Genomic DNA, 56,431 nt, shown 5'->3' on the forward strand with positions numbered 1-56,431 from the left:
CGCGCAGACCCACCCACGGATACGTCACGAGAGCCGGATATCCCCTGGCGTTGTGGGTTCTCCCCTCTAGTACCAACGGAGAAGCCACAACACCGTCGGATATCCCCTCGTGTGAGAGGGCTCTTGTCGCGCCCGACCTCGGCGCCGGCCGGCGCGACGGACCGAGCGGTGCATGCGGTGGGTGCGGTGGGTGCGGTGCGAGCGGGCGGGCTGGCCGGCGGGCCGGCGGGCTGGCGGGCCGGCGGGCTGGCGGGCTGGCGGGCTGGCGGGCTGGCGGGCGGGCGGGCTGTGGATAACTTTGGCGGGGGTGGGGCGTTCTGGGGCAGGGTGGTGGGGTGCGTACAGCAGAAGCGACGCGGGACGGCCGCCGGTACGAGATCGTGGACGGCCGTCTGCTCATCACCGGCCCCCAACCACCCGCGCACCACGCGGCCGTCCTCGCGCTCATGGTTCTGCTGAAACACGCCTGCCCACCCGACCTCCTGGTCGCCGTTGGCTCGGTCGCCTTCCGCCCAACGCCCCACACCACACTCCGCCCGGACGTCCTCGTCTGCCACCGCGACGCCGCCGTCACCCAGCCGCCCCTACTGGCAGTCGAGGTCCTCTCCCCAGCCACGCGCACCACGGACGTGGTCCTCAAACGATCCCTCTACGAACAGCACGGAGTCCCGTCGTACTGGCTCCTCGACCCCACCAACCAAGAACTGACAATCCTCGAACTGACCCCAACCGGCTACGAATGCCAGGCCGTAGTCCAAGCCGAGGAAACTGCCCACGCCACAAACCCGTTCCCTGTCGACGTCACGCCCGCGACGCTCTCAGGAATCTATTGAGGCCCAGAAAGCGCACTGGTGTTCCTGCGCCAGGTCGGCTGCCGCGATCTTTGCGGGGGCGAGTGACTGGACGTGCTCCTTGTTCTGGAACGGCTGCCACCGTGGCTGGCCCGGACCGTTCGGGTTGCCGGTGCGTGCGAACTGGGTCCAGTAGCGCATCATCGTCGCGGAGAGTTGCTTCTGCGCGGGTGTGCTCGGGCCCGGGAGTTGCTCGTCGGTGAAGAGGTACTGCAGTTCGGCACCATGGAACGCGCCGGTCGGGAAGTTGGGCTTCGGCAGCGTGGTGAACCACGGAGCGCTCTCGTCGGCGAACTCGTACGCATACAGCGGTGTCTGCGCGGCGAGTGCGCGGTCTCGTTCGAGGACCGGGCAGCCCCACGCCCAGTCGGTGACGACGGTCGACAAGGCCTCGCCTGCCGAATGGAACTGTTCGACGGGATAGCGGGCCAGGATCCGTTCGGCGTCTTGCTGGTCGAACAGCGTGTGGACTTCTTTGCGATAGCTGGCCGGGGTCGTCACCTGGCCGGTTGCTGTTTCGATTGCCGCAGTGAACAGGCGGTGCTCGTCCCGCGTGATCCCCTGAATGATCGGAACGTGGTTGAAGCGGCCGGTTGCAAAGGCGCGATCCGGACTGAGAGGCAGTACGCCGCCGCCGACGGTAGGCCCTGATCCGACTCCGTCGTCAGACCACTTGGTGAGTTCGTCCGTAGGTTTGGCCCGCAGACAGGCCGCAGCGGTGGCCGGGGCGGTGCAGCCGACCTTGGCCGCGACGTCTAGGCCGTGTTGTTCGCGCTCGGAGCGTGGCAGTGGGAACCAGGTCGGCGGTCCGGGCGACCATTTCTGCCCGGTGCATTCGGCGCTCTGCAGGATCGCCTTCTGGAACAGCCCTGCGGATCCCGGCGCGACCAGATGGGAGCAGACGCTGGTGCCTCCGGCGGACTCACCGAAGATCGTGACATTGCCCGGATCGCCGCCGAACGCCGCCGCGTTGCGCTTGACCCACTGCAACGCGGCCTGCTGGTCTTCGAGGCCGAAGTTCCCCGAGAGTTGCCGAGCTTGACCGTGGTCGAGCGCCGGATGCGCGAGGAAACCGAAGATTCCCAGCCGGTAGTTGGGACTGACCACGATCACCTGGCCGCTGTTCGCCAACTGCTGTGCGTCGTACAGGCTGCCCGCCCCGCTGATGAAGCCGTTGCCATGGATCCACACCATGACCGGCAGTTTGTGTGCGCCGCGGTCGCGTGGCGTCGTGACGTTGAGGTAGAGACAGTCCTCGGTAGTGCTTGCCGGATCGATCAGCCCTTCTGCCTGGGCACAGCGATTCCCGGGTTTGGTGGCGTCCCGGATGTCACTCCATGACGCGGCGCGTTGCGGCGATGCCCAGCGGAGCGGGCCGACGGGCGGTGCGGCGTACGGAATTCCTTGGAAGAGCCGGGCCTCCGCGGTGAGCCTGCCGCGTACTGCTCCGGCGTCTGTCGAGACCACAGTGTCCGGTGTGCTGCGGCCGCTCGTCTTGGCCTCGGCTGCTCCGCCACAGGCCGCCGCCGAGCTCGCGAGCAACGCCGCGGTCAGCAGCGCTCCGAGCCGGCGGGAAAGGTCGAACAGTGGTCGTGATTCCTGGTGTCCCATATCGTGCTCGCCTTCTCGGATCAGTTCGTGTGTGGGTCACACTAATATAAAGTGTAAGGTACACACGAAGTCAAACCCCGAGGCGGGAGGAGCCGACCTGATGCCGTTGACCGACGATGCGCACCTGCCACCGGGGCTCGCGCTGGCGTGGGGCCTGCCCGCGAAGTCGAACCGACTCGGGCGGCGGCCGACGCAGAGCGTCGAGCACATCGTCGACGCGGCCCTCGAGTTGGCCGATGCCGACGGGTTCGCCGCGTTGTCGATGCCCAAGATCGCTCAGAAGCTGGGGCTGACCGCCAACGCGATCTACAGGTACGTGAGGTCACGCGACGAACTGCTCGTGCTCCTCGGTGACGCCGCCTGGGGGCCGGCACCGGACGGGGTCGCCGAGGCACCGGACTGGCGCTCCGGAGCGACCGTCTGGACGCAGGCGATGGTCGATCGGTGCGACGTCCACCCCTGGCTCTGCGATCTCCCCATTCGCGGAGCGCCGATGACGCCGAACCTGCTCGGCTGGGCAGAGGCGATCCTGAAGGTGCTGACCGGCGCGGGGCTGAGTCCCAGCGAGAGCCTGTCGTGCGCGTTGCTGCTGGACGGCTACGCGCGGCGTATCGCCAGCGCGCGTCGCGATGTGCGCGACAGCACCACGACGTCCGTGCAGCCGGCCGCGATGGCACGATTCCTTGAACCGCGGCTGCACGAACTCGGATACTCGGTCCTGGCGGCACTGATGGCCAGCAACGAGTACACCGACGAGATCGATGCCTCCGAGGTGGCCTTCGGTCTCGAGCGGATCCTCGACGGCATCGACGTACTCATCACACAGAAGCGGTCATCAGCCGTTCAGAAGGGTGGTTAGTTGGTGTTTGCCGGGGAGGTTCTCGGGGCGGATGATGTCGGCGGTGCGGACGTAGTAGAAGGCTGCTGTTACCTGGTCGAGGGGGATGTTCATGAGTTCGGACCAGGCGACTCGGTAGATCGCTAGCTGGAGGGGGTCGGCGGTTTCGCCGCGGGTGGTTTTCCAGTCGATGACGTCGTACCCGCGGGAGCCGTCCGGGCGGACGATCTGGTAGACGGCGTCGATGCGGCCGCGGACGACCCGGCCGTCCAGCGCGAGGGCGAACGGGGCTTCGATCTCGTACGGCGTGGTGTCGCCGAACGGGCCGTCGCGGAACGCGTCCATCAGGTCGGTGAGGTCGGTGTCGTCGACAATGTCCTCGTCCGCGGCGCCGGGCAGATCGTCCGGGTCGAGCAGCAGTTGCTGGCCGAAGTAGCTCTCCACCCACGCGTGGAAGCGGGTGCCGAAACGCGCGGCCCGGTTGGGTTTGCGCGGCATCGGGCGGGCCAGTTCGGCGGCCAGACCGTCCGGGTCCTTAGCCAGCCGCATCATCTGCGTCGCGGACAGCGCGGCCGGCAGCGCCACGTCGTACGCCTTCCGGCTCCGGCTTTCCCTTGCCTCGGACAACAATCGCTCGAGCTCCGAGTCCCAGCGCGCCACCGTCGCCTGCTCGTCGAGCAGCAGTGACTCCTCCGCCTCGATCGACGGACCCTCCGCGCGGGACAGCTGCACCAGAGCAGCCGACTCCAGCCGTCGCTGGAACGAGTCCACGTCGTACGGCGTCGGCCACGGCGCCAGGGTCTGCTCGGCGAGCTCCGGGTTCTCCGCCGTCAACTCCGGCTGCTCGGCCCACTTGATCACCCGCTCACCGGCATGCTGCTTCAGCACCGAGAGGTACGGCGACGGGCCGCGCGGGCGCTTCTGCGTCGGACCCCACCAGTGGCCGGTCGCCACCAGCAGATCCTTCGCGCGCGTGAACGCGACGTACCCGAGTCGTCGTTCCTCCAGCGCGTTCACGTCCTTGCACTCGTCCGCGAACGCCTTCAGCCCCGCGTTCGACAGGTCGTGGATGTCCGGCAGCGTGTCGGCGTCACCGCGCAACGGCCACGGGAGCACCTTCGCGTTCGTGGTCCACTTGTCCCGCCCGCGGTCCGACGGGAACACCTTCGACACCAGCGTCGGCACGAACACGACCGGCCACTCCAGCCCCTTCGACCGGTGCGTGGTGAGCAGCTTCACCGAGTCGGCTTCACTCGGTACGGCGAGGTCGAGGCCGGCGGCGTACTCCTCCTCGGCGGCGAGGTACGCGAGCAGACCGTCCAGTGACCCGTCCGACTCGGTCGACACGAAGTTGCCCACAGCATCGAGGAACGCGGCGAGATGATCGCGGCGCCCGGCGTCGACGTGATCGGGGGTCGCGGTCAGCTCGACGTCCAGGCCGATCGTGCTGATCACCCGGCGGACCAGATCGAGCAGCGGCTCGCCCGCATGCGCGCGCAGCTCGCGAAGCTCGACCGACAGCTCCTTGAAGCGGACAAGAGCTTCCGGCGCGTACGCCGCCAGGCCCGGATCGTCGACCGCCTCCGCGAGCGAGATGACCTCGGTCGAATCCATCCCCGCAACGGCCGCGTCGAGCGCGGCGACCAGGTCGTCGGCGGCCGGCCGCTCCCCCGCGTCGGCGAGCGCGCGGGCCCGGTTGGCGAGCAGGGCGAGATCGCGGTGACCGATCCGGTACCGCGGGCCGGTGAGGATTCGGAGCATCGCCGCGTTCGCGGTCAGGTCGTTGACGGCCTGCAGTGTCGCGACGACGTCGACGACCTCGGGAAGCGCGAGCAGACCGCCGAGGCCGACGACCTCGACCGGGACCTTGCGTGCGATCAGCGCCTCGTGCACCGCGCTGAGGTCGACGTTCGTCCGCATCAGGATGCCGATGTCCTTCCAGCGGCGGTTCCGCGTGCGGTGCGCGGCGACGATCGCGTCGGCGACCCACTCGATCTCCTCCGAGCGAGTCTCGAACAACCCGACCGTGATCGCGCCTTCCGGAGCGTTCGCTGGAGCCTCAAGCGGGATGACGCCGGGGTGCTGTTCGTAGAGCTCGGCCGCATGCTGGTTGGCGGCCGCGAGAATGCGACTGCCGCAGCGGCGGTTGACGCTCAGCACATATCGCTGAGCCGGCGATCCATCGGCCTGTGGGAAGTGCGTCGGGAACTCGTCGAGGTTCGCGACCGACGCACCGCGCCAGCCGTAGATCGCCTGGCACGGGTCACCGACCGCGGTGACCGGATGGCCGCGCCCGTCGCCCGCGGCGAACAGCGCGGTGAGCATCCGGCGCTGCGAGACGGACGTGTCCTGGTACTCGTCGAGCAGCACGACCTTGTACCGCGACCGCTCGACGGCGGCGACCTCCGGGCACTCCTCAGCCAATCGCGCGCCCAACGCCATTTGGTCGGCGAAGTCGACGACGCCGCGCTCCCCCTTGTACGCCTGGTACTCCTCGACGAGTTGCAGGATCTCCCCGCGCTTCAACGCGGTCTCGGCGAGCTTGCGGACCTCCACCGTCTGCTTGCGAGCCGCCGCGACCTCCTGCCGTACGGCGTCGTCGTGGTCGCGGATATCGTCGGGACGGAGCAGGTGATCCGCGAGCTCACCGTCGAGCGCGAGCAGGCTGTTCACGAGCGTCGGCACGTGATGCGACGCGAAGCGGATCGGCCCGGCGGACCGGCGTACGACACGACCCGCCAGCTGGAACCGGGTGGCGTCGGCGAGTACGCGGGAGTCCGGCTCGAGGCCGATTCGGAGGCCGTGCTCCGCGATCAACGTGCCGGCGAACGCGTGGTACGTCGAGACGACGGGCTCGCCCGGCTCCTCGGGCTCCCAGTTGGGAATGTTGCTCCGCAGATGCGCGGCGAGAATCGGGTGCTGATCCTTCGGCAGCGTGGATCCGAGAACGCCGGCCTTCGTCAGGTCCTCGCGGATCCGGACGTCGAGCTCGTTCGCCGCCTTCTTGGTGAACGTCAGCCCGAGCACTTCCTCCGGCTTCACCTGTCCCGTGCAGATCAACCACACCACCCGGGCCGCCATCGCCGTCGTCTTCCCCGACCCGGCGCCGGCCACGATCACCCCCGGCGCCAACGGAGCAGTAATAGCCGCCAGTTGCTGATCCGAAAACGGAACCCCCAACAACTCACACAACTCAGCCGTAGACCGCAGCTGAACCATCACACCCCCTCGGCCGTTGCACAGGAACTGGGGTGGTGGGACAGGCTATTTCCTGTCTCCCGCCACCACGGATTGTCTCCACACCCGGCGGGCGGACGTCGAGAGCCCCCATCACACGATCTCCCGTCCCTCGGGCTGGATGGGGCACAGGGCGCGCGCTTCGCAGCGGTTGCAGCCGTCGTTGCGCTGGGCGGTGAAGTGTTCGGTGCGGATCATGCTCTCGGCGTCGTCGACGGCTTCGTCGAGCCAGGTGCGGCCGTCCTCAGAGGCTTCCAACGGGCCTTGGTGCTGGACCTTCGGGAAGCCGCCGTTGTCGTCGTGGCGGAGCTGGACGAGCTCGGCCCCACCGGCGACCGCGTCCTCGCCGAGCTTCTTCAGCTGCCGCGAGTTGATCGCACGCTGGTAGATCGCCAACTGCACGTGCCGCTCCAGCGCAGGCTTGGTCGGAATGTTCCGCCCGGTCTTCAGGTCGACCACCCGGACCGTACCTTCAGGGTCCGTTTCGACGCGGTCCATCCGGCCCTTCACCCGGACCGCGGGGTGCTCCTCGTCCGGCAGCAGTACGTCGAAGTCCACCTCCGACCCCACCAACGTCCGGTCCGGCCGCCCCTGGTGCCACGCGACGAACCGCCGCAGCGCCTGCTCCGCCTCGACGCGCTCCCGGTCCGAGATCCACGCGGACTCGAACTCGAGCTGCGTCCACACCTTGTCCAGCCATCCGTTCAGCTCGTCGACCGACGGCGGCAGCGTGCCGGTCGCGACCGCATCGGCCAGCGTGTGCAGCACCATCCCGAACCCGATCGCCGATGTACTCGGTGTCTCCCCACCGGCCCGCCGGGTCAGGAACCACCGCAACGGACAGTCCACGATCGTCGTCAACGCGCTCCCCGACAAAGGGACCGGCAACGCGGGATCCGCGATCGGCCGCACGGACTCCGTCCGCTCCCGCACACCCCACCACCGCGAAGGATCGGCAGTAGGCACCAAGGCGTGATCCCGATCGTCCACAGCGTCAGCCAGTAACGCCAATCGATCGGCGGCGACCCGCTTCAACGCCGGCGACGACGAAGGATCCGCCAGCACGCACCGCAGATCCGCTACCAGACCCGATAACGACAACGGCCGCCGCGGCCGCCCGGCGACCAGTTTCAAAGGAATGTCCAGCTCGGCAAGGAATCGGGACGGTTGATCGCCGTCGGCCTCGGGCGCCTGTACGGCGGTCACGATCAAGCGTTCTCGCGCCCGCGTGATCGCGACGTAGAACAACCGTCTCTCCTCGGCCAGCAACGCGCCCGCCGACAACGGATCGATCAACCCGTCAGGCCCCAACCGGTCCGGCTCCAGCAACGAACCGCGCCGCCGCAGGTCCGGCCACTGCCCCTCCTGCACCGAAGCAACCACGACGAGCCGCCATTGCAGACCCTTCGACCGGTGTGCCGTCATCAGCTGTACGCCGGCCTCGCGGTACGTCCCGTCGAACCGGTTGTCCCCCGCGATGTCCAGCGACTCCAACTCGGACAGGAACGCCGAAACGCCCTTGAACCCGACCTGCTCCTCCGCCCGGCCGGCCGCGTCGAACAACGCGCACAACGAATCCAGGTCCCGGTTCGCGGTCCGGGCGGTCTCGCCACCCGAGGTGGCCTGCCCGCGCAGCCGCCGCAACCACGGCGACTCCGACCACAGCGACCACATCACCTCGTCCGGCGCCGCGCCCGCAGTCACGATGTTCCTTGCCTTGAGCAACCGTTCGCCGAGCGCCGCGAACCGTGCCTCGGCCGGTGACGCCTCCTCGTCGAGCAGCAACGGATTCAGCATGGCTTCCCGCAGCAGCTCGTCCGACGACCGCGGCAGCCGCAGCCCGCCTGCCGCGTCCCGATCGCGCCGCCGGAGCACCCGTGCCAGCCGCCGCAGTTGTCCCGCGTCCATAGCGCCCAGAGGCGACAGCGCCAACGCCCGTACGACATCGACGGTCAACGTCTCCGGGTCGGCCACCGCCCGCAGCGCCAGCAACATCGGCCGTACGGCGGGCTCGCGCGATAACGGCAGCTCATCGCCCGCGACGTCCACCGGAATACCGGCCGCTGCCAACGCCCGGCGCAACGGCGGAATCGAACGGCTCCCGGAACGAACGAGCACCGCCATCTCGCTCCACCCGATGCCGTCCTGAACGTGCGCGCGCCGCAACAGGTCCGCGATGTGCTCGAGCTCCGCGCCGCTCGTCGAGTACAGGTTCGCCTCGACCTTTCCCGGACCGAAGACACACGACGAGGCATCCGGGTTCCGGAACCGCTCGAACGTGTCCCGATCCAGCGATCCCGGTACGCCGAGGCGGTTGACGACGTTGCGCGAAACGCGTTGCAGCGTGGTCCCGAAGCGTCGCGTCGTACCCAGAGCGATCTGCGCCGCCTCCGCGCCGTCGCGGGACCGGAACTCGTCGGTGAACCGCAGCAGTCCGCGCACGTCCGCCCCACGGAACGTGTAGATCGACTGGTCCGGATCGCCGACCACGACCAGGTCGCGACCGTCGCCCGCGATCGCCTGCAGCAACTTCGTCTGACCGGGATCGGTGTCCTGGTACTCGTCCACGAACACCGCTTTGAACTCGGTCCGCAGCTTCGCCTGCACCGACGGCTGCTGCGCCAGGATCACCGCGCGATGGATCAGCTCGGAGTAGTCCAGCACCTGCTCGGCGTCGAGCACCTGCAGGTACTCCTCGAAGAAGTCGCCGACCGCGACCCACTCGGCCCGCTCCGCCGATCGCCCGATCGCGGACAGGTCCTCCGGGTCGAGGCCCAACTGCCGCGCCTTGCCGATCACCGCCTGCACCTCGTCGGTGAACCCGCGCGTCTTCAACGCCGGATGCAGACTGCTCGGCCAGTGCACCGCACCGACCTCACGACTTCCCGACAACGCCTCACTCAACCGCAGCGACTGCTCTGGCCCGGACGGCAGTCGCAGCGGTACGTCGAACGCGTCGGCCGGCGTGAACCGGCGCAGCAACGCGTAGCAGAAGGAATGGAACGTCATCGACGGCATCACGCGTGTCGTCCGCCCGAGTCGACCGGTGATGCGGTCCCGCAGCTCGGTCGCCGCCTTCCGCCCGAACGTCAGCACGAGCACCTCGTCCGGACTCAGCCCACGATTGCGGACCCGGTCGACGACCGCCTCCACCAACGTCGTCGTCTTCCCGGTACCAGGCCCGGCGAGCACCAGGAGCGGTCCGCCCGGGTGATCCACCACTGCTTGCTGGTCGGCATCGAGGACGGGGGCCTCCGCGCTTCGGCACTCCTCCCGGACCAACCGGTACCGGGACCTCTGTCTGCTGACCACCGCCTTATCTCAACAGACCCCACCGACAGTCCGCGCAGTGGCACTCCGCCCCGGCCTCGATGGGCCGGAAAGCGGACAGGACGACGTAGCCGGTCGATAACTTTCCGCGTCCGCGGTGCATCGAGCACTTCGTCAGCACACGACTACAAGGAGCACCGAATGAGGACAATGCGGCGTACTGCCGCCCTCCTGGGGGCGGCTGTTCTACTGGCAGGTCTCGGTACCGCCACTGCCACCGCGGCAAATCCGAAGATCCAGTCGATCTGCTCGCTCGATCTCGGCTCGATCACCGCGAACGGCAACTACACCGACCAGGTCCTGTCCGCCGCGAGCCCGCCGGCCGCGAGCGAACGCCGGGTCGGCCCGCAGGTCGCCGAGCCGGGGGAAACGAAGGCCAGTGCAACCTGGGAGTTCTCGTACGACAGCCACGACGGCATCGTCGACCGCGGCTACGCGATCTACGGCACCGAGCTGTTCAGCACGCTGATCGCCCGGCCGTCGGACGGACCGTGGTGGGGTCGCGGCAATGTCCAGGACGGGCTGGGCGACGTCACGCAGCTGGCCCGGTCCGGCTATCCGAAGGGCGCCGATCCCAGCCGCGAGTACCTGTACGGGCTGCGCAACGACGGCGTGCTGTTCCGCTGGAAGATGGACAACGTCAAGGGCTTCCAGGCGCTCGGCTCGTACGCCGGGTTCTCGGCCGTGAAGACCATGACGCTGATCAGCCAGACGGCGACGTACGACACCTTGCTGGCGACCACGAAGGCCGGCGCGCTCTACACCATCCGGATCCCGGTCACATCGCCGATGAAGCCGGTGGTGAAGGTCGTCCGGTCGTCGACCTGGCAGGGCTTCGAGGCGATCGTCGCGGAGAAGTGCGGTACGCAGAGCACGCTCCTCGCCGCGATCGACCGTGACAGCGGGTCGGCGTACCTGTACGCGGTCGGCCACGCCAACGGGACCGCCACGACCATCCAGGGCCTGGGCAAGGTGCCCGGCACGTTCAACGACCCGATCTACTTCCTGCGCACCTCGCAGGCAGGCACGCCGCTGAACGGCGAGTAGCTCATCGGCGGCGCGGGGACCCGGGGCGGGGTCGCCGCGCCGCCGATGTCAGTCCTCTGGGTCCCAGCGGAACTGACGTAGATTCACGCGACCGTTGGTGATCCGTACTCCGTCGGAACGCAGCCGGTGCAGTTGCTCGTCGCCGACCTCGTCAGCCGGTACGCCGGACGCGCGGATCACCCGCCACCACGGCACACTCGCGCCGTACTCGCGCATGATCGCCCCAACCTGCCGCGGTCCACCCTGCCCGACGTACTCCGCGATGTCCCCGTACGTCGCGACGCTGCCCTCCGGGATCGACTCCACGGCCCGTAGCACGGCCTCGACGTACTCCTCCCTGTCCACGGAGCAAATCTAGGCGAGTGGGGCGAGTGCCTTCGCGAGCGGCTCCAGGACGGACGGCGGCGCGTCCAGCGGGAGGTTCATGATCACCAGGTCGACGCCTGCCTCGCCGTACGCCGCGGCTTCGGCGACCGCCTTGTCGAGCGGGCTGTCGGGGTCGACGCGGACGTTCACCGAGCAGGTGATCTCGTTGACGTCGCGACCGGCCTCCTCGCAGCGCTGGACCAGGACGTCCTTGAGCGGCTTCCACTCCTGCGGGTTCGGGACGATGACGTTCCACTGCTGCGCCCACTTGGCGACCGCGCGGAGCGTCCGGTTCGGTCCCTTGCCGCCGATGGTGATCGGCGGGTGCGGCGTCTGCAGCGGCTTCGGGTTGCAGTACGCCTCGGTGAGCTTGATGTACTTGCCGTCGAAGTTCGCGACCTTCTCGGTGAGCAGCGCGATGATCGCCTGCGTGCCCTCGTCGAATCGGTCGAAGCGCTCCTTCAGCCCGTACAGCTCGATGCCGTACGCCGCGGTCTCCATCTCGTTCCAGCCGGCGCCGATGCCGAGCTCGAGACGGCCGTTGCTGATGATGTCCGTGGTCGCCGCCATGTTCGCGAGCACGGCCGGATGCCGGTAGATCATCCCGGTCACCTGGCAGCCGAGCCGGATCCGGGACGTCGCCTGCGCGAGCGCGGCCAGCGTCGTCCAGGCCTCCAGGTTCGGCCCCTGCATGTCACCGCTGAGCGGGTAGAAATGATCCCAGTGCCACGCGGACTCGAAGATCTCGAACTGATCCGCGGCGACCCACACGTCCCGCATCTGCTGCCAGCTGGTGTGTTCCGGCCTGGTCTTGATCGCGAACCGCATCCGCGCCTCCTAGGTAACCGTTCTCCTCGGAGGACATTACCCCCGCCGGGGCGGCACGCCGGGATCGATAGGCGGCCGCACCGCCGGATCGGGACACTTGGTTTGAGGGTGCGAGACCTGGGGGTTCGAATGCTGACAGAGTTGCCGCAGGAGCTGGCCGAGGACGGGTTCTGGACGAAGCTGCCGCCGCCGGTGATCAGCATCTTCGTCATCGGGACGGCGCTCGGGTTCGCGGCGCTGCTCGGGATCGACGGATCGGACGGGACCGGGGCGAGCGACTCCTTCGTCGAGAGTGTGCCGTGGACGGTCTGGCGGGCGATCTCCGGTGCGGCGCTGGTCGTGTTCATCCTGCTCACGGTCCAGGCGGTCCGGATCCTGCAGCATCCAGGCAAGTGGGGTTTCTACCCGAAGCATCAGAACCGGGTGCGGTACCTGATCTACGCGGTGCTCGGGGCTGCGGCCGCTGCGAGCTACCGGCTGTTCTTCCCGGGCGTCGGACCCGACCTTCCGGTCCGCAACCTCGATCTGCGGACAGCTGTCGTCCTGGTGACGGCGATGATCGCGGCGGTGCCGTGGATGACGGTCGTCTGGCTGGCCCACGCCGAATGCCGTGACCTCGCGAACAACCTCGACGTGCGCCCGGTGGAGGGGAGCGCGTACGCGCGGGCACTGCGGGACGACACCAACGATCCGGAGCTGTTCAGGCGCGCCGTGAACCAGCTCGACCGGCTGTGGCAACTGCTGTGGTTCTGCGCACTCTCGTCGACGGTCGGCATCATCGCGGCGGTCGCTTCAGCAGGAGCTCTCCGGGGCGCGTTCATCTCCGCACACCCCGAACGCGCCGGTGAGTTCCCGCCCGCGAACGTGCTGCTGTACGGCGGACTGTTCACGCTCGGGCTGTCGGTGATCGCCGTACCGTTCTTCGTCGCCTGGCGGAACCGTGCACAGCAGCTCGCCGGCCACGTCTGCCCGTTGCCCGCGGACGGCAGGCCGACCGAGGACTGGCTCCAGCACCGCAAGCGGGTCGAGCAGCTGCTTCATCTCGGACCGCTCTTCGCCGACTCGGTCACCGCCGTCGGCGTCCTCGCGCCACTGGTCGTGAGCGCCGTCGCCGCCTTCCTGCCGAACTCGGCAGGCTAGTCGAGGCCGAGGCGGGCGCGGACTTCCGGGCGGCGCAGCGGCGGGACCGTTTGGGGTGGGGTGCGGCGGGCCGGCATCTCCGCGAGGAGCTGCTCGGTGATGCGAGCGACCTCGGTGGCCGCGCGTTCGATCGGGGCGCGGGTGGTCGCGCTCAGCGAGCCGACTCCCGTCACCTTGCGGACATACTGCAACGCGGCCGCGTAGATCTCCTCGGAGGTCGCGGACGGCTCGAGTCCCCGGAGCACCGTGATGTTTCTGCACATGCCACAAAACAGTACGCGCGACCAGGGACAACCTATGAGGTATTGACATCCCTAACGCCGTTAGGTTTTCCTCATGACATGAGCACTACAGCGCCGGACCGCCGTACCCGCCGTCGTCAGCAGACGATCGGCGAGATCCTCGACGTCGCCATCGAGCTGATGGAGGCCGAGGGCGTCGCGGCGCTGAGCCTGTCCGCGGTCGCCCGGCGGCTCGGCATGCAGCCGCCGTCGCTGTACCAGTACTTCCCGTCGAAGATGGCGATCTACGACGCCCTGTTCCAGCGCGGCGCCGAGTTGTTCCTGGCCGCGCAGCGGGACGCGATCGCGGCCGCGACGACGGACGACGTGGTCGAGCTGCACCTGATCGGGTCCACCGCGTTCGCCCGCTGGTGCATGCGGAACCCAGTGTACTCGCAGTTGCTGTTCTGGCGGACGATCCCCGGCTTCGAGCCCAGCCCGGAGGCTTACGCCCCGGCGCTGGAGGCGCTGGCCGAAGTTCGCCGGCACCTGCAGGCGGCGGTCGACGCCGGCCGGCTACATCCGGACGCGGCGAGCGACGAAGGGCTCGCGGTGCTCACGTCGATCACATCCGGGGTGCTGTCACAGCAGCTGGCGAACGAGCCGGATGCGCCCTTCGAAGAGGGGCGGTTCACCCGCCTGCTCCCCGTCGTACTCGAGATGTTCTATCAGCACTACGCACCAAGCAGGGGGAAATGATGACCGCAGTACTCGCAGAACAGATCGGACGGGCAGACCGGCTACGGTGCCGTGTGCACCGGGACGCCGAGCTGAAGGCGTGGCACGAGCTGCTCGCGTCGATCGAGGGGGACGAGTGGCACCGACGTACCATCTGCGACGCGTGGGACGTCGCGGACATCGCAGGCCACCTGATCGGGCAGGCGGAGGACGTGATCAAGCCGACGTCGTTCCCGCGGCGGTGGCTCAAGAACAAGCGGGTGTATCCCGGTGTGCCCCGGTTCGACGCGCACATGATGGTGCAGGCCGACGAACACCGCGGTACGCCGCCGGCCGAGCTGCGCGTGCTGTTCGCCCAGGTGTGGGCGAAGGCGACCCGGAAGATCTCGCGCGCTCCGGAGTTGTTGCGGCGGGTATCGATGCAGGTGGACCCGGCGCCCCGGATGTCGTTCGGCTATGTCCAGGACATCCTGCTCGCGCGGGACCTGTGGATGCATCGCGACGACGTGTGCCAGGCGCTCGGGCGGCGGTTTGACCCGGGGCCGTACGCCGAGGAGCTCATCGCGCAGGTGATCTACGACCTGGAGGCTTCCGGGCCGTTCTGGGGTGATCGGCCGGCCGTGGTCGTCGAGCTGACCGGGCCGGGAGGTGGGACCTACTTGCTGGGGAGGGGTGAGCCGGTGGGTCGCGGCTCCGTGGACGCGGTCGGCTACATGCGGACGCTGTCCGGGCGAGACGACGCCCCGGCGGTCTCGGGTGATCCCGTCGCCGCCGAGGCGATCACATCCTGCCGAATGCCGTTCTAGTTCTCGCTAGTACGACGGTTGGCTTGGGTCGATCTGGTCGACCCAGGCGACCACGCCGCCGCCGACGTGCACCGCGTCCGCGAAGCCCGCGCCCTTGGCGATCGCGAGCACCTCGGCGGAGCGGACGCCGGACTTGCAGTGGAAGACCAGCTGCTTGTCCTGCGGCAGCTTCTCCAGCGCCACACCGGTCTGGAAGTCCGCCTTCGGGATCAGCACCGAGCCCGGGATCCGGTTGATCTCGTACTCGTTCGGCTCCCGGACGTCGATCAGCACGAAGTCCTTCTCGCCGTTGTCCTTGAGCTTGATCCACTCGCTGAGCTGCTTCACCGAGATGGTCGAGCCGACGGCCGCGTCGGCCGCCTCCTCGGTGATCGCGCCGCAGAAGCTCTCGTAGTCGATCAGCTCGGTGACGGTCGGGTTCTCGCCGCAGATCGCGCAGTTCGGGTCCTTGCGGACCTTCAGCGCGCGCCAGTTGAGGTCGAGCGCCTCGTAGATGTTCAGCCGGCCGAGCGACGGGTCGCCGATCCCGGTGAGCAGCTTGATCGCCTCGGTGACCTGCGCCGCGCCGACGGACGCGCAGAGCACGCCCAGTACGCCGCCTTCCGCGCAGGACGGGACCATGCCGGGGGGCGGCGGCTCCGGGTAGAGGCAGCGGTAGCACGGGCCGTGCTCGGCCCAGAACACGCTGACCTGGCCGTCGAAGCGGAAGATCGAGCCCCAGACGTACGGCTTGCCGAGCAGCACCGCGGCGTCGTTGACCAGGTACCGGGTGGCGAAGTTGTCGGTGCCGTCGACGATCAGGTCGTACTGCTCGAAGATCTCGAACACGTTGTCGTTGTCGAGGCGCACCTCGTGCAGCACGACGTTCGTGTTCGGGTTGGTCTCGAGGATCGACTCGCGGGCCGACTGCGCCTTCGACTTCCCCACGTCGGACTGGCCGTGGATGATCTGGCGCTGCAGGTTGGACTCGTCGACGGTGTCGAACTCGACGATGCCGAGCGTGCCGACACCGGCGGCGGCCAGGTAGAGCAGCGCGGGGCTGCCGAGACCGCCGGCGCCGATCACGAGCACCTTGGCGTTCTTCAGCCGCTTCTGCCCGGCCATCCCGACCTCGGGGATGATCAGATGCCGCGAATAACGCCGCACCTCGTCAATCGTCAGCTCGTCGGCCGGTTCGACCAGCGGTGGCAGTGACACGTGTCGGCTCCTCAGGAAGACGTCGGACAGGATCTGAAGGTTTCAACCATCCGTCCCTCCCCCATGTTCCCGCACTACCCCAACCACCCCCACCGCAGTCCACATCCCGGTCCCCGCGTCTCACTCCCCGCACCTTCTTTGAGCACCCACCAACCATTTCGGCGGGTGAATTCTGGTTGGTGGGTGCTCAAAGACGATTCAGTCGTTGTCGGTGATCGTGGCGGTCAGGGTGGTGGGGAGCTTCAGGACGGCACCGTCGATGCTGGTGATGACGGCCGAGAACGTCTCGGTTGGTTCCTTGAGTTTGTCGTCGAGGATCTTGACCTGGAGGTCGCCGGTGGTCTTGCCGGGTTCGACGTAGCCGTCGATGGCCCGGTCCGCCGTGCCGGTGCCGTCGTCGTTGACGCTGGTGTAGTCCTTGCGGATCACCGCCGTGCCGTCCTTCAGTACGCCGGCGAAGCTGACGTACTTGTCGCTCGGGGCGGAGAGTTTGACGCCGAAGCTGACCACGCCGGTCTTCTCCACCGCCTTCAGGTTTCCGAGCGTCAGCGTCGGCGTCGGGTCGTCGTCGATGACCAGACCGTGCCCGAACGACTCGTTCAGCAGCCCGTCGTGCGGCGCCGAGAGCACCAGATTGAACGGGAGGTCGTAGCTGTCCCGGGTGTTCGCCACGATCGGCACACTGACCTTCTGCCGTACCTGACCCGGTTTGAACACCAACTGCCGCCCAACGTCCCCCACGGACTCGCCGAGGTCCCCGCTCGTCTCGACGTACACGCTGACCGGCCGGATGCTCGGCCGCGACATGCGCACCCAGAAGTCCACAGTGCGCCTGCCCTTGTCCCCCTCCTTCACGGTGAGGCTGGACGCGGACAGCTTGGGCAGCAGGACCGCAGGTGCCGAGAGCCCGAGCCCGGGCGACGAGAAGCTCAGATCGCTCACGTACGCCGACCCGCTGGCGACCCTGTCCGTCCGCAGCTCCACACTGCGCACGTCACGCAGGTCCACGCCCTTAAGCGACGACACCGGGATGCGTACCGTCCGCAGCAGGTTCTTCGGCAGACCGATGTCGTTGTTGCCCGGCATCCGCACCAGCGCATCACTGACCGCAGACACCGGTACTACTGCCGCCCGGCCATGCCCGTCGACCACCCGGACGCTCAGGTCGGTCTTGGGCGCGCCGGCTGGGTCGGGCGCGGCGCGGAACGTCAGCGCCGCAAACCGCCGTACGTCGCGCTGTCCTGCAGGTACGTCGACGCGCACTACCCCGTTCGTACCGGTCCACTTCAACTTGGTGACCACTGTGGTCGGTGTCCTCGCGGCGAACCACGCCGTACCCCAGTGCGGCGCGTTGCCCCAGTCTTCGGTCGCCATGCACGTCGCCGTACCCGCCCGCATCGTCGGACCGGACACACCCGCGCACACGGTCGCAGACAGCTTCCCGCTGACCGCACCGGTCGGCAGTGGCTTGTCGAAGTGGTTCAGGTCCCGCCGCGACCCCAGTGGTGCCTGCGACACCACCCGTACGACGGCCTTCCCAGCGGACGCCGCCCGCGAGTCCGACCCGTCGAACTGCGCCAGGAACTGCGTCTCGTGGCCCAGCTGCAGCCGGAAGAACCCAGCAACGTACGCCGTACCGACGGCCTGCTGCTGCTTCGCGGTCAACCGGCCCGCGTACTTCGCTCCGCACGGCGACGCCTTCTCGTCACCGAACCAGTCGTCGTTCGACGGAGCCTCCGACTGGCCAGGGGTCCATTCGGTGTTGAAGAAGTTGTGGTTGGCGCCAAGCACCGTCACGGTGGACCGCGGCGCCAAGTCACCGTCAATGGAGTACCGGGTGTCGTCGTAGAACTTCTGGCCCTGCAGATCGGACACGTCACCGTCGCAGTACGGCAGTACGACGCTCATCGCCACACCGGGCACCGTGGCCCGCGCGAAGTCAGTGGGGGCGAGCGGGAGCACTGCACGGATCCCGTACTGGCCACCGCGGTCAGCGTTGAGCACAGCGGCCCGGGCGACGCCCTCGCCACCACGTGAGTGCCCCATCAGGCCCACGTTCTGCAGGTCCATCTTGCCGACGAAGCGGGTGCCGAACGGTGCCCCACCGATCGTCGACCACTTCCGCCACAGTGCGAGGTGGTTCAGGATCAGTTCGGCCCGGGCCTGTGCGCCGGCGTCGTACGCGTCGCTGTCCCAGCCGTTGATCGCGTTGGCGCTGATCGAGACGACCTGGTACCCGTTGCTGGCCAGTGCGGTCGCCGGTCCGTCGTACCCGCGGTAGCTGGGGATGGGCTTCATGCCCGGCGGACACGGCCACGGCTTGTCGTTGTCGGACGGGTGCGTGGGCTCGCCGTAGCAGACCTCGTGGCGGCCGTGCAGGAACACCACCAGCGGCCGCGGGCCAACTGCACCACGTGGCGAGTACACCTTGCCGCGGAGCTCGGACCGGTGTGCGAGACCTGGCAGGTACACGGCCTCGTCACCCAGGTTGTACTCCGCGGTGTCGACCTTGTACTTGCCCAGCGCGCCGGGGTCCGACGGCAGGAGCGGTCCACGCCGCGCCTTCAGCCAGTCGGCATCGGTCGGCCCGGCGGAGCCGACGCTCCGGCTCCGGCCGGCCTCCTTGCCGAGGTCCCCGGACCAGACCAGGCGTACGTCGCGCGCTTTCAGCACGGCCGGATCGGTGCTGATCAGTGTCAGCGTCTTCCGGTCCGGCGACTGCTTGGCGACGCCGAGCGGCGTACCGTCGACCTCCAGCAGCGGCAGCGATGCACGCATCGGTACGGGCGCGTCGAGGCGCAGGGTGAGTTGATATCCGCTGGCAACAGGCCGGACGTCCCATTGGTTGCTCTGAGCAACAACCGGCGGTGCGGCGGTCGCAGTCAGAGGCCCCACACCAAGGAGTACGGCGATCCCCAACGACAGATTTCGGGCGGTTCTGCCAATCACGCGCCCAAGTTGACCTGACGCTCTGCTCAGTCGTGTCTCAGCCGAGCCACGGATTCGACTCGATCAGGCGATCAGCTGACGGAACGCCCGCGCCACCTGGTCCGGGTGCTCCATCTGCGCGACATGTCCCGACTGCGGCAGGTAGAGCAGACGTGCGTTCGGGAAGGTGCGCTGGGCCTTGGTACGGATCCGTGCGTCGACCAAGCGGTCCTTGCCGCCGTAGATCAACAGCACCGGGCACGTGACCCTTGCAGCATCCGCCCAGAGCGATCTGCGCGGTCTGGCCAGCGACGAGCGCAGGATGCTGCGTGCAGCCTCCACAGTGGCCTGCCGGCCCCACGGGTCGGTGTCACGCCGGTGCAGCTCCTCCTCGTACGCCGCGCGCACCTCCGGCGCCAGCGACCGCGGGTCCCCGAACACCATCGCCAACGACGCCTGGAACCGCTGCTCGAACGGCAACCGCGCCGTCCGCTCCAGTACGGCGGGACCGATCCGGGGCGTCGCCAGCGCGGTGAACCACAACGCGCTCGCCGACACCCGCGGATGCGGTAGTGCGGGCGACACGAGCGTCAGCGACGCCACCAGGTCGGGACGCTGCGCGGCCAGCGCCACAGACGAGGCACCGCCCATCGAGTTCCCGAACACGTGCACGGGCTGGTCGTACTCGCGCTCCAGGAGCTGGATCAGTACGGCGGCCTGCTCCGAGATCCCGGCCGCGCCAGACAACGGCGTACGGCCGAAACCTGGCAGGTCGGGAGCAATGCCCCGGATCGTGTCGTTGAGCAGCAGGCCGAGTGCGGTCCAGTTCAGCGACGACCCGCCCAGACCATGGACGAACAGAGCGGGCGGCAGGTCCGGTGCCGCATCCGGCACGTCTCTGACCAGCAGCTCCACCCCTGCGACCGGCACCCGCCGCTCCGGCCACTTCTTCAGTTCCACGGGTACGGCGTCCCCGGTTACTGGCCCGTAACTGTCCACGTGACCCATGTTAGGCCGCTGTTCAGGTGGAGACTGGGACGCATGGCGGGAGCGCAGCAGCAGCTGACGACCGAGGTGGATGGGCAGACGATGAAGCTCACCAACCTCAGCAAGGTCCTGTATCCACAGACCGGGTTCACCAAGGCCGAGGTGATCGACTACTACCACCAGGTGGCCGCGTTGCTGCTGCCACACCTGTCCGACCGGCCCCTGACCCGCAAACGGTGGCCGGACGGCACCTCAGCGGCGTACTTCTTCGAGAAGAACGCTCCACGCGGTACGCCGGCCTGGGTACGGACCGAGACGCTGCCTACTCCCGGTAGCTCGACGGGCCGCGACGAAATGAGTTTCGTGGTGTGCGACGACGTACAGACCGTGGTGTGGCTGGCCAACCTGGCTGCACTGGAGCTGCACGTCCCGCAGTGGCGGATCGGGCTGTCCGACCAGGGCAGGGACCCGCAGGCGGACCTGATCGTGTTCGACCTGGACCCGGGGCCAGGAGCGAGCATCGTCGAGTGCTGCGACGTTGCGCTGGCGCTGCGGCAACTGCTGGGCCACTACGGACTGGAGGGCTGGCCGAAGACGTCCGGGAACAAGGGGATGCACCTGTACGTGCCGATCGAACCTGCGTCGTCCAGGCAGACCAGCGCGTTCGCCAAGCAGCTGGCGGAGCAACTGGCGGAGGCGTTGCCCGAGAACGTGACCGCCAACATGACCAAGGCACTACGGCCCGGCAAGGTGTTCATCGACTGGAGCCAGAACGCCAGCGCGAAGACCACGCTGGCCCCGTACTCGCTCCGCGGCTCCGACGAGCCCCGCGTCTCCACACCGATCGACTGGGACGAGGTGGCGTCCGCCACGTCACCGGAGGAGCTCAGATTCCTGCCGCACGACGTCCTCGCCCGGATCGAGGCGTACGGCGACGTACTGGAAGGGCTGTACGACGACCCGCAGCCGCTACCTATCTGACCAAGGAGGCGACATGACCGAAACCGATTTCGAGGGCCCGGACTACGACCCGGCCTTCGACGCCGAGCACGACACCGACCGCGACACCGACGAGGACGAACTGGAGCCCGACGTACCCGCCGATGCCAACCCGGCGGACGTGGAGGAGCAGCGCCGCGAGCTGGGCGACTCCGGCGAGGACGATTACCGCTGACAGCTACCACGATGGAACGCTGTTCGGCGGGGAAGCTACTGGTGAGGAGGACTGCTGGGTAGGATTCGGGGAACGATCTGGCGGCGGACGCAGACCGCCACCGGAGCGCACCCTCGAAGGAGCCCGACAGTGTCGACGACACCGGAGACCGCACCCAAGCGTGGCAGCCGCCTGCCCCGGCTGGCCCGTCGCGCGCAACTGCTCGAGGCTGCCCAGGAAGTCTTCGTCGCGAACGGGTACCACGCCGCCGCGATGGACGACATCGCAGACCGGGCCGGCGTGTCCAAGCCCGTCCTGTACCAGCACTTCCCCGGGAAGCTGGAGCTGTACCTGGCGCTGCTGGACACCTCCTGCGACGCGATCGTCGCCTCCGTGCAGGACGCGCTGAAGTCGACCGAGGACAACAAGCTCCGGGTCGCGGCGACCATGCACGCGTTCTACGACTACGTGGCGAACGCGCAGGGCGCCTTCCGGCTGGTGTTCGAGTCGGATCTGACCAACGAGCCGGCCGTCCGGGAGCGCGTCGACCGGGTCACCCACGCCTGCGCCGAGGCCGTTTCCGAGGTGATCAGCGCCGACGCCGGCCTCAGCCGCGAGCAATCGATGGTGCTGGCCGTCAGCCTGGTCGGCATGGCCCAGGTCAGCGCCCGCTACTGGCTCGGCGCCGGCGACCCGTCGTTCCCGCAGCAGCAGGCCGCCGACCTGGTCGCCTCGCTGGCCTGGCGCGGCATCCGCGGCTTCCCGCGCACCGACAACTGAGCCGAGCCGCCCGGGTTCTGCTTTGGGCGGACGGGTGAGAGCTGGGGTTCCCGAGCGGATAGGCTCGAAGCGTCACCGGCGAGAGTCGCCGGTCGGAGCGTGCCCGGAGGGTTTCGTGGAGGTCAAGATCGGCGTGCAACACGCCAATCGTGAATTGGTTCTGGAGAGCGAGCAGACTCCGGAAGAGGTCCAGGAACTGGTGGCGGCGGCGCTCACCGGCAAGTCCGGTCTGCTCGAGCTGACCGACGAGAAGGGCCGCAAGGTGCTGATCCCGGCCGACCGGCTCGCGTACGTCGAGATCGGCGAGGTGTCCACCCGCAAGGTCGGGTTCGGCGCTATCTAAGCGTGGGGTTGGGCGACAAGCCTTGATCCCGTTCCGGACACGGTCGCGCGTGTCCTGGTTGCGGAGCGCCACTGACAGGGCACGATTGCGGTGAGACCTGCGCTGCACTGGTCTGGTTGTCACGGGGCACCGGGCCGGCGCAGGTTCACCATCCCTCACAAGGAGGAACCGTGTACTGGGTCTGGATGCTCATCGTCAGCCTCATCGCGGGCATCATCTTCGGGCCGTTGGCCCGGGCGGTGCTCCCCGGCAAGCAGAACATCAGCCTCGGCTGGACCATCCTCGGCGGCGGCATCGGCGCCTTCATCGGTGGTCTGATCGCAAAACTCCTCGGCGTCAAGGACACCTCGGGACCGGACTGGATCCAGTACCTGATCCAGATCATCTGCGCCGCGATCGTGGTCGCCATCATCTCCGCACGCAACAGCAGGACCAAAGCCGCCTGATCCCAGGGCATCACCAAACGGCCGCCGCCCCACCCGGGGCAGGCGGCCGTTGCCCTTTCCCTGGGTCAGGCCTGGAGGCCGAGGGCGGTCATTCGGGCGGTGTGGGCCTCGGTGAGGCGGGTGAGCATGCGGCCGATGGCGGCCAGGTCCAGGCCGGGTCGGTCCACGCTGCCGGCCAGCAGCGCGGCCAGGGAGTCGCGGTCGGCGGCGATCCGCTGCGCCTGGCTGAGCGCCTCGCCCACCAGGCGGCGGCCCCACAGCGCGAGCCGGCCACCGAGCTTCGGGTCCTCGTCGATCGCGGCCCGGACCCGGTCCACCACGAATTCGGCCTGACCTGAGTCGGCGAACACCTCCAGCACCAGGCCCCGCGTCTCCGCATCCACGAACGACGCGATCTCCCGGTAGAAGTCGTTGGCCAGCCCGTCCCCGACGTACGCCTTGACCAGGCCCTCGAGCCAGTCGGACGGGGCGGTGTGGTCGTGGAAGGCGTCCAGCGGGGTGACGAACGGCGTCATCGCCGCCATCGGATCCACCCCGAGCGCGACCAGCCGGTCCCGCAACTGCACGAAGTGCCCGAACTCGGTGGTCGCCAGCGCGGCGAGCTCCGCCTTGTCGTTCAGGGTCGGCGCCAGCTTGGCGTCCTCCGCCATCCGCTCGAACGCGGTCAGCTCGCCGTACGCGAGCACTCCCAGCAGATCCACCGCCGCGGCCCGGTAGGCGGGATCATCAAAGGCCGTCTGCTCCATGCCCGGCACCCTATCGGGCCGCGCGGGACAGTGGCGCACGCCACACGAAGCGGCGTTGACAGCTGCTGCGGTTACACTGGTGAGCGATTCGCCGGTGACGCGCCCAGATGGGCAAGCTGGTGCGAGGTGCTTGCACAGTGTCCCCGCGCCTCACGATCGGGGCTTTCATGCCCCAGGCGCCCGGCCACTGAGCATCTGTCCGCACAAGCATGTGAGAGGCGATCAGCCTGACCACCTTCCGAGAGCTCGGGGTGCTCCCCGAGATCTGTGACGCGCTCGATCGCGTCAACATCGTCGAACCCTTCCCGATCCAGGAGATGACTCTCCCGGTGGCCCTGATGGGCACCGATCTGATCGGGCAGGCACGCACCGGCACCGGCAAGACGCTCGGCTTCGGTATCCCGTTGCTGCAGCGCACGATCGCGCCGAACGAGGCCGACTACGACGAACTCGTCGCACCCGGCAAGCCCCAGGCGCTGGTCGTCACCCCGACCCGGGAACTGACCATCCAGGTCGCCAAGGACCTGCAGACCGCCTCCACCGTCCGCACCGTCCGGATCCTGACCATCTACGGCGGCGTCGCGTACGAGCCGCAGCTGGATGCGCTGAAGACCGGCGTCGACGTCGTCGTCGGTACGCCGGGACGCCTGCTGGACCTGGCCAACCGGGGCGTTCTCGACCTCGGCCACATCAAGGTCCTGGTCCTGGACGAGGCCGACGAGATGCTCGACCTCGGCTTCCTGCCCGACGTCGAGCGGATCCTGCGCAAGACGCCGGAGCTCCGCCAGACCATGTTGTTCTCGGCAACGATGCCGTCGGCCGTGATCGGGCTGGCCCGCACCCACATGCGGCACCCGCTGAACATCCGGGCCGAGTCGCACGAGGACACCCAGATGGTGCCGACCACGGCACAGTTCGTCTACCGCGCGCACGACCTGGACAAGCCCGAGGTGGTGGCCCGGATTCTGCAGGCCGAGGACCGCGGCCGGGTGATGATCTTCTGCCGGACCAAGCGCGAGGCCTCCCGGCTGACCGACGACCTGGTGGACCGCGGGTTCAAGGCGGCCGCGATCCACGGTGACCTGAACCAGCAGGCCCGCGAGCGGGCGCTGACCCGGTTCCGCGGCGACAAGATCGACGTACTGATCTGCACCGATGTCGCGGCCCGTGGCATCGACGTCGAGGGCGTCACGCACGTCATCAACAACACCTGCCCCGAGGACGAGAAGGCCTACATCCACCGGATCGGCCGGACCGGGCGCGCCGGGGCGAGCGGCATCGCCGTCACCTTCGTCGACTGGCCGGACCTGACCCGGTGGAAGGTGATCAACAAGGCCCTCGACCTGCCGTACGACGAGCCGCAGGAGATCTACTCCACCTCGCCGGAGCTGTACCACGACCTCGGCATCCCGTCGGACGCGAAGGGCCGGATCCGCTCGGCGCGCGACTCGAAGGAGACCCGCGAGCCGCGGCAGTCTCGGGAGACGCGCGGGTCGCGTGAATCGCGGGAGACCCGCGAGCCGCGTGAATCGCGTGAATCGCGGGAGACGCGTGAGCCGCGGGGTCGTGGCGACGAGGGACGGGCCGAGGGCGAGCGTTCGTCGTCCCGGAAGCGGAACCGGTCGCGGAAGCGTACGCGGGCCGGTCAGCCGGTCGAGGAACTCGCCGACGTGACCACGAAGACCGAAGTACCGGCGGCGACCGAGGTCTCGGAGGACGCGCCGGCGCCGAAGGCCCGCAAGCGCGCCCGCACCCGGAAGACCGCGGAACCTGTGGAGGCCGCTGCCGTCGAGGCCGTGGCTGTTGAGGCTCCGGTTGAGGTGGCTGTCGAGGCTGCTGAGGAGAAGAAGCCGGTCAAGCGCACCCGGACCCGCAAGACCGCTGCGGTGAAGGAACAGGCCGTCGAGGCACCGATGGAGACTGCGGCCGAGGCGTCGGTTGACGTGCCGGAGAAGAAGCCGGTCAAGCGGACGCGGACGCGCAAGACGACCGAGGCGAAGGCACCAAGCGAGGCGAAGGCTTCGGGCGACGTCAAGGAAGCTGAGTCGGTCGGTGAGAAGCCGGTTAAGCGGGTGCGGGCTCGGAAGGCGGCGGCGAAGGCTGAGCCGGCTGCTGCGCCGAGGACGACGCCGATCTTCAGCGCGCCCGAGTGACCGTTTCCGAATGGTGATCTGAAGCTGCAACACCCAGCCCCACGTGGGCCGTCCTAGGGCGGTAGACCACGAGAGAGGGGCTGGGTGATGAGGCGGATCAGAGCGGTATCAGCCGTGGTGGCTGTCGCGGGGGTCATGCTGCTGGCCGGTTGTGGTGCCGGCGGAAACGACAGCTCGACCAGCGGCGACGCTGCGCCGGCACCGGCCGCGAAGCAGGGCTCCGGTGAGGCGGCGGGCATCGCGAAACCGCAGGCACCGGCCGCAGGCAAGTCGGATTCGGCAGCCGGCGGCGGTGCGGAACAGCCGGCGATCACGCGGGCGATCATCAAGAGCGGCTCGCTCACCGTCGAAGGCGACGACGTCTCCGGCATGCGGCAGAAGGCGGTCACCGCGATCGGCAGCCTGGACGGTCAGGTGGCGTCCGAGGACACCGGCAGCGACTCCGACGGCAAGATCACCCAGTCGAACCTGGTTCTCAAGGTCCCGACCAAGTCGTTCGAGACCGCGATCCAGCGGCTCTCGGACCTCGGCAAACGCCTGCAGATCCACCAGGAGTCGACCGACGTCACCGAGCAGGTGGTCGACGTGGCCAGCCGGGTCGAGTCCCAGCGCGCCAGCCTGGACCGGATGCGCGCGCTGATGGCGAAGGCGAACACGATCGGCGAGATCGTCTCGGTCGAGAGCGAGCTCACCCGCCGTGAAGCCGACCTGGAGTCCCTGCTGGCGAAGCAGAAGAACCTGTCCCTGCAGACCGATCTCGCGACGCTCACGCTGACGCTCACCGAAACGGGTAAGCCGCCGGCAATCTCCGAGCCGAAGGAGGACAAGGGCTTCGTGGCCGGCCTCAAGAGCGGCTGGAATGCGTTCACCGCGGCGTTCTCCGCGATCGCGACCGCAGTCGGCGCGATGCTGCCGTTCCTGGTGCTGCTGGCGATCATCGCCGTACCTCTGTGGCGTTTCCGGAACAAGCTGCGTCGGCAGCCGGCAGCTCTGCCGCCACCTGCGCCCAACAGCGGTCAGTGAAGTAGTGCGCCGGCCACCGCCCGGTAGGCCTTCGCGCCGGGCGAGGCCGGCGCCGTGCTGAGGATGGTCTCGCCGATCGCGGGCGCCTCCGCGAACCGGATCGACTTCGGGATCGCCGGCTGCAGCACGTCCAGCGAGTACGTGTCCGCGATCGTCTCCAGGACGGTACGGGCGTGCGTGGTGCGTCCGTCGTACAGGGTCGGGAGTACGCCGAGCACCCGCAGGCTCGGGTTCGTCAGCCGCTGTACGTCGTGCACGGTGTCGAGTAGTTGCCCTACGCCACGATGCGCCAATGTCTCGCACTGCAAGGGAATCAGGACGTCGGACGCCGCGGAAAGCGCGTTCACGGTGAGCAGGCCGAGCGTCGGCGGGCAGTCCACGATGATCCAGTCGTACGACGACCGCAGCGGGCGCAGCGCCGTACGCAGTACCTGCTCCGGACCGCTCTCCCGGGCCAGCTGTACGTCGGCGGTCGCCAGCGCGATCGTCGCGGGCAGCAGGTCCGGGGCGTCCTCCAGCTCGATCAGCACGTCACGCGCCCGGACCCCGCCGAGCAGCACCTGGTGGATCGACTTGTCCAGGTACTCGGGGTCGATGCCGACCGAGAACGTCAGACAGGCCTGTGGATCCAGATCGACCAGCAGCACCCGTTGGCCGAGCTCGACCAGGGCAGCGCCGAGGGTGGCGACGGTGGTCGTCTTGGCCACGCCGCCCTTCTGATTGGCGACCGCGAGAGTGCGAGGCACCCGGCCATTGTGCCGTACTGCGGAACGCCCGGACACACGCGGCTCGCACCGGCCTCCGGGCGACCAGTACCCGTTCGTCGGTACGCTCTAGCTGTGAGTACGCCGCGTACGTTGACGCTGCCCGACGGGGTGCGCCCCGAGACACTCGAGACCGACCGTGGTGCGTTCGCCACGCTGACCGCCGTACCGGACCTCGGTACGCCGCTCGGCACGGTCCTGCTCGTGCCGGGGTGGACGGGGAGCAAGGAGGACTTCACTCCCCTCGTCGACCACCTGTGCCGGTACGGGTGGCGCACGGTGGCTGTCGACCAACGTGGTCAGTACGAGACCACAGGTCCGTCCGACAAGTCGGCGTACTCGCTGGCAGAGCTGGGCGCGGACGTGGTCGCGATGAGCAAGGCACTCGGCGGGTACAGCCAACTGGTCGGGCACTCGTTCGGTGGGCTCGTAGCGCGTGAGGCGGTGCTGACCGACCCGTCGGTGTTCTCCACGATCAGCCTGCTCTGCTCGGGACCAGCCGCGTTCACCGACGAGGCGACGCTGCAGAGCCTGCAGATGCTCGCGTTCGGGCTGGAGAACCTGCCGATCGAGCAGGTGTACGACATGAAGCTCGAACACGACAGCAAGACCCCTGGGTACGTCGCACCGCCGGAGGACGTCGCGGCGTTCCTGCGGAAGCGGTTCACCGGGAACGTGCCGACCAGCCTGGCCGAGATCACTCGCCGGCTGACGGACGCGGACGACAAGACCGATCAGCTCGCGAAGTCCGGCGTACGCACGCAGGTACTGCACGGAGCGACCGATGACGGCTGGCCGCTCCCAGTGCAGCAGGCGATGGCCGCTGCGCTCGGGGTGGAGGCGGAGGTTATTCCCGACGCCGGTCACTCACCGGCCATCGACCAGCCCGCAGCAACCGCCCGCCTCCTCGTGGACTTCTTCCACGACTACCCGAGCCTGACAACTACCTGACCGGCCGCACCTGCGGCACCACCTGGATCAGGTCGAGTCCGGCCGGGGTGAGCGCGGCCTTCACCTCCGGCGTGTACGCCACTACGTCGGCCAACGCGCGCCCGCCGTAGATCCCGGCGCCGCTGCCGCCGTAGATCCCGAGCGTCTTGTCCTTACTCATCGCGTCGCCGATCGCGGTGCTGACGCGCTCGTTGTCGGACCGGCTGAGCAGGACGGGGACGACACAGTAGTTCCCCTGGTACACCTGCTCGAAGGCCTCCCGGAAGACGGTGGCGTCACCGTGCGCGATACCGATCAGGATCACCACGGGTGCGCCGCGACTGGTGCCGTTCGGGTACCGGAAGATCGGGCCGTCGATCTGGGCAGCGTGCGCGGCGAGGAACTGGGTCACCGCCGTCGACAGGATGTTGCTCGGCTTCGACTTCCAGCCGCCGGGCGGGACCGGGCACTCCAGCTCGTTCTGCGCCGGGTAGGGCAGTTGCTTCGCGGCCGACTGCTCTTCGACGTCGACCGCACCGCCGCGCCAGATGCCGGTGACCGCGGCGGCGCCGACGCGGACGCCCTTGATCGTGGTGATCCCCGGGACCTTGTCCAGGTCCAGGCCGTTGAGCTTGACCGCGAAGTTGTCGGGGCAGCTCGGGGCCGGCTCCTTGCCGGGCGGGTAGCCGATGGCGGGGACGGCCAACGGCGGACAGAAGACGGGCGTCTTGCCCGGGACGGCGACGATCTTGCCGCTCACCTGCACCTTGTCCCCGGGCTTCACCAGGAGGTCATCGTTGCCTTGAGCAAACGTCTGCGGAGTCCCGGCGTTCGGCGCGCCGCCGGCGGGGGCACTGGCGACGGGACTGACCGGCGCATCGGCTGTCGGCGACTTCGGGTTCGGGAGTACGGCGACGACGCCGGCCGCGACCACCGCGACACTGGCCGCCGCGAGCGCGGGCACCCAGCGACGGTGCTTGCGGCCGCCGCTCAGCATGTACTCCAGATCAGGCTCCGGCGGCGCCTCCTGATCGGCCCGCCAGCGAGCCCCAGCACGCGTCAACAGGTCGTCGACTTCATCGGTTTGCTTCATTCGGTCACCTCCAGGAGGGTGCGGAGTCTGGTGCGAGCGTCGGAGAGAGTCGATTTCACGGTGCCTTCGGAGCAGCCCATGACCGCGGCGGTGTCGGCGATCGACAGGTCCGCGAAGTAGTAGCAGTCGACCGCGAGGCGCTGCCGCGCCGACAGCGACATGATCGCGTGGTCGACATCCATCCGGGCGTCGAGATCCGGCCGCGACACCGGGCCGGCTCCCTCGTCGATCAAGTACAGGTTCCCCGGGCGCATCCGGCGTACCGCTTTCCGGGCCTGATCCGCCGTGATCGCGAGCAGCCAGGCAGACGGCGTACCGCGGCTTTCGTCGTACTGCGAGCGCTTGGCCCACGCCCGCGCGAGCGCCTCCTGCACGATGTCGTCCCGATCCGCCCCCACCGCAAGCCGCGCCGCCAACCGCGCCATCGCCACCAGATGCGGCCGCACCCACGCAGCGAACCCAGGCCCGTCCCCCGGCGGGCCCTGAACCTCCACCACCGGCTCACCCGTCATCGTCGGCATACCTTCTCTACCCCCGATCGACCCACCCGGTTGGGTCCTACCCGCATTTCAACGACCCCACCACCCCAAGGTCACAGCCCCCACCCATTCCGTAACCCACCCGAGTTATCCACAGATCCCCAAAACCCACCCCACAGCCCCCCGCGGATTTCCTACGGTCGAAGAACAAGCCAGCTGAGTCAGGGGAGCCAGATGCGCACAGGGCTGAACAGCGTGCCAGAACCGGAGGATCTGCACGCCTGGATGTCGGAGCGGCGTCCGCTCGACTGGGGGGATCCGATCCCGACCAAGGCGGAGATCGCCGCCAAGTACGGCGACGGCACGGCCGCGCGGAGTCTGCAGATGCTGACCAAGGCGGCCGCGGTAGAGCATCACATCACGGACGCTGTGGTCTCGGCGATCGGAGCGGAGGCAACGCCGTACCACCTCGAGAACCGGATGAAGTCGCCCCAATCGCTCGCCCGCAAGCTGGCCAGGTTCGAGGACTACTACCGTCGCTCGAACCAGGTTCCGGAGGACGTACTTCGCTACACCGCAGCCGTCAAACATCCGGACGAGCTCACTCAGGCCGCGATCAGAACGATCGATCGCCTGAACGACAACGACTGGCAGACCGAGGCCGCACACCACTCGTACCTCGACGGGAGCCGCTACAAGGGTCTGCACGCCTTCTTGCGCGCCCAGGGGGAGAAGATCGAGCTGCAGGTGCACTCGGGCGAGTCGATCGATGTCAAGGAACGCACCACGCCGCTCTACGAGATCGAGCGGGATCGCGATCAGCCGCCTGCCGCACGTGACGCGGCCCGCAGGGAATGCATCGCCCTGTCAGATCAAATGACCCAACCCGCCGGCATCGAGGACCTCAAGGAACTCGGAGGCGTGCCGGTGGACGCCATTAGCTACGGTAAGAAGCGCCAACAGCACCGCTCCGAGACAGGGACGGCCCGCGCGAGCGAGCCGAGCCGTACACCGGAGCAGACCCGCCAACAGTTTCAGGATCGACAGAACGGGGCTTCACGATGACGCGGTTGTTCTTGGTCAAGGACGGCGAGAAGGAGCTGTGGGTGGCGGCGTTGGTGGAGGAGGATATTTGGACGTATGTCGGGAACACCGGGAAGTTCCACTACAACGAGGGCGCCCGGCATGACTACTACTTCCTCAACGGGCTGCAGTACGTCGACATCGGTATCGCGGAGGCCAAGCGTCTGATCCAGGCCGGAATCGGCGTCGTGGACGAGGACGAACTCCCGGACTCCGCCCGCCGCTGGCGCGAGGACACCCAGGGCATGGACCCCGAAGTCGTCTTCGCCTCGATGGCTGCGGATCTCGCGTAGCGGCGGGTGGGGTTGGGGAGGTTTTCTGCCCGGTTCGGGTAGGTAATCCTCCCCAGGTGGTCGGGGTGGGGGGTCCTTTGGCCAGGAAGGCTTCCACCGCGTGATGCACGAGGACCTCGACCTCGCCCCGACACCGACCACCAACGAACCAACCATCGCCACTACCACCGAACGAGCACGACCAGCACGAACCCGCCCAGACGGCCTCGCCCGCTGACCCACCGAGCGTCCGGAAGCCTCGCTAATCCCACCGAGCGTCCGGAATCCTCGCTAACCCCACCGAGCGCCCGCCGGACGTCTCGCCCGTTCCCGGGGGTGGCCGGGGCGGTATTCTCGCCCGTCAACCCGCCAGGTGGTCGTTTCTACGCGGAGTTGTAGAGCTGGGTGATGACGGATTCGATGGTGGGTTCGGAGACCGAGAGGTCGACGAGCGGGTAGTTGGCGGCGAGGTCGGCCAGGAGGGGCGCGGCGCTGGTGTTGGTCGGGAAGGTGAGGTGCTGCCGCGGGCCGTCGACCTTCACGACGGTGGCTCCGGTGACCTCGATGGGCGGAAGTGACGCGGCGAGGTCCACGACGAGGGTGCGCGGCGCGGACTGGCTGGACTTCAGGCCGTCGAGGGTGCCGTCGAAGATCTGGTGACCGTGGTCGATGACCATCACCCGGGTGCAGAGCGCTTCGATGTCGTCGAGGTCGTGGGTGGTGAGGATGATCGTCGTACGGCGTTCCGCGTTGATCTGCGCGAGGAACTCGCGGAGCCGCGCCTTGCTGATCACGTCCAGCCCGATCGTTGGCTCGTCCAAGTAAACGATCTCTGGATCGTGCAGCAGTGCGGCCGCGATGTCACCACGCATGCGTTGGCCCAGCGAGAGCTGGCGGACGGGGACATCCAGGAGATCGCGCAGGTCGAGCAGTTCGACGAACGTCGCCAGGTTCTCCCGGTGACGTGCGAGTGGTACGCCGTACATCTTCTGGAGGACCGCGAACGAGTCCTTCAACGGGAGGTCCCACCACAGAGTGGTTCGTTGGCCGAAGACGACGCCGATGCGGCGAGCGAGCTTCAGCCGGTGCCGCGACGGATCCACCCCGGCCACGCGAATCGAGCCGCCGGACGGCACGAGGATCCCGGTGAGCATCTTGATCGTGGTGGACTTCCCGGCCCCGTTCGGTCCGATGTACCCCATCACCTCCCCCGGTTCGACGCTGAACGTCATACCGTCCACCGCCCGCACCTCCCGCCGGGTACGCCGCCAGCCGGACCGCGACGTGACGGTGAAGGCACGCGAGACGTCCGTCAATTCGATAACAGGCACGACCTCAACTCCCTGTACTGCGATAGCGACGAAGGCCGGCCCGCCACGCCAGCGATGCCAGCGCGACCATCACCGCCGCGACCAGCGGCGACAGCAGCCCGATCCAGGACGGCAACCCCAGCGGCGCCGGCTTGCCCAGTACGTAGAGCACCGGGTAGTAGTTGACAAAGGCAAGCGGTACGACGAACGTGACTGCCTGCACGATCTGCTTCCCGAACACCGTCAACGGGTACTGCGTCATCGTCTGCCCGCCGTACGTGAACGAGTTCGCCAGCTCGGCGGAGTCCACCGACACGAACTGGAACGCGGCGCCGAGCACGAAGATCGCCGCGAAGATCACCGATCCGGCGATCATCGACACCAGCAACATGATGCCGCGGGCAACTGTCCAGTCGACCTCGAGCCGGTTCAGCGCGAACACCAGCACGATCCCGGCCTGCAGCGGCCGCCCGATCCGCCGGAGCGCGAACCCGTCCGCCGCGGCCTGCAGGAACGCGGGCACCGGCCGGATCAGGTAGGCGTCGAACGTCCCGGTCCGGACCCGTTCGCCGACCCGCTCGATCGACCCGGTGAACAGGTCCGCGATCCCGAGTGTCATCGAGGCCGTTGCGTACAGCAACGCCATCTCCGCGAGCGAGAACCCGCCGAACGACGAGATGTGGCTGAACATCAGCACGACCGCGACGAAGTCCATCACCGTGATCAGCATCGAGCCGAGCAGCATCAGCACGAACGACATCGGGTACGCCATCGACGACCGCACCCACATCATGATCAGCATCCAGTACTGCGACGGCGCCCGGAGCACACGGTCAACTTGAAGGTCAACCACCTTGGATCACCACCTTGCGGGTCGCGACCGACGTGAGCAACTGCCCGCCGAGCAGCAGCACCACGATCCAGCCGAGCTGGAACAGCAGCGCCGGCCCGATCCCGTGAGGGCTCCGGCCGAGCCAGATGTCGATCGGCACCTGCATGGTCGCGGCCCACGGCGTCGCCCGCGCGAACTCGCCGATCCAGCCCGGGAACACCACCAGCGGCAGGATCGTCCCCGAGAAGAAGCACGACAGCACCAGCGCCAACTGCTCCATGCCACGCGTGTCGGTGATCCAGAAACCGGACAGCGCGACCAGGTACCGGATCCCGAAGCTGACCAGGATCGCCAGCAGCAGACCGGCCGCGACCACGACCCAGACCAGCGGGTCGGAAGGGAACTTGAGGTCGAACACCAACGCCCCGACGAGCAGCGGCGCTCCTCCTCGCACCAACAGCTGGAACATCGCGCGCCCGAGGTCGACCGACAACCACCACAGCAGCAACTGCGTCGGCCGGTACAGATCCACCGCGATCTCGCCGCTCCGGACCCGCTCCCCCAGCTCCACGGTCGTGGTCGCGCCGAAGATCCCGATCGGCATCAGCAACCCCTGCTGCAGCCACACGAACGTGAGCGCGTCCGAGACGTCGTACCCGCCGAGCCCGGGCCGCTCGTGCCACAACGTCAGGTAGATGCCGCAGAGGATGAACCCGAAAACCGTGTTGGTGAACGCACCGGACGCGGTGGCGACCCGGTACGTCGAGAACCGCCGGAACGACCGTACGGCGATCGCCCAGTAGACCCCCACGTTGCAACCTCCTCTCGAAACAGGTGATGTCCGAGAGCCACAGCGGCACGCAGAACCGCCCCGAATCCAGAAAGACCCGGGGGTTCGGACACCACTGTGACGGCATGGGTGAACCACGCCGATTGTCAAAGGCAGAAGACGGACGGTACGCCGTACCGCGGCGGCACGTCAACACAAATAACCGGTCCGGGCGTGGGACCCCTCAGACCCACGCCCGGACCGGTGTCCGGAAGGTACAGGAACCTACAGGGTGTCGCTCTTCAGCAGATGAGCGAGGTGCGTGGCGAACGGCGCCGGGTGGCTCGCGTACCCGCCGTGCCCGCCCGGGAACATCACCACCGGCCAGCCGAGGTGGTCCGCGATGACCTCGATCGGCCGCCCCGGAAGGTGCATGTACGACTCCAGCCCGGCCGCCGGTACGACGCGGTCGGCGACCCGCTTCAACGCGTCCAGATCCGGCTCGTAGCGGGTGAACGGCAACAACTTGTGCTCGTAGAAGTTGGCCGCGTTCGCCTGCATCCGCTCCGCGAGCTCCCGGTACTCGGGCAGCAGGTCCTCCATCGGCGGCATGGCGTCGTCGTCCATGCCGGTGCCCATCATGAACACCACGTCGGCCGCGGTCAGCCCGTCCTTGCGGTACGTGTCGTACACGTCCGCGAAGAACGCCCGCGCGTCGTCCGCGTCGGCGTCCGGCAGCACTTCGGTGCACGGCGGCTCATGCGCGACCAGCATCCGGACCCGCTCGGGATGCCGGGTGATCAGCTCGAGACCGGTGATCGCGCCGGAGCTGCTGCCGAAGACGTACGCCGGTTCCGCGCCGGCGACCGCGTCGATCAGGGCGAGCGCGTCCGCGGCCGACTGCACGAGGGTCTCGTCCGTCGCGTCACCGTCGTACACGCTGCGCGAGTTGCCCCGCGGGTCGTAGCTCACCACCGTGTACTCGGCGGCGAGCTGCCCGACCATCCCGGAGAACACACCGGCGTCGGTCCCGCCGCCCGCGATCAGCAGCAACACCGGCCCCGAGCCGGCAACCTCGTAATGCAGCGTTGCCCCCGGCACCGCCAATTTGTTCACAGTCTTCGCACCCATCAGGCGATCCCCTTCCGTTCCCCCTCAGGCTCCCCCCACCCACTGGCACCCCACGCACACGGCGCTGGCACGGCGGCAGCTCGACAGGAGGTGTCGGCCGATCGACCCGCCCGTCAGGCGTGCGCACCCGCCCGCTGACCTGGCAGTGGACGTATACGTACTGTCGAGCTGCCGCGGAAAGTCACGGGACCTGTGCTGGCTCGTCCAGGCCGGCCCAGGGGTCTCGGGTGGGGGCTTCGCGGCGGCCTTGGGGGCAGATTTTGGCGAAGTCGCACCAGCCGCAGAGCGGGGACGGCTCGGGTGGGAAGGCTTCGTCTGCCTCCGCGGGGGTCAGGCCCTCGGCCCACTTTGCTTCGGCGGCGGATGCGTCGTCCGCCATCGACTCGGCGCGTTTCTGGTGCCGACCGAGCGACGCCTCGTCGTGATCCGCGGCGGCGATGGTGTTGGTCGGCAGGTGGTGGAGCTCGACGCGCGTGCACGGCTTGTGCAGGACGCGGCGCGCGCCGAGCACGTACAAGGCCATCGCCAGCGAGGATCGGGCGTCGTCAGTGGTCAACGGGCGGCGACCGGTCTTGTAGTCGACGATCGCCAGCTCGGTCCCGCCGCCCCCGTCGCGCGCCGGGCGTTCGTCGATGCGGTCCACACGTCCGCGCAGCGAGGCCCGCTCCGTGGTGAACGCGACGGTGCGTTCCACTCCGCGAGGTTCGTAGTACGGATCGGAATCCCGCAGGTACGCGAGGACCATCTCGGTCGACCGGTCCCGCCAGTCGAGCGACTGCTGCTCGTCGCGGAACCCTTCGCTACGCCAGCTCGATCGCATCTTCGCCACGACCTCGTCCGGCGTACGGCGGGACGCGGGCCAGCGCCCGAAGAAGTCGGCGAGCACCTCGTGGACGATCGCGCCGACCGTGTTGTGCGCCCATGGCGGACCTTTGGGCGGCCGCGGCGTCTCGAGGTACGTGTACCGGTACTTCCGCTTGCAGTCCGCGAACGTCAGCAACTTCGTCGGCGTCGCGACGAACAACCGCTTCGGCATCCCGGGAAGCATCGTCATCCCGCCTTGATGAAGTCGGTCACCGCATCCGCCACGAGCTGTACGGCGATGGCGCTCAGCAGCAGACCCGCGATCCGGGTGACGAGCAGTACGCCGTTCTCGCCGAGGATCCGCATGATGATGCCGGAGAACCGCAGCGTCAGCCACATCACCAGGTGGATCGCGATGATGCCGACCGAGATCGCGACCACGTCCGGCAACGAGCCGTTCGCACGCTGCACGAACACCATCGTGGCGACGATGGCACCCGGCCCGGCGAGCAACGGCGTACCGAGCGGAACGAACGCGATGTTCACGTTCTTGGTCTGCACCGGGTCCTCGGCGGTGTCGGTCAGCAACTGCAGCGCGATCAGCAGGAGCAGCAGACCGCCGGCGCACTGCAGCGCCGGGAGCGTGATACCGAGCCGGTGCAGGATCTGTTGCCCGAACGCCGCAAACACCACGATCACGCCGAACGCGACCAGCACGGCCTGCCACGCCGCCTTCTTCCGGACCGCACGGGACTGGCCGGCGGTCAGCGAGATGAACAGCGGCACCGTGCCGGGCGGGTCCATGATCACGAACAACGTGACGAAGACCGAGCTGAACAGGCCGAGGTTGATGACGCTGTTCACGGCAGGTAGGCCTCGGGAACAGCGGAATCGGAGGCGGCGGCGTTGTTCTTGGCAACGTCCAGCAGACGCTCGAACTGCTCGGGCTCGGTCGAGTTCACGCCCAGGTCGTGGTCGATCTTGCCGACGCCGTGGTGGTCGCTGGAGCCGGTGTAGATGATGCCGAGGTTGCGGGCGATGGCCCGCAGCGCTTCCCGGGACTCCGGCGAGTGGTCCTGGTGGTCGACCTCGATACCGGCCAGGCCGTGTTCCGCGACCAGACCGGCCAGGTTCTCCTCGGTCATCACCTTGTAGCTCGACCGGCCCCACGGGTGCGCGATCACCGGCACACCGCCGGCCTCGCGGACCAGGTCGATCGCGTGGCCCGGCTCGAGCGCGTAATGGGGGACGTGGCCGGCGCGACCGTCGGCGAGAAACCGGTCGAACGCCTCGCTGCGGTTGGCGACCGTCCCGTTCGCCACGAGCGCGTCCGCGACATGCGGTCGGCCGACCGACGGCGTACCGGTCGCCTGGGCGAGCACCTCGTCGACAGTGAGCGGTACGCCGATGCTGTTCAGCCGGGCCACGATCGTCGGAATCCGATCGGTGCGGCCTTCGCGGACCACGCGCAGGTCCTTCGCGAGCGGGGCGTACGTCGGGTCGGGGAGGTAGCCGAGCAGGTGGACGCTGATCCCGTTCAGCTTGCAGGAGATCTCCAGCCCCGGGATGAACCCGATGCCGAGCTCCTCGGCCGCCCGCCGCCCGTCCACCCAGCCGTCGGCGGTGTCGTGGTCGGTGAGCGCGATCACATCAAGCCCGGCCTGCTGCGCGTTCCTCATCAGGACGTCCACCGTGTCGGTGCCGTCCGAACGGTTCGAGTGGGTGTGCAGGTCGATGCGCACGATGCGGTCCGCGTCCCTTCGCCGGGCTGACTGTCAGGGCTGATGCTATCCGCGTTTACCTCCGCGACCTGGCACTTAGGTCCTGTCTGGTAGTCCCACGCCGTCGCGAGCAGGTGCTCGGTGCGGTGCATCGGCGCGCGGGGGCGAAGGTCTCGATGCGGAGCATCGTGGCCTTTGCACCCGTGCGGCGAGGTGCCGTGCCGAGTGCCGCGCAGTAGGCGTGGGACTACCAGACAGGACCTTTGCACAGAACCCCTATCCTCGGGGGGCATGGAGCGCGTCGACTGCGTAGGGGCCCTGGTGTACGACGAGCAGCACCGGTTGCTCGTCGTACGGAGAGCACACGAGCCCGGCCGGGGACTCTGGTCGATCCCGGGCGGCCGGGTCGAGTCAGGTGAGGACGATCCGACCGCGGTCGCGCGAGAGGTCGCGGAGGAAACCGGGCTGACCGTGGAGGTCGGCGATCTCGTCGGCGAGGTCGAACGGCCCGGTCCGCGCGGACAGCTGTACGTGATCCGCGACTACGCGGCGACGGCCGTTGGCGGCACGCTCACGCCGGGTGACGACGCGTCGGACGCGCGCTTCGTGACCCGCTCCGAGATCGCGGCGCTCCCGACCGCGACACTGCTCGTTTCCACGTTGGAGCAGTGGAACGCGCTGCCTGGTTAGCAAGTGCTGCCTATTCAGCAACCCTTGGCGAGTAAACGCCGCCAACGCGGTACGTCGTGAGCGAGGCTCGCGTGGTGTGGGGGATGAATATGACGTGCGCGTGGTGGACGGGGCTGGGATGGTGTGGGTGGGCTGCACCGGGGCAGTACGTGGCGGACGAGGCTGGGGTGGTGTGGGTGGACGACCGTGATGTGGTGCGGGCCATCGAGGAGAACTCGGCCGAGTTGCTGATGGCGATGGGGGCTGCGGGTGGTGGGGCGCAACGGGTCGACGAGCGGGCGGAGTGGACGATCGGTGGTTCGCCGATCGACTATCACAACGCGGTGGTGCAGGCGTCCGACGTGGACGTGGCTGCTGAATCCCTGGTGGAGTTGAAGAAACACGGCGTACCAGGCACCTGGCATGTCGGTCCGTCGATGCAGATCGACGGCGCCACCCTCACCTCGGCAGGCTTCGTCCCGGCCGGGAGCGAGCCGGGGATGGCCGTGCGGATCTCGGAGCTGATCGCGCCCCGTGCCGTACCAGGGCTGACCTTGACGCGGGTCGATGACGACGACGCGCTGGCGGTGTGGGAGGCCACGCTCGGGCAGGGGTTCGGCGAGGGTGAGCGTGAGGCGCGGTGGGTGGCGTCGGTGTACCGGAAGCTCGGGTACGACGACCCGTGGCGGCACTACCTCGGATGGCTGGACGGCGCACCGGTCGCGACCGCGACGGTGTACCTGGGCGCGGGCGTTGCCGGACTGTACTTCGTGATGACGGTGCCCGAGGCGCGCCGACGCGGGATCGGGGCAGCCATTACGTACGGCGCACTGCGCTTGGCGGACACGGAGTACGCCGTACTGGAATCCTCGCCGGCCGGGCGCCCCGTATACGAGGCGCTCGGCTTCCGCGAGCACTGCACCATCAACCTCTACGAGTGGGCCGGCTGAACAACTTCGGCGGTGCCCGCGACGTCGGGGGTACGGCGTTCGCGGAGGAGAAGGACCGCGTCGAAGAGGACGACGAGTGCGGTGAGCCCGTGCACCCCGAACGCGGTCGCCGCCGGACCGTGGTGCGTGAGGACCGTGGTCATGTCGATGATCGGGATGAGCGTCGCGATCGCCAGAACGACGCCCGTCGCGCGGCGCTCACCGAGCGCGAAGACGGCCAGGATGATGAGTCCGAGGGCGATGTCGCGGACCCCCTTCACCGCGAAGTACCCGGCGGCGGTGCCGGTCGGCCACGGGTCGATCCCGAAATTCGCGGCGGCCCCATGCCCGCCGAACAACCCGTTGATCAGGAACTGGGCTCCGAACGTCAGCGGGAAGATCCCGAGCAGAACAGTCAGAACGGTGGCAAAGCGGCGCATCGCAGTACTCCCTAACGTCTCGATCTAGCAGTGCTAGCTTTCCTAGCGATGCTAACCCTGTCATCGCTAGATTGTCTAGCGGCGCTAGACTGTCTAGCAGTGGCAGATTGTCTAGCGGCGCAAGATTGTCTAGCGATGCTACGATTCGGGCCATGCCGACCCTGTCACGCCGCGAACGGGCCCGTGCGGAGCGTCACGAGCTGATCCTGCGCACCGCCCGCGAGCTCGCCGAATCGATCGGCTGGGGGGCTGTCACCACCCGCCGCCTGGCCGAGGCGATCGACTACAGCCAGCCAGTCCTCTACGGCCACTTCGAGAACATGAACGCGATCGCCGACGCCGTCGCGATCCAGGGCATCGAGGAACTGATCGCCGTACTGCGCCGCGCCCGCACGAGCGCACCGGACGCGACGGCCGGGCTGCACGCACTGGCCAAGGCCTACCTCGAGTACGCGTCGAAGCATCCGGCCGTCTACGAGGCGATCTTCGTCCGCCCGACCGACCTGGAATTCGCTAGCAGTGATAGCCCCCTGCTGCTCAAGACCGCGTTCGCCGAGTTCCAGGCCGCCGTCGAACCGTTCGCCGCCGAGGACGACCCCGAGACCCTCACCGAGATCTTCTGGAGCGCGCTCCACGGCCAGGCGACCCTCAACCACAGCCGCCGCCTGCGCCCAGGCCAGCGTGACGCCCGGGTCGAGCTCCTAGTAGCCCGTCTTTCCGGAAAGAAATCGTCACCCAGCGCCAAATAAGTTCCGGAAAGCGCGGGTCGCCAAGGTTGTCCACAGGGGGTACGGCGGGCGCGCGCCAAATCCGTCATCCTGGGCTGCGTGGAGTGGTGGTGGTCGCGTCAGCTGCGCAAGAAGGGGATCGATGCGCTGATCCATGACCAGGGCCAGATCGTGTCGCGCGCTCAACTGCTCCAAGCGGGCTGGTCCGAGACACGCATCAGAACACCGCTGCGCAACAGGCGCTGGCGAGCGATTCATCCCGGCGTATACGTCACGCACACGGGTCCGATCGGGTACGGCGAGCGCTTGCTGGCGGCCCTGTTGTACGCCGGCCCCGAGGCAGCGTGGAGTCATTACACCGCCGCGGAGCAGCTCGGGCTGATCAAGCCGGATCCGGAGCGCCGCGTCTACGTGACCATCCCCGAGCGCCGCAAGGTCCGGTCGCGCGCCGGCCTCGTCATCCATCGCGACGAGTACTGGGCCGCCCGTCTCGCCGCGGTCGCCCCGCCCCGTCGTACGCCTGCAGACGCGGTCCTCGACATCGTGGGCATCGCGCCGTCGTTGGACGAGGCAGCCGCGGTGATCGCCGAGGCGTGTCAGAGCGGCCGTGTCGGCGCGCAGGACATCCTGAGTTCGCTGGCGGATCGTCCGCGACTGCGGCACCGCGGCAGCCTCCGGCCGATCATCGGCGATGTCGTCGCGGGATCACACTCGCTGCTGGAGATCCGCTACGCGCGCGACGTCGAGCGTCGGCACGGGTTGCCGCGCGGGACACGGCAGCGCTCCGTGGACGGCGAGTTCACGGACGTGCACTACGACGGGTTCGGTCTGAACGTGGAGCTCGACGGGCGCCTCCACCTGGTACCGCGACAACGCTGGCGTGATCTCGAGCGGGACAATCGCGCCACGATGCGGACCGAGGCGACCCTCCGCTACGGGTGGTTCGACGTCACGAATCGCGCGTGCGACGCCGCCGTACAGGTGCTTCGAGTACTTCGGCGTACGAACCCGTTCCTCGACGCCACACCCTGCTCATCCACCTGCCCCATCGCAGCTTTCCGGAACATTTTTGCCAGCTAGTGCAAGAAATGTTCCGGAAAGGTCAGCTGTTCCAGCGCAGGATGGCCGGGGAGCCGCGTTCCCAGCCCAGGGTCGAGATGGTGGCGGTGTTGAGGACGAAGTGGCGGCCTTCGGTGACGTCGAGTTCCAGCCAGCGGGCGGTCAGGCCGCGAAGGGCGTGGGAGTGGCCGAAAACCAGGACGTCTCCGGGTACGGCGGCCAGGCGGGCGTTGACGCGGTCGAGGCGGGCGGCGACCTCGGCCGGTGTTTCGCCGTGGGGTACCGGGTCGTCCCAGACCGTCCAGCCGGGGACGGTCTCGCGGATCTCGGCGGTGGTGATGCCCTCGTAGTCGCCGTAGTTCCACTCGACCAGGTCGTCGTCGACCTCCGCGTCGGGGAAGCCCGCGAGTTCCGCCGTACGCCGGGCGCGCTGCCGCGGTGACGTCAGCACCAGGTCGAAGGACTCCTCCGCCAGCCGCTCCCGCAGACTCGCGGCGACCCGCTCGCCGTCGGCCGTCAGCGGGAGGTCGGTGACGGACGTGTGCCGGCCCGACCTGCTCCACTCGGTTTCCCCGTGCCGGACCAGGAAGACCCGGTCCTTTCGCTCCTCTGTGGTCACGCCTGCATCCTCGCAGACCGCAGATCTCCCCGCGCCGAACCCTTGACCGTTGGATCGATCCAAGGCAGGGTATCGAAACTGTAAGCGCTTCCACTTTCCTCCCAAGGAGCGAACCCAGTGCCTTCCGGACCCACCGGCAGGCCGGCGACGATCTACGACGTCGCGGCCCGCGCGAAGCTGTCGATCGCGACGGTTTCGCGTGTCCTGCAAGGGACCGGTCCGGTGTCGGCGAAGGCGCGGGAGCGGGTGGACCAGGCGGCGCAGGAGCTGAACTACGTACCGTTGCGGGCCGCGCGGAGTCTCGCCGTGCAGCGGCACGAGGCGCACGGGCTGGTGCTGCCGGATCTCGCCGGTCCGTTCTACGGCGACCTGCTGATGGGGTACGAGCGCTGGGCCGGTGAACACGGTCAGAGCGTCGTCATCACCGTCACGCACGGCAACCCCGATCCGCGACGCACCGTGATGGACCTGGCCGGGCGCGTCGACGGGATCGTTGTCCACGGCAACGCTCTCGACCTGCCGACGGTGCAGGGGCTGCGGAAGGCCGGCGTACCGGTGGTGCTGATTGCGCATCCGCCCGTCACCGGTTGCGACTCGGTCCGGAGCGAGAGTGCTGCGAGCGCCGAACAGCTCACCACCAGACTGCTTGATCACGGGCGGCAAAGTCTTCTGTTCGTTGGTGACCCGGCTAGTTCGTACGACGTTTCCGAGCGGTACGCCGGGTTTGCGAAGGCGCATGAGCTCCGCGGGCTGCAGGTGCCGAAGCCGGTGCAGGTCCCGCTGACGGAGGAAGCCGGCCGGGAAGTCGCGGAAAAGGTGCTCCAGGCAACCACACGCCCGCCCCGCGCTGCGCGCAGGACGGGCTGGGAAAAGGTCGGCGGGAGTGTGCGGCCGGACGGGTTGGTGTGTGCCAACGACGAGTTGGCGTTGGCTGCGCTGGCGACGCTCGCCGCGAACGGGGTGCGGGTGCCTGCGGAGATTGTCGTGACCGGGTGGGACGACGTGATGGCGGCTCGGTACGTGTCGCCGGGGTTGACGACTGTGCGGCAGCCGATGGCCGAGCTGGGCCGCGTGGCAGCGGAACGGCTGCACGAACGGGTGACCGGGGTTCGGACCCGGGCGCGCAACGACGTACTGGCAACACAACTGGTGCTGCGGGACAGCTGCGGCACAAACCCGGGGGATGCACAGCAGTAACGAGTGAGGAGACAACACATGTTCACCCACAGCATCCGCCGCCGGCTGGTGATCGGCAGCGCTGCATTGACCGCGACGGCGCTCGCGCTGGTCGGGTGTGGACGGTCCGCGGACTCGCCGAGCGGCGGGTCGCAACCGACCACCACCGTCAGCGAGGGACCGGCCACCGGCAACCTGACCGTCTGGGCGATGGGCACCGAGGGTGAGAACCTGCCCAAGCTGATGGAGCAGTTCAAGCAGGCCAACCCGGGCGTCAACGTGACCGTCACCCCGATCCCGTGGGACGCGGCGCACAACAAGTTCACCACCGCGATCACCGCGAACACGCTGCCCGACGCGGCCATGGTCGGCACCACCTGGATGGGCGAGTTCGCCGATCTCGGCGCGCTCGACCCGACACCGCAGGGCTTCGACAACTCCGGCTTCTACGAGGGCGCGCTCGACACCACGAAGGTCGGCGGAACGCAGTACGGCGTTCCCTGGTACGTCGAGACGCGGCTCGTGTACTACCGCAAGGATCTCGCCGCGAAGGCCGGCTTCAGCACTCCCCCGACGGACTGGGACGGGTTGAAGGCGATGGCCAAGGCGATGAAGGAGAAGGCCGGCGCGAAGTACGGGATCAACCTGCAGCCGGGCGGCGACGGCTCTTGGCAGACGGTGATGCCGTTCGCCTGGTCGGCCGGGGCGAACATCACCGGGGACGACCAGAAGTCGTTCACGTTCGACACACCGGAGATGCAGGAAGGGCTGAAGTACTACCAGAGCTTCTTCACCGAGAAGCTGGCCGGCTCCGACCTGCCCCCGAACCAGACCGAGGCGCAGTTCGTGAACGGCCAGGTGCCGATGTTCATCTCCGGTCCGTGGATGGCGGGCTCGGTGGCGAAGGCCGGAGGGGACGCGATCAAGCCGAACATCGGCGTGTTCCAGATCCCGAAGAACAAGACGGCGACGTCGTTCGTCGGCGGCTCGGACTTCGTGGTGTTCAAGGCGTCGAAGAACAAGGACAGTGCCTGGAAGCTGGTCAAGTTCCTGTCGGATGCGAAGACGCAGGCCTCGTGGTTCAAGCTGTCGTCGGACCTGCCCGCGGTGAAGAGCGCGTGGGAGGACCCGAGTATCTCGTCCGACCCGCTGCTGCCGGTGTTCGGCAAGCAGCTCGAGGACGCCAAGGCGCCGCCGGCGATCGTGAACTGGGAGCAGGTCGCGAAGGCGTTCGACACCGAGGTCGAGAAGATGGCGAAGTCCGGGCAGTCGCCCGCCGACACCGCCAAAGCCATTCAAACCAAGGCGTCGGCCATCGGTACGGGCGGTAGCTGAGCACGATGACAGTCGTCACCGATAGGCAGGCCCAGGCGGTACGGCGTACTTCGCCGCCTGGGCGCCCGCGGCGCCGGATCACTCGCGAGGCTGTGGCCGCGTGGGTGCTTGTTCTTCCGTTTGTTGTGCTGTTCCTGGCGTTTACGGCGGGGCCGGTGCTGGGGTCGTTCGGGATGTCGTTCACCGATATCAAGCAGCGGGATCTGCGGACGCCGTTCTCGGTGAACGGGGTCGGGTTCGGCAACTACCTCAAGGCCCTCCAGGACGAGACGTTCCGCAAGGCGGCTTTCAACACGGCGTACTTCGTGATTGTCGGCGTCCCGTTGACACTGGTCGTGGCGCTGGGCGCGGCGGTGCTGCTGGATCGTGGTGTCAAGCGGTTCCAGGCGCTGTTCAAGGTCGCCTACTACCTGCCCGTGGTGACGTCGATCGTGGCGATCGCGGTGATCTGGCGGTTCGTGCTGTCGCCGGACAACGGGCTGCTGAACACCGCACTGGGCTGGGTCGGTATCGACGGCCCAAACTGGCTGGCGTCCAAGACGTGGGCGATGCCGTCGCTGATCGCGATGGCGGTCTGGCGGAACTTCGGCTCCGCGATGATCATCTTCCTGGCCGGTCTGCAGGGCATCCCGGAGTCGGTCGAGGAGGCCGGCCAGATCGACGGTGCGGGCTCCTGGCAACGATTCCGGTACCTGATCCTGCCGTTGCTGCGGCCGACGATCCTGTTCACCAGCGTCACCACCGGCATCGGGTACCTGCAGTTCTTCGAGGAGCCGTTCGTGATGACCAAGGGCGGTCCGCTGGACAGCACGCTGTCGGTGTCGATGTACACGTACAACCAGTTCGGCTTCGGCAACTACGGGCTCGCGACGTCGATGGCCTACATCCTGTTCGTCGTCATCGCGGTGGTCACGTTCATCCAGTTCCGGCTGCTGAGGGAGAAATGATGCGCCGTACCTGGTGGATCTACCTGATCGGCGTGCTCGGCCTGGTGGCCGTCGCGGCGCCGTTCCTGTGGATGGTGCTCGGCAGTTTCAAGACCCAGGGCGAACTGCTCCGGGTCCCGCCGACGTGGTGGCCGGATCAGCCGACCTCGCAGAACTACGACGACCTGTTCAACAAGGCGAACTTCCCGCGCTACTTCCTGAACTCGACCCTGGTCGCGCTGGCCGTCACGGCCGGCAACCTGACCTTCTGCTCGATGATCGGCTACGCGCTGGCGAAGCTCCGGTTCAAGGGCCGCAACGCGTTGTTCGTGCTGGTGATGGCCACGCTGATGATCCCAGGCATGGTCACGTTCGTCCCGCTGTTCGTCCTCGTCACCAACGCCGGGCTCGCGAACTCGTACCCCGGCCTGATCCTGCCGTTCCTGGTCTCGCCGTTCGGCGTGTTCCTGATGCGGCAGTTCTTCCTGGGGCTGCCCGACGACCTGATCGACGCCGGCCGCGTCGACGGCACCGGCGAGCTGGGCATCTTCGCGCGGATCATGCTGCCGCTGACCCGGCCCGCGCTGGCCACGCTCGGCATCCTCACCTTCCTCGGGTCCTGGAACAACTTCCTCTGGCCGCTGGTGATCGCCCAGACCGAGGACAAGTACACGCTTCCCGTCGCCCTGGCGCTGTACTCGACCGGACAGAACGCGCAGAACTACGGCCTGCTGATGGCCGGCGCGGTCGTGGTCGTCGTACCGGTGCTGGTGATGTTCCTGGCCTTCCAGCGCCACGTCACCCGCGGCATCGCAATTACCGGACTGAAATAGGAGACCTCAGATGACCGCCATCATCAGTCGCCGCACAGTGCTCGCCGCCACCGGCGTCGCAGCTCTCGCAGGAACCGCAACCCCCGCCTTCGGAGGAACGCCGTCACCGGCGGAGGTCCTGAAGGGCAGCTGGACACCAAGCCGCGACGACAAAGCCACCGTAGGCCGGTGGGCTCGTGACACCTGGCGAAGCATCGTCGCGATGACCGACGAGCACACCGGGCTGCCCGCCGACAACATCGGCGAATCGGTGACGAACCCGGTGCGCAGCAACTACACCTCCCCCACCAACATCGGCGGCTACCTGTGGAGCACGGTCGTCGCCAAGTACTTCGGCATCATCTCGCCGCAGGAGTCGCTGCGCCGCATCACGCAGACGCTGACGACGATGCAGAACGTCGTACATCACGAGCCGAGCGGCATGTACTTCAACTGGTACGACGAGGCGACCGGCGAGGTCCGGTACGTCGACCCGGACGGCACCCGCCCGATCACACCGTTCGTGTCGAGTGTCGACAACGCCTGGTTCGCCTGCGCGCTGATGGTGGTCCGCAACGCCGAGCCGCGCGCCCGCGCCCTCGCGGACGCCCTGCTGGACAAGATGAACTTCGCGTTCTACTACAACCCGGCGGCCCGCCCGGGCGGTCTGATGCGGGGCGGATTCTTCGAGACCCCGCCGCCGGACGAGGCCACCGACAAGGGCAACCACGCCGGCGTCGGCCCGGACGTGTACTACCGCAAGTTCCACTACGACACCTGCAACACCGAGGCCCGGATCGCCGGGTACGTCGGGTTCGCGCTCAACCAGGTCCCGCACACGCAGTACTTCGCGACGTACCGCACCTTCCCGGACAGCTGCGACTGGTCGTGGGTGGAGCAGAAGCCGAAGGGCGTGCACCGGACGTACCTCGGTCTCGACGTGTTCGAGGGCACGTACGAGTACCGCGGGATGCGGATCGTTCCGTCGTGGGGCGGTGACATGTTCGAGTCGCTGATGCCCGACCTGTTCGTCCCCGAGTCGACGTGGGCGCCGCGCAGCTGGGGCATCAACCACCCGCTCACGGTCCGCGCGCACATCGAGCACGGCCTGGACGACGCTCGCTATGGCTATTGGGGTTTCTCGCCGGCGTCGAACCCCAAGGGCGGGTACTCCGTCTACGGCGTCGAGCCGCTCGGGATGGATCCGGGCGGCTACCCGTCCGACCTCGAGGGCACCAACTTCGACGCGGGCTTCGAGGGTTGCCGCGAAGGCACCAACCCGAACCCGACGTACGGCGACGGCGTCGTCACCCCGCACGCGGCGTTCCTGGCGATGGCGTACGCGCCGCGGCAGGCGATCGCCAACCTGAGCAAGATCGAGAAGACCCTGCACGCGTACGGCGGTGGCGGGTTCTACGACTCGGTCGCGGTGAAGTCCGGGCTGATCGCCCGCCGGTACCTGTCGCTGGACCAGGCGATGGTGATGGGTGCCATCGGCAACGTGTTCGGCGAGAACCTGATTCGGCGCAGCTTCGCGAGCCGGACGGTGGAGAGCCGGATCCGGCCGCTGATCGCGATGGAACAGTTCGAATCCGGCGTCGAGTAACAGGAGACAATCTAGATGCAGCAGGATGCCAAGACCGACTGGGACGAGCGGATCGCGGTTCGCAGTGACGAGGAGCGCGCGTTCGCGTTCCCGGACCTCGATCCGCCGAAGGAGGTCCGGGCGGTCGGCGGCGTCGGCCAGGTGACGATCGACTGGTCGCCGGTGGACGGCGCAGTCGGCTACCTGATCCTCCGGGGGACCGGAGAGCGCGGTCCGCTGGAGCCGGTCGACCATCACAGCGGCGACGTGCTCTCGGTCCCGTCACCGCCGTACGTGGACACCACGTGCACCCCGGGTACGCCGTACCGCTATGCCGTCGCGAGCGTGCCCGAGGTGACGACCCACGGACGTCCGAGTCAGGCCGTCGGCGCCGTACCACTGGTTGCCGACGGCACGATTCCGAACGTCTCGGTGACCGTCGACACGGTTGCTGAGGGCACCGAACTGCAGCGGCCGTGGGAGCCGATCGTCGGCAGCGAGCGCCTGAGTCAGCTGCTCTGCAAGGACCTGACCGGCGGACACGAGATCGGCGGCGAGCTCGAGGACGCGCTGCGCCGGATGCACGACGAGATCGGCGTCCGCACGGTCCGCGCGCACGCGATCTTCCACGACGACACGCACGTGATCGATGGGGACACCTACAACTTCGATGTGGTGGACGCGATCTACGACAAGCTGCTCGCGATCGGGCTGCGTCCGGTGGTCGAGCTCGGGTTCATGCCGCGGGAGCTGGCGAGCGACCCGACGAAGACGGTCTTCGCGTACGGCGCGATCATCTCGCCGCCCGCGTCGTACCAGCGCTGGCACGACCTGGTCCGCGCGCTCGTGCAGCACCTGGTCGACCGGTACGGCCTCGACGAGGTGCTGACGTGGGACTTCGAGGTCTGGAACGAGGCGAACCTCGAGGTCTTCTGGTCCGGCACCAAGGCCGAATGGCTCCAGCTGTACGACGTGTCCGCTGCCGCCGTGAAGTCCGTCGACCCCCGCCTCGCGGTCGGTGGCCCGTCCTCCGCCGCAGCCGGCTGGGTCGACGACCTCCTCGCTCACGCAAAACAATTCGGTACGCCGGTCGACTTCGTGTCCACGCACACGTACGGATCGCCGCCACTCGACGTACGCGCGTCGCTGGAGCGGCACGGGTTCGGCGATGCGCGGATCCTCTGGACCGAATGGGGCGTGACGCCGACGCACTTCAACCCGATCAACGACTCGGTGTTCTCCGGGGTGTTCCTGCTCCGCGGCATGCGGTCCGCGGCCGGGCGGATCGACGCGCTCTCGTACTGGGTCGCGTCCGACCACTTCGAGGAACTCGGCCGGCCGCCGCGGTTCCTGCACGGCGGCTTCGGGCTGCAAACCGTTGGTGGATTGGCGAAACCGCGCTACCACGCGATGACGCTGCTCAGCCGGCTCGGACCGGTCGAGCTGCCGGTGACGTACGCCGGTGACGGTGCCGGAAGCCTGGTGGAAGCCTGGGCATCCCGGGACCGCGACCGGATCGCCGTACTGCTGTGGAACTTGACCCTCGACCAGACCAAAGCCGACGGGGCATCAGAACTGACCAGGACGGTTCAGGTCCAGCTGCCCGGCGTTGACTCGTCCTGGCAGGCCACGGCCACCACTCTGGCTGTCGGCACCGCCGACATCGCGCAGGCCGCCGAAGGTCTTGGCGACTGGCCGACCGACGAGGAGCTGGCCGACCTTGCCGAGCGCAGCCGGCTCGTCAGTACCCCACTCGAGTGGAACGGTTCAGCCGTCGAGGTAACGCTGCCGATGCCGGCCGCGGTGCTGCTGGAGCTCCGTCCACCTCGAGCTTGACCGCCTCGTTGAGCCAGCGTTCGACGCCCGCGATATGCACGGTCGCCCAGGCCTGGGCGACCTCGGGCTCGCGGGCGGCGATCGCCTCCAGGATCGAGCGGTGCTCCGCGACCGAGCGGCTCACCGCACCCGTCTGGGTCAGACCGCGCCAGATCCGGGCCCGGTAGGTCGGCTGCCGCAGGCTCTCGATGATCGAGGCCAGCGTCCGGTTCCCGCTGCCGATCGCGAGCAGCCGGTGGAACTCGACGTCGCAGGCGAGCTGGTCGTCGGCGGACGGGTCGTCGCCGAGGTCGTCCAGCAGCGCGCGCATCGCGGTGATCTCGTCGTCCGGCATCCGCAGCGCGGCCCGGGCCGCGGCGGCCGGCTCGAGAATCCGCCGTACCTCGAAGAACTCCAGGACGGAGGCGTCCTGGTGCAGGTCCAGGACGAAGCCCATCGTCTCCATCAGGAGTGCCGGGTCGAGGCTGGTCACGTAGGTGCCGTCGCCCTGCCGGACCTCGAGGACCCGGATCAGCGCCAGCGCCTTGACCGCCTCGCGCAGCGAGTTGCGGGACAGCCCGAGCCGCGCGGCCAGGTCTGCCTCGCGTGGCAGCCGGTCGCCGGGCTGCAGCTCGCCGGCCACGATCATCTGCTTGATCCGGTCGATCGCCACATCCGTGACCGCCATCCAAGCCCTCCCTTCGGGGACAAACCTCCGATGTCTTCGGACCATACATCGGAGGTCTAGGCCTTGCGCTAGAGCGTGGGAAGTTCCTTTTCCTCCTGAAATAAGCCCACGAGCTGTTGACTCTCGTCAAGATCCCGACATATTGATCGGATGACTCACAGTTCTCCTTGGAGGTCAGGATGAGAGGAACACCAGCTCGGGCACGCCGCTGGCTCACCGCCACGTGTGCGGTGCTGGCCCTGACCGCCGTTGCCGCGTGTGGCGGCGGCGACAGCGGTAGCAGCAGCGGGTCCGGGTCGGCCGACAAGGCCGATCTGACCTGGCAGTTCTGGATCGGCGGAACCGAGGACCAGGCGGCCTGGCAGAAGGTCGCCGACCAGGCGCACACCGACCACTCCGGCATCACCGTCAAGCTCCAGGGCACCGACTGGAACAACTACTGGTCGAAGATCGGCACCCTGCTGGCCAGCGGCAAGGCCCCGTGCATCATCGGGATGCAGTCGCTGCGGCTGGCGTCGTACGCGAACGCGATGCTGCCGCTCGACGACCTGATCACGAAGTACGGGCTGAAGGCCGACGACTTCGACAAGCCGATCATGGACGGCCTGAAGGCGGACGGGAAGCAGATTGCGATCCCGTACGACTCCGGTCCGATGGTGATCTTCTACAACAAGGACCTGTTCAAGGCCGCCGGCATACCGGACCCGAAGCCGGGCTGGACGATGGACGAGTTCAAGGCGGCCGCCAAGAAGCTCACGACAGGTGGCCGGACCGGCCTGGTGACGACGCCCGGCGACCTGAGCGTGACTTCCTGGGTGCGTACCCTGACCGGCGCCGAGCCGCTGGCCGAGGGCAAGCTCAACTTCACCGACCCGAAGTTCGTCGACGGGTTCAAGAGCTGGGCGGACCTCGTCCGGACCGACAAGGTCGCGCCGCAGGTGCCGGCCGGCAGCACCGACTTCGAGACCACCCAGTTCGTCTCCGGCAAGTCCGCGATGCAGCTGAACGGCCCGTGGTCGCTGATCGACACCCTCGGCAAGGTCAAGTTCAACCTCGGGATCGCGCCGATCCCGGCCGGTCCGGACGGTTCGAAGACCTACACCGCCGGCTCGGGCTTCGGCATCTCCCGGTCCTGCAAGACGCCGGACGCCGCGTTCCAGGCGATCATGTCGATGACGAGTGAGAAGCCGCTGACCACGCTGGCCGCCGCCGGTCGTGCGTACCCGGCCCGGATCGCGGCGCACCCGGCCTGGTTCACCGCGGCGAAGATCCCGGAGGCCAAGGAGGTCATCGAGTACGCCTCGCAGAACTCGATCGCACTGGTCACCTCGAAGAACTGGGTCCAGGTCGCCGACCTGCTCACCCGCTTCGGCACCCAGGCGCTGAACGGCGAGGTCCCACCGGATCAGGCGCTGAAAACCATCCAGGACCAGGCAGGCGCAGGTTCCTGATGGCTGTCGAAACAACCGTTGCCCCGGCCGGTACGTCGCCTTCGCGCGGCGTGCGGCCGGGGCGGCGGCCCGCGTTGCGCAGGGACGGGCGGTACGCGTCGGTCTTCCTGGCGCCGAGTCTCGGCGGACTCGCCCTGTTCACACTGTTCCCGACCGCGATGGCGCTCGCGATCAGCCTGTTCGACTGGCCGGTGTTCGGGGAGCGCAAGTTCCTCGGGTTCGGCAACTACTCGCACCTGCTGAGCGACCCGGTGTTCCGCCGGGTGGTGCTCAACACGGCGCTGTTCGTGGTGCTGTACGTGCCGCTGAACGTGGTCGTCTCGCTCGGGCTGGCGACCTGGCTCGGGCCGAAGATCAAGGGCCGGCAGGCGTTCCGGGTGCTGTTCTTCATCCCGGTGATGACGCCGATGGTCGCCAACGTTATGGTCTGGCGGCTGCTGTTCCAGCCGGGCGGCCTGCTCGACGCCGGCCTGGACAGCTGGTTCGGGATCCACGCGCCGAACTTCCTCGGCTCGTCGAACTGGGCGATGCCGGCGATCGTGGCGATGTCGATCTGGCAGGGCTTCGGGTACAACTTCCTGGTCTTCTCCGCCGCCCTCGACCAGGTACCGCAGTCACAACTGGAGTCGGCGCAGATCGACGGCGCCGGGCCGCTCCAGCGGTTCCGGTACATCACCTGGCCGATGATCACGCCGTCGATCTTCTTCGCGACCACGATGACCCTGATCACCTCGTTCCAGGTGTTCGCGCAGCCGTTCATCCTGACCCAGGGCGGTCCGGGCGTGTCCACGCAGACGATCGTCATGTACGTCTACAACCAGGGCTGGCAGTTCCTCAGCATGGGCCTGGCGTCGGCGGCCGGATGGGTGCTGTTCGTGATCATCATGGGCATCACCGCGATCCAGTTCGTCGGGCAGCGGAAGTGGGTGAACTACGATGTCTGAAACGTCTGTGGTGGCCCGCCGAGTGCGGAGCAGCGTCTCGCACGTGCTGCTGATCATCGTCGCGGTCCTCTTCCTCGGCCCGCTGGTGTACGCCGTCTCGACGTCGCTGAAACCCGCCGACGAGGTGTTCACGCCGACACCGCACCTGTTCGGCTCCGAGATCCGCTGGCAGAACTACGCCGACGCGTTCACGTTCGCGCCGTTCGGCCGCTACCTCCTGAACAGCTTGTTCGTGGCAGTCGCCGGCACGCTCGTCGTGGTGGTCGCCTCGAGTATGTCGGCGTACGCCTTCGCGCGGCTGAAATTCAGGGGCCGGGAGCAACTGTTCGTCCTGTTCCTGGGCACGTTGATGGTGCCGCAGGAGGTGCTGATCGTGCCGATGTACTGGCTGATGCAGTCGCTCGGCTGGGTGGACAGCTACTGGGCACTGATCCTGCCGTGGGCGTTCACCGCGTTCGGCACCTTCCTGCTGCGGCAGTTCTTCCTGACCGTCCCGGCCGAGCTCGAAGAAGCGGCCCGGGTCGACGGCTGCGGTCCGTTCCGGACGTTCCTGCGGATCATGCTGCCGCTCGCGCGGCCGGCCATCGCCGTACTGACCGTCTTCAGCTTCATCAGCTTCTGGGGCAGCTTCCTGTGGCCGTTGATCATCATCAACAGTGTCGAGGACAAGGGCACCGTCCCGCAGGGCCTGGCGCAGTTCATCGGCCAGCAGGGCACCCAGTGGAACCTGATGATGGCCGCCTCGATGATGGCGATGATCCCGACCGTGCTGCTCGTTGTCCTCTTGCAGAAACACCTCGTCCGCGGCCTGCTCGTCACGGGTCTCGGCGGACGCTGATCCATAAGGAGAATTGAGATGACCGACGCGCCTCCCGCGCATTCCGTCGAGAAGTTCCGCGACTGGCGGTTCGGCCTCTTCGTCCACTGGGGCCTGTACGCGCTGCCGGCCCGGCACGAGTGGGTGAAGAACCGCGAGAAGCTCACCGACGAGGACTACCAGCCGTACTTCGACCACTTCGAGCCGGACCTGTACGACCCGGCCAAGTGGGCCCGCGCCGCACGCGAGGCCGGCATGAAGTACGCCGTACTCACGACCAAGCACCACGAGGGTTTCTGCCTGTGGGACTCCGAGGTGTCCGACTACACCGTGGCGAAGACCGCCTGGGGCAAGGACCTGGTCGGGCCGTTCGTCGAGGCGTGCCGCGCCGAGGGCCTCGGGGTCGGGTTCTACCACTCGCTGATCGACTGGCACCACCCGGAGTTCCCGATCGACCTCGTGCACCCGCAGCGCGACGACGAGGAGGCGATCGCGAAGGCGGCCGGGCGGGACATCCAGGTGTACGCCGACTACCTGCACGCACAGACCCGGGAGCTGCTGACCAACTACGGGCCGATCGACATCATGTGGTTCGACTTCTCCTACCCGGGCCGGACGTACCCGGACGGGCGGGACGGCCACGGCAAGGGCCGCGACGACTGGCGCTCGGTCGAGCTGATGGCGATGGTCCGCGAGCTGCAGCCGGACATCCTGATCAACGACCGGCTGGACATCCCGGGTGACTTCGTGACGCCGGAGCAGTACCAGCCGGACGGGCCGATGCTGCGGGACGGCGTACCAGTGCTGTGGGAGGCGTGCCAGACGCTCAACGGCAGCTGGGGCTACGACCGGGACAACCTGGACTGGAAGTCACCCGAGCTGCTGGTGAAGATGCTCGTCGACTCGGTCTCCAAGGACGGCAACCTGCTGCTGAACGTGGGGCCGACGGGTCGTGGTGAGTTCGACCCGCGGGCGCTGGCGACGCTGGCCGACATCGGTGAGTGGATGCGGCTGCACGAGCGGTCGATCCGCGGCGCACGCCCTTCGGAGTACGCCGCTCCGCCGGACGCCCGCTACACCCAGAAGGGCAACCGGTTGTATCTGCACCTGTTCTCCTGGCCGATGGGCCACGTGCATCTGGCCGGCCTCGGCGGGAAGGTGAAGTACGCCCAGCTCCTGAACGACGCGTCCGAGATCAAGCGCATCGAGAACGACCCGCACCGCACGGCTCAGAACACCACGATGGGTGGCGTCTCAGCCGACGTACTCACGCTGAAGCTCCCGATCCAGAAGCCGAACGTCCTGGTTCCGGTGATCGAGCTGTTCCTTTAGAAGATCAGGAGGTCGGGGTGGGGCGGCCGGGTTGTTCTCCGCCCCGGCTCTCCAGGTAGTTGTTCTTCGGGACCATGACCTTGCGGCGGAACAGGCAGACGACGGTGCCGTCCTGCTTGTAGCCCTTGGTCTCGACGTAGACGACGCCGCGGTCGTCCTTGGACTTGGACTCCCACTTGTCCAGGACGACCGTCTCGCCGTACACGGTGTCGCCGTGGAAGGTCGGGGCGACGTGCCGCAGCGACTCGATCTCCAGGTTCGCGATCGCCTTGCCGCTCACGTCCGGGACCGACATCCCGAGCAGGATCGAGTAGATGTAGTTGCCGACCACAACGTTCTTCCCGAACTGGGTCGACCCCTCCGCGTAGTGCGTGTCCAGGTGCAGCGGATGGTGGTTCATGGTGAGCAGGCAGAACAGGTGGTCGTCGTACTCCGTGACCGTCTTGCCGGGCCAGTGCTTGTAGACCGCACCGACCTCGAACTCCTCGTAGCTCCGCCCGAACTGCATCTGGTTCCTCCTCGGCTGCTGGAATCCCCATGCTGCCGGGTCCGGCCGCCTCCGGGCCGTGGCGTGGCTCTCACCGGCAGGAGAGATAGGTCACCCTCAGTCGACCGGCCGCTGGGTCTGGTGATCCGGCAGCAGCGGGTGCACCTCACCCTTCAGGGCGAGCTTGGCCAGGTGGTTGCGCGCCTCTTCAGCGAACTTGAAGTCGCAGAGCACGTCGTACGTCGTGGCCACCACGGCGGTCCGCGACGTGAAGTCCCGGCGGCCGGCCGACTGCGCGTAGCCGAGGCCGCCGAACACCAGCCCGAAGAAGGCACCCAGTACGACGCCGGTGAGCACCGCCGCGATCCAGTTGTTCGTGGTGAAGAGCCCCAGCAGCAGGCCGACGAACAGCCCGAACCAGGCGCCGCTGGCCAGGCCCGCGGTCAGCGCCCGGCCCCAGGTGAGCCGGCCGGTGATCTTCTCGACCTGGCGCAGGTTGTTGCCGACGATGGTCGTGTGCTCGACCGGGAACTTCTCGTCCGAGAGATAGTCGACAGCTCGCTGCGCCTCCCGGTAGGTGTCGTACGTCCCGATCGTCAGGCCGGTCGGCCTGGGGTCCATCGAGGGCATGCCCTGGGTGGTCATCGTCGTTCCTCTCCACG

At 68.1% G+C, this 56,431-nt stretch carries 55 protein-coding genes; 30 read left to right on the forward strand and 25 right to left on the reverse strand.

Annotated elements, in window-relative coordinates:
- Positions 1 to 335 precede the first annotated feature (335 nt).
- The gene (locus ACWF0M_RS29970) at positions 336 to 833 is read left to right on the forward strand and encodes a Uma2 family endonuclease (protein WP_452239072.1); all 498 of its coding nucleotides are present in this window, start codon (positions 336 to 338) and stop codon (positions 831 to 833) included.
- Here the strand turns inward: ACWF0M_RS29970 and ACWF0M_RS29975 are convergent.
- A complete protein-coding gene (locus ACWF0M_RS29975) occupies positions 819 to 2,462 on the reverse strand; it encodes a carboxylesterase/lipase family protein (RefSeq protein ID WP_452239073.1) in 1,644 nt (547 codons plus the stop codon). The two genes, ACWF0M_RS29970 and ACWF0M_RS29975, sit on opposite strands and share 15 nt — an antisense overlap.
- Before the next feature lie 100 nt (positions 2,463 to 2,562).
- On the opposite strand from ACWF0M_RS29975, the gene ACWF0M_RS29980 reads away from it, so the two are divergent.
- Positions 2,563 to 3,321 carry a TetR/AcrR family transcriptional regulator gene (locus ACWF0M_RS29980; protein WP_452239074.1) on the forward strand — a complete coding sequence of 253 codons (759 nt, stop codon included), beginning with the start codon at positions 2,563 to 2,565 and terminating at the stop codon, positions 3,319 to 3,321.
- On the opposite strand, the gene ACWF0M_RS29985 is transcribed toward ACWF0M_RS29980, so the two are convergent.
- Both ACWF0M_RS29985 and ACWF0M_RS29990 read right to left on the reverse strand, forming a co-directional pair.
- Positions 3,298 to 6,480: a UvrD-helicase domain-containing protein gene (locus tag ACWF0M_RS29985; RefSeq protein ID WP_452239075.1), complete on the reverse strand. Its 3,183-nt coding sequence runs from the start codon at positions 6,478 to 6,480 to the stop codon at positions 3,298 to 3,300. The two genes, ACWF0M_RS29980 and ACWF0M_RS29985, sit on opposite strands and share 24 nt — an antisense overlap.
- A gap of 150 nt (positions 6,481 to 6,630) precedes the next feature.
- On the reverse strand, positions 6,631 to 9,849 hold the full coding sequence (locus ACWF0M_RS29990; protein ID WP_452239076.1) for an ATP-dependent helicase: 3,219 nt from the start codon (positions 9,847 to 9,849) through the stop codon (positions 6,631 to 6,633).
- 159 nt (positions 9,850 to 10,008) lie between these two features.
- Between ACWF0M_RS29990 and ACWF0M_RS29995 the strand changes: the two genes are divergently transcribed.
- The gene (locus tag ACWF0M_RS29995) at positions 10,009 to 10,914 is read left to right on the forward strand and encodes a hypothetical protein (RefSeq protein ID WP_452239077.1); all 906 of its coding nucleotides are present in this window, start codon (positions 10,009 to 10,011) and stop codon (positions 10,912 to 10,914) included.
- 48 nt (positions 10,915 to 10,962) lie between these two features.
- Here the strand turns inward: ACWF0M_RS29995 and ACWF0M_RS30000 are convergent, their stop codons facing one another.
- Both ACWF0M_RS30000 and ACWF0M_RS30005 read right to left on the reverse strand, forming a co-directional pair.
- Positions 10,963 to 11,259, reverse strand: a complete 297-nt coding sequence (locus tag ACWF0M_RS30000) for an MGMT family protein (protein WP_452239078.1) — start codon at positions 11,257 to 11,259, stop codon at positions 10,963 to 10,965.
- Between the two features lie 9 nt (positions 11,260 to 11,268).
- Positions 11,269 to 12,108: a TIGR03560 family F420-dependent LLM class oxidoreductase gene (locus ACWF0M_RS30005; protein WP_452239079.1), complete on the reverse strand. Its 840-nt coding sequence runs from the start codon at positions 12,106 to 12,108 to the stop codon at positions 11,269 to 11,271.
- A 129-nt stretch (positions 12,109 to 12,237) separates the two neighbouring features.
- On the opposite strand from ACWF0M_RS30005, the gene ACWF0M_RS30010 reads away from it, so the two are divergent.
- Positions 12,238 to 13,248, forward strand: coding sequence for a hypothetical protein (locus ACWF0M_RS30010; RefSeq protein ID WP_452239080.1), 1,011 nt, complete (start codon positions 12,238 to 12,240; stop codon positions 13,246 to 13,248).
- Here the strand turns inward: ACWF0M_RS30010 and ACWF0M_RS30015 are convergent.
- Positions 13,245 to 13,511 (reverse strand): DUF2277 domain-containing protein, encoded by a 267-nt coding sequence (locus tag ACWF0M_RS30015; protein ID WP_452239081.1) that lies wholly within the window; start codon positions 13,509 to 13,511, stop codon positions 13,245 to 13,247. The two genes, ACWF0M_RS30010 and ACWF0M_RS30015, sit on opposite strands and share 4 nt — an antisense overlap.
- Positions 13,512 to 13,589: 78 nt before the next feature.
- On the opposite strand from ACWF0M_RS30015, the gene ACWF0M_RS30020 reads away from it, so the two are divergent.
- Together ACWF0M_RS30020 and ACWF0M_RS30025 are read left to right on the forward strand one after the other, a co-directional pair.
- The gene (locus ACWF0M_RS30020; RefSeq protein WP_452239082.1) at positions 13,590 to 14,228 is read left to right on the forward strand and encodes a TetR/AcrR family transcriptional regulator; all 639 of its coding nucleotides are present in this window, start codon (positions 13,590 to 13,592) and stop codon (positions 14,226 to 14,228) included.
- On the forward strand, positions 14,225 to 15,013 hold the full coding sequence (locus ACWF0M_RS30025) for a maleylpyruvate isomerase family mycothiol-dependent enzyme (RefSeq protein WP_452239083.1): 789 nt from the start codon (positions 14,225 to 14,227) through the stop codon (positions 15,011 to 15,013). Before ACWF0M_RS30020 ends, ACWF0M_RS30025 begins: the two co-directional genes overlap by 4 nt.
- Positions 15,014 to 15,019: 6 nt before the next feature.
- Here the strand turns inward: ACWF0M_RS30025 and moeZ are convergent, their stop codons facing one another.
- The 3 genes from moeZ to ACWF0M_RS30040 all read right to left on the reverse strand — a co-directional run bounded on the left by moeZ (position 15,020) and on the right by ACWF0M_RS30040 (position 20,137).
- Positions 15,020 to 16,210 carry an adenylyltransferase/sulfurtransferase MoeZ gene (moeZ, locus tag ACWF0M_RS30030; protein ID WP_452239084.1) on the reverse strand — a complete coding sequence of 397 codons (1,191 nt, stop codon included), beginning with the start codon at positions 16,208 to 16,210 and terminating at the stop codon, positions 15,020 to 15,022.
- Positions 16,211 to 16,408: 198 nt separating this feature from the next.
- Positions 16,409 to 19,105 carry a Calx-beta domain-containing protein gene (locus tag ACWF0M_RS30035; RefSeq protein ID WP_452239085.1) on the reverse strand — a complete coding sequence of 899 codons (2,697 nt, stop codon included), beginning with the start codon at positions 19,103 to 19,105 and terminating at the stop codon, positions 16,409 to 16,411.
- A 117-nt stretch (positions 19,106 to 19,222) separates the two neighbouring features.
- Positions 19,223 to 20,137, reverse strand: a complete 915-nt coding sequence (locus ACWF0M_RS30040) for an alpha/beta fold hydrolase (protein WP_452239086.1) — start codon at positions 20,135 to 20,137, stop codon at positions 19,223 to 19,225.
- Between the two features lie 42 nt (positions 20,138 to 20,179).
- Between ACWF0M_RS30040 and ligD the strand changes: the two genes are divergently transcribed.
- The 5 genes from ligD to ACWF0M_RS30065 all read left to right on the forward strand — a co-directional run bounded on the left by ligD (position 20,180) and on the right by ACWF0M_RS30065 (position 22,847).
- The gene (ligD, locus tag ACWF0M_RS30045; RefSeq protein WP_452239087.1) at positions 20,180 to 21,106 is read left to right on the forward strand and encodes a non-homologous end-joining DNA ligase; all 927 of its coding nucleotides are present in this window, start codon (positions 20,180 to 20,182) and stop codon (positions 21,104 to 21,106) included.
- A 13-nt stretch (positions 21,107 to 21,119) separates the two neighbouring features.
- Positions 21,120 to 21,299 (forward strand): hypothetical protein, encoded by a 180-nt coding sequence (locus ACWF0M_RS30050; protein ID WP_452239088.1) that lies wholly within the window; start codon positions 21,120 to 21,122, stop codon positions 21,297 to 21,299.
- 129 nt (positions 21,300 to 21,428) lie between these two features.
- Positions 21,429 to 22,058, forward strand: a complete 630-nt coding sequence (locus ACWF0M_RS30055) for a TetR/AcrR family transcriptional regulator (protein ID WP_130383969.1) — start codon at positions 21,429 to 21,431, stop codon at positions 22,056 to 22,058.
- Positions 22,059 to 22,173: 115 nt separating this feature from the next.
- On the forward strand, positions 22,174 to 22,401 hold the full coding sequence (locus tag ACWF0M_RS30060) for a DUF3107 domain-containing protein (RefSeq protein WP_130383970.1): 228 nt from the start codon (positions 22,174 to 22,176) through the stop codon (positions 22,399 to 22,401).
- A 170-nt stretch (positions 22,402 to 22,571) separates the two neighbouring features.
- The gene (locus tag ACWF0M_RS30065) at positions 22,572 to 22,847 is read left to right on the forward strand and encodes a GlsB/YeaQ/YmgE family stress response membrane protein (RefSeq protein ID WP_452239089.1); all 276 of its coding nucleotides are present in this window, start codon (positions 22,572 to 22,574) and stop codon (positions 22,845 to 22,847) included.
- A gap of 65 nt (positions 22,848 to 22,912) precedes the next feature.
- Here ACWF0M_RS30065 and ACWF0M_RS30070 read toward each other — a convergent pair whose 3' ends face one another.
- Positions 22,913 to 23,593, reverse strand: a complete 681-nt coding sequence (locus ACWF0M_RS30070) for a ferritin-like fold-containing protein (protein WP_452239090.1) — start codon at positions 23,591 to 23,593, stop codon at positions 22,913 to 22,915.
- A 251-nt stretch (positions 23,594 to 23,844) separates the two neighbouring features.
- Here ACWF0M_RS30070 and ACWF0M_RS30075 point away from each other — a divergent pair, with 251 nt between their 5' ends.
- The gene (locus tag ACWF0M_RS30075; protein WP_452239091.1) at positions 23,845 to 25,746 is read left to right on the forward strand and encodes a DEAD/DEAH box helicase; all 1,902 of its coding nucleotides are present in this window, start codon (positions 23,845 to 23,847) and stop codon (positions 25,744 to 25,746) included.
- 87 nt (positions 25,747 to 25,833) lie between these two features.
- Positions 25,834 to 26,769 (forward strand): DUF4349 domain-containing protein, encoded by a 936-nt coding sequence (locus ACWF0M_RS30080; RefSeq protein ID WP_452239092.1) that lies wholly within the window; start codon positions 25,834 to 25,836, stop codon positions 26,767 to 26,769.
- Here ACWF0M_RS30080 and ACWF0M_RS30085 read toward each other — a convergent pair.
- Positions 26,763 to 27,515 (reverse strand): ParA family protein, encoded by a 753-nt coding sequence (locus ACWF0M_RS30085; protein ID WP_452239093.1) that lies wholly within the window; start codon positions 27,513 to 27,515, stop codon positions 26,763 to 26,765. The genes ACWF0M_RS30080 and ACWF0M_RS30085 overlap by 7 nt on opposite strands.
- 93 nt (positions 27,516 to 27,608) lie before the next feature.
- Between ACWF0M_RS30085 and ACWF0M_RS30090 the strand changes: the two genes are divergently transcribed.
- Positions 27,609 to 28,484 carry an alpha/beta fold hydrolase gene (locus ACWF0M_RS30090; RefSeq protein ID WP_452239094.1) on the forward strand — a complete coding sequence of 292 codons (876 nt, stop codon included), beginning with the start codon at positions 27,609 to 27,611 and terminating at the stop codon, positions 28,482 to 28,484.
- Here the strand turns inward: ACWF0M_RS30090 and ACWF0M_RS30095 are convergent.
- Entirely contained in the window at positions 28,477 to 29,556 is a 1,080-nt protein-coding gene (locus tag ACWF0M_RS30095) for a hypothetical protein (RefSeq protein WP_452239095.1), read from the reverse strand. The genes ACWF0M_RS30090 and ACWF0M_RS30095 overlap by 8 nt on opposite strands.
- Positions 29,553 to 30,077, reverse strand: a complete 525-nt coding sequence (locus ACWF0M_RS30100; RefSeq protein WP_452239096.1) for an RNA polymerase sigma factor — start codon at positions 30,075 to 30,077, stop codon at positions 29,553 to 29,555. Before ACWF0M_RS30100 ends, ACWF0M_RS30095 begins: the two co-directional genes overlap by 4 nt.
- A 213-nt stretch (positions 30,078 to 30,290) precedes the next feature.
- On the opposite strand from ACWF0M_RS30100, the gene ACWF0M_RS30105 reads away from it, so the two are divergent.
- Together ACWF0M_RS30105 and ACWF0M_RS30110 are read left to right on the forward strand one after the other, a co-directional pair.
- On the forward strand, positions 30,291 to 31,100 hold the full coding sequence (locus tag ACWF0M_RS30105) for a hypothetical protein (RefSeq protein WP_452239097.1): 810 nt from the start codon (positions 30,291 to 30,293) through the stop codon (positions 31,098 to 31,100).
- Complete coding sequence (locus ACWF0M_RS30110; RefSeq protein ID WP_452239098.1) at positions 31,097 to 31,411, forward strand: hypothetical protein; 315 nt, start codon at positions 31,097 to 31,099, stop codon at positions 31,409 to 31,411. The genes ACWF0M_RS30105 and ACWF0M_RS30110 overlap by 4 nt, the downstream gene beginning before the upstream one ends.
- A 362-nt stretch (positions 31,412 to 31,773) precedes the next feature.
- Here the strand turns inward: ACWF0M_RS30110 and ACWF0M_RS30115 are convergent, their stop codons facing one another.
- The 7 genes from ACWF0M_RS30115 to ACWF0M_RS30145 form a co-directional block, all read right to left on the reverse strand.
- Positions 31,774 to 32,721 carry an ABC transporter ATP-binding protein gene (locus ACWF0M_RS30115; RefSeq protein WP_452239099.1) on the reverse strand — a complete coding sequence of 316 codons (948 nt, stop codon included), beginning with the start codon at positions 32,719 to 32,721 and terminating at the stop codon, positions 31,774 to 31,776.
- A gap of 4 nt (positions 32,722 to 32,725) precedes the next feature.
- Positions 32,726 to 33,553 (reverse strand): ABC transporter permease, encoded by an 828-nt coding sequence (locus tag ACWF0M_RS30120; protein WP_452239100.1) that lies wholly within the window; start codon positions 33,551 to 33,553, stop codon positions 32,726 to 32,728.
- Positions 33,546 to 34,343 (reverse strand): ABC transporter permease, encoded by a 798-nt coding sequence (locus tag ACWF0M_RS30125; protein ID WP_452239101.1) that lies wholly within the window; start codon positions 34,341 to 34,343, stop codon positions 33,546 to 33,548. The genes ACWF0M_RS30120 and ACWF0M_RS30125 overlap by 8 nt, the downstream gene beginning before the upstream one ends.
- 243 nt (positions 34,344 to 34,586) lie before the next feature.
- Positions 34,587 to 35,432, reverse strand: coding sequence for an alpha/beta hydrolase (locus ACWF0M_RS30130; protein ID WP_452239102.1), 846 nt, complete (start codon positions 35,430 to 35,432; stop codon positions 34,587 to 34,589).
- A gap of 181 nt (positions 35,433 to 35,613) precedes the next feature.
- On the reverse strand, positions 35,614 to 36,486 hold the full coding sequence (locus tag ACWF0M_RS30135; protein WP_452239103.1) for a RecB family exonuclease: 873 nt from the start codon (positions 36,484 to 36,486) through the stop codon (positions 35,614 to 35,616).
- Positions 36,483 to 37,100, reverse strand: a complete 618-nt coding sequence (locus tag ACWF0M_RS30140; RefSeq protein WP_130383984.1) for a MarC family protein — start codon at positions 37,098 to 37,100, stop codon at positions 36,483 to 36,485. Before ACWF0M_RS30140 ends, ACWF0M_RS30135 begins: the two co-directional genes overlap by 4 nt.
- Entirely contained in the window at positions 37,097 to 37,978 is an 882-nt protein-coding gene (locus tag ACWF0M_RS30145; protein WP_452239104.1) for a PHP domain-containing protein, read from the reverse strand. Before ACWF0M_RS30145 ends, ACWF0M_RS30140 begins: the two co-directional genes overlap by 4 nt.
- A gap of 270 nt (positions 37,979 to 38,248) precedes the next feature.
- On the opposite strand from ACWF0M_RS30145, the gene ACWF0M_RS30150 reads away from it, so the two are divergent.
- Both ACWF0M_RS30150 and ACWF0M_RS30155 read left to right on the forward strand, forming a co-directional pair.
- Entirely contained in the window at positions 38,249 to 38,647 is a 399-nt protein-coding gene (locus tag ACWF0M_RS30150; protein ID WP_452239105.1) for an NUDIX hydrolase, read from the forward strand.
- A 176-nt stretch (positions 38,648 to 38,823) separates the two neighbouring features.
- Positions 38,824 to 39,576, forward strand: coding sequence for a GNAT family N-acetyltransferase (locus ACWF0M_RS30155; protein ID WP_452239106.1), 753 nt, complete (start codon positions 38,824 to 38,826; stop codon positions 39,574 to 39,576).
- On the opposite strand, the gene ACWF0M_RS30160 is transcribed toward ACWF0M_RS30155, so the two are convergent.
- Complete coding sequence (locus tag ACWF0M_RS30160) at positions 39,558 to 39,995, reverse strand: DUF4267 domain-containing protein (protein WP_452239107.1); 438 nt, start codon at positions 39,993 to 39,995, stop codon at positions 39,558 to 39,560. The two genes, ACWF0M_RS30155 and ACWF0M_RS30160, sit on opposite strands and share 19 nt — an antisense overlap.
- A 152-nt stretch (positions 39,996 to 40,147) precedes the next feature.
- Between ACWF0M_RS30160 and ACWF0M_RS30165 the strand changes: the two genes are divergently transcribed.
- Together ACWF0M_RS30165 and ACWF0M_RS30170 are read left to right on the forward strand one after the other, a co-directional pair.
- Positions 40,148 to 40,744, forward strand: coding sequence for a TetR/AcrR family transcriptional regulator (locus ACWF0M_RS30165; protein ID WP_452239108.1), 597 nt, complete (start codon positions 40,148 to 40,150; stop codon positions 40,742 to 40,744).
- Positions 40,745 to 40,822: 78 nt separating this feature from the next.
- Entirely contained in the window at positions 40,823 to 41,803 is a 981-nt protein-coding gene (locus ACWF0M_RS30170; RefSeq protein WP_452239109.1) for a hypothetical protein, read from the forward strand.
- Positions 41,804 to 41,825: 22 nt separating this feature from the next.
- Here the strand turns inward: ACWF0M_RS30170 and ACWF0M_RS30175 are convergent, their stop codons facing one another.
- Entirely contained in the window at positions 41,826 to 42,401 is a 576-nt protein-coding gene (locus ACWF0M_RS30175) for a histidine phosphatase family protein (protein WP_452239110.1), read from the reverse strand.
- Positions 42,402 to 42,518: 117 nt separating this feature from the next.
- Here ACWF0M_RS30175 and ACWF0M_RS30180 point away from each other — a divergent pair, with 117 nt between their 5' ends.
- From ACWF0M_RS30180 to ACWF0M_RS30205, 6 genes are read left to right on the forward strand one after another with little or no spacing between them, the layout of a single operon-like run.
- A complete protein-coding gene (locus ACWF0M_RS30180; protein ID WP_452239111.1) occupies positions 42,519 to 43,598 on the forward strand; it encodes a LacI family DNA-binding transcriptional regulator in 1,080 nt (359 codons plus the stop codon).
- An 18-nt stretch (positions 43,599 to 43,616) separates the two neighbouring features.
- Positions 43,617 to 44,912 (forward strand): sugar ABC transporter substrate-binding protein, encoded by a 1,296-nt coding sequence (locus ACWF0M_RS30185; RefSeq protein WP_452239112.1) that lies wholly within the window; start codon positions 43,617 to 43,619, stop codon positions 44,910 to 44,912.
- A gap of 5 nt (positions 44,913 to 44,917) precedes the next feature.
- Entirely contained in the window at positions 44,918 to 45,859 is a 942-nt protein-coding gene (locus ACWF0M_RS30190) for a carbohydrate ABC transporter permease (RefSeq protein ID WP_452239113.1), read from the forward strand.
- Positions 45,856 to 46,671: a carbohydrate ABC transporter permease gene (locus ACWF0M_RS30195; RefSeq protein WP_452239114.1), complete on the forward strand. Its 816-nt coding sequence runs from the start codon at positions 45,856 to 45,858 to the stop codon at positions 46,669 to 46,671. The genes ACWF0M_RS30190 and ACWF0M_RS30195 overlap by 4 nt, the downstream gene beginning before the upstream one ends.
- A 10-nt stretch (positions 46,672 to 46,681) precedes the next feature.
- A complete protein-coding gene (locus tag ACWF0M_RS30200) occupies positions 46,682 to 48,256 on the forward strand; it encodes a glucoamylase family protein (protein ID WP_452239115.1) in 1,575 nt (524 codons plus the stop codon).
- A 15-nt stretch (positions 48,257 to 48,271) separates the two neighbouring features.
- Entirely contained in the window at positions 48,272 to 50,071 is a 1,800-nt protein-coding gene (locus ACWF0M_RS30205) for a GH39 family glycosyl hydrolase (RefSeq protein WP_452239116.1), read from the forward strand.
- On the opposite strand, the gene ACWF0M_RS30210 is transcribed toward ACWF0M_RS30205, so the two are convergent.
- Positions 49,977 to 50,738 (reverse strand): FadR/GntR family transcriptional regulator, encoded by a 762-nt coding sequence (locus ACWF0M_RS30210; protein ID WP_452239117.1) that lies wholly within the window; start codon positions 50,736 to 50,738, stop codon positions 49,977 to 49,979. The genes ACWF0M_RS30205 and ACWF0M_RS30210 overlap by 95 nt on opposite strands.
- A gap of 179 nt (positions 50,739 to 50,917) precedes the next feature.
- On the opposite strand from ACWF0M_RS30210, the gene ACWF0M_RS30215 reads away from it, so the two are divergent.
- Genes ACWF0M_RS30215 through ACWF0M_RS30230 form a run of 4 tightly spaced genes read left to right on the forward strand, consistent with a single transcriptional unit; the run spans position 50,918 to position 55,282 of the window.
- The gene (locus ACWF0M_RS30215; RefSeq protein WP_452239118.1) at positions 50,918 to 52,189 is read left to right on the forward strand and encodes an ABC transporter substrate-binding protein; all 1,272 of its coding nucleotides are present in this window, start codon (positions 50,918 to 50,920) and stop codon (positions 52,187 to 52,189) included.
- Positions 52,189 to 53,133: a carbohydrate ABC transporter permease gene (locus ACWF0M_RS30220; protein WP_452239119.1), complete on the forward strand. Its 945-nt coding sequence runs from the start codon at positions 52,189 to 52,191 to the stop codon at positions 53,131 to 53,133. Before ACWF0M_RS30215 ends, ACWF0M_RS30220 begins: the two co-directional genes overlap by 1 nt.
- Positions 53,126 to 53,971 (forward strand): carbohydrate ABC transporter permease, encoded by an 846-nt coding sequence (locus ACWF0M_RS30225; protein ID WP_452239120.1) that lies wholly within the window; start codon positions 53,126 to 53,128, stop codon positions 53,969 to 53,971. Before ACWF0M_RS30220 ends, ACWF0M_RS30225 begins: the two co-directional genes overlap by 8 nt.
- An 18-nt stretch (positions 53,972 to 53,989) precedes the next feature.
- A complete protein-coding gene (locus tag ACWF0M_RS30230) occupies positions 53,990 to 55,282 on the forward strand; it encodes an alpha-L-fucosidase (RefSeq protein ID WP_452239121.1) in 1,293 nt (430 codons plus the stop codon).
- A gap of 4 nt (positions 55,283 to 55,286) precedes the next feature.
- Here the strand turns inward: ACWF0M_RS30230 and ACWF0M_RS30235 are convergent, their stop codons facing one another.
- Positions 55,287 to 55,790, reverse strand: a complete 504-nt coding sequence (locus ACWF0M_RS30235; protein ID WP_452239122.1) for a MaoC family dehydratase — start codon at positions 55,788 to 55,790, stop codon at positions 55,287 to 55,289.
- Between the two features lie 96 nt (positions 55,791 to 55,886).
- Complete coding sequence (locus ACWF0M_RS30240) at positions 55,887 to 56,414, reverse strand: general stress protein (RefSeq protein WP_452239123.1); 528 nt, start codon at positions 56,412 to 56,414, stop codon at positions 55,887 to 55,889.
- Positions 56,415 to 56,431: the final 17 nt, after the last annotated feature.

Source organism: Kribbella sp. NPDC055110 (genome assembly GCF_053607525.1).

Bases quoted from the DNA above. Each gene is read 5' to 3' on its own strand.
- ACWF0M_RS30235 (WP_452239122.1), bottom strand. From the start codon at position 55,790: ATGCAGTTCGGGCGGAGCTACGAGGAGTTCGAGGTCGGTGCGGTCTAC.
- ACWF0M_RS30190 (WP_452239113.1), top strand. From the start codon at position 44,918: ATGACAGTCGTCACCGATAGGCAGGCCCAGGCGGTACGGCGTACTTCG.
- ACWF0M_RS29980 (WP_452239074.1), top strand. From the start codon at position 2,563: ATGCCGTTGACCGACGATGCGCACCTGCCACCGGGGCTCGCGCTGGCG.
- ACWF0M_RS29975 (WP_452239073.1), bottom strand. From the start codon at position 2,462: ATGGGACACCAGGAATCACGACCACTGTTCGACCTTTCCCGCCGGCTC.
- ACWF0M_RS30095 (WP_452239095.1), bottom strand. From the start codon at position 29,556: ATGAAGCAAACCGATGAAGTCGACGACCTGTTGACGCGTGCTGGGGCT.
- ACWF0M_RS30025 (WP_452239083.1), top strand. From the start codon at position 14,225: ATGATGACCGCAGTACTCGCAGAACAGATCGGACGGGCAGACCGGCTA.
- ACWF0M_RS30020 (WP_452239082.1), top strand. From the start codon at position 13,590: ATGAGCACTACAGCGCCGGACCGCCGTACCCGCCGTCGTCAGCAGACG.
- ACWF0M_RS30080 (WP_452239092.1), top strand. From the start codon at position 25,834: ATGAGGCGGATCAGAGCGGTATCAGCCGTGGTGGCTGTCGCGGGGGTC.
- ACWF0M_RS30050 (WP_452239088.1), top strand. From the start codon at position 21,120: ATGACCGAAACCGATTTCGAGGGCCCGGACTACGACCCGGCCTTCGAC.
- ACWF0M_RS30110 (WP_452239098.1), top strand. From the start codon at position 31,097: ATGACGCGGTTGTTCTTGGTCAAGGACGGCGAGAAGGAGCTGTGGGTG.
- ACWF0M_RS30200 (WP_452239115.1), top strand. From the start codon at position 46,682: ATGACCGCCATCATCAGTCGCCGCACAGTGCTCGCCGCCACCGGCGTC.
- ACWF0M_RS30150 (WP_452239105.1), top strand. From the start codon at position 38,249: ATGGAGCGCGTCGACTGCGTAGGGGCCCTGGTGTACGACGAGCAGCAC.
- ACWF0M_RS30100 (WP_452239096.1), bottom strand. From the start codon at position 30,077: ATGCCGACGATGACGGGTGAGCCGGTGGTGGAGGTTCAGGGCCCGCCG.
- ACWF0M_RS30010 (WP_452239080.1), top strand. From the start codon at position 12,238: ATGCTGACAGAGTTGCCGCAGGAGCTGGCCGAGGACGGGTTCTGGACG.
- ACWF0M_RS30185 (WP_452239112.1), top strand. From the start codon at position 43,617: ATGTTCACCCACAGCATCCGCCGCCGGCTGGTGATCGGCAGCGCTGCA.
- ACWF0M_RS30240 (WP_452239123.1), bottom strand. From the start codon at position 56,414: ATGACCACCCAGGGCATGCCCTCGATGGACCCCAGGCCGACCGGCCTG.
- ACWF0M_RS30205 (WP_452239116.1), top strand. From the start codon at position 48,272: ATGCAGCAGGATGCCAAGACCGACTGGGACGAGCGGATCGCGGTTCGC.
- ACWF0M_RS30225 (WP_452239120.1), top strand. From the start codon at position 53,126: ATGTCTGAAACGTCTGTGGTGGCCCGCCGAGTGCGGAGCAGCGTCTCG.
- ACWF0M_RS30160 (WP_452239107.1), bottom strand. From the start codon at position 39,995: ATGCGCCGCTTTGCCACCGTTCTGACTGTTCTGCTCGGGATCTTCCCG.
- ACWF0M_RS30165 (WP_452239108.1), top strand. From the start codon at position 40,148: ATGCCGACCCTGTCACGCCGCGAACGGGCCCGTGCGGAGCGTCACGAG.
- ACWF0M_RS30005 (WP_452239079.1), bottom strand. From the start codon at position 12,108: ATGCGGTTCGCGATCAAGACCAGGCCGGAACACACCAGCTGGCAGCAG.
- ACWF0M_RS29995 (WP_452239077.1), top strand. From the start codon at position 10,009: ATGAGGACAATGCGGCGTACTGCCGCCCTCCTGGGGGCGGCTGTTCTA.
- ACWF0M_RS30130 (WP_452239102.1), bottom strand. From the start codon at position 35,432: ATGGGTGCGAAGACTGTGAACAAATTGGCGGTGCCGGGGGCAACGCTG.
- ACWF0M_RS30215 (WP_452239118.1), top strand. From the start codon at position 50,918: ATGAGAGGAACACCAGCTCGGGCACGCCGCTGGCTCACCGCCACGTGT.
- ACWF0M_RS30230 (WP_452239121.1), top strand. From the start codon at position 53,990: ATGACCGACGCGCCTCCCGCGCATTCCGTCGAGAAGTTCCGCGACTGG.
- ACWF0M_RS30135 (WP_452239103.1), bottom strand. From the start codon at position 36,486: ATGACGATGCTTCCCGGGATGCCGAAGCGGTTGTTCGTCGCGACGCCG.
- ACWF0M_RS30220 (WP_452239119.1), top strand. From the start codon at position 52,189: ATGGCTGTCGAAACAACCGTTGCCCCGGCCGGTACGTCGCCTTCGCGC.
- ACWF0M_RS30210 (WP_452239117.1), bottom strand. From the start codon at position 50,738: ATGGCGGTCACGGATGTGGCGATCGACCGGATCAAGCAGATGATCGTG.
- ligD (WP_452239087.1), top strand. From the start codon at position 20,180: ATGGCGGGAGCGCAGCAGCAGCTGACGACCGAGGTGGATGGGCAGACG.
- ACWF0M_RS30070 (WP_452239090.1), bottom strand. From the start codon at position 23,593: ATGGAGCAGACGGCCTTTGATGATCCCGCCTACCGGGCCGCGGCGGTG.
- ACWF0M_RS30195 (WP_452239114.1), top strand. From the start codon at position 45,856: ATGATGCGCCGTACCTGGTGGATCTACCTGATCGGCGTGCTCGGCCTG.
- ACWF0M_RS30015 (WP_452239081.1), bottom strand. From the start codon at position 13,511: ATGTGCAGAAACATCACGGTGCTCCGGGGACTCGAGCCGTCCGCGACC.